Here is a 55532-nt window from a genome sequence, read left to right on the forward strand (position 1 = left end):
CGCAGCACCCATCCCCCACCAGCCGCCGCTCCCCGCGATCCTCAACGCCAAGATCGAGCAGGCCGCCGCCTATGCCCGCGCCGCGCGCGCCACCGCGACGCGGCGGGCCTATGACAGCGACTGGGCGATCTTCACCGCCTGGTGCGAGGCGCATGGCCTGATCGCGCTGCCGGCGACGCCGGATGTCGTCGCGGTGTTCGTCAGCGATCAGGCGGTCGGCGGGATCAATCCGGCGACGATCGGCCGGCGCGTCGCGGCGATCGGCCATCATCATCGTGCGCACGGCTATCCGGCGCCGACCGCGCAGCCCGATGCCGGGCGGCTCGCCGAGGTGCTCGCCGGGATCCGCGCGGAACATGGCGGGGCGAAGCGGCGCAAGCGGCCCGCCGATGCCGCGGTGCTGCAGGCGATGCTCGCCGCGGTCGAGGGCGACGGGCTGCGCGCGCGGCGGGATCGCGCGATCCTGGCGATCGGCATGGCCGCGGCGCTGCGCCGGTCGGAGATCGTCGCGCTCGCGCTCGATCATGTCGCGCTGGTGCCCGAAGGGCTGCGGCTGACGATCGCGCGGTCGAAGACCGATCGCACCGGCGCGGGCGCGGTGATCGCGATCCCGGAAGGCGCGCGGATCCGGCCCAAGGCGCTGCTGCTCGGCTGGATGGCGGCGGCCGGGCATCGCGACGGGCCGCTGTTCCGCCGGCTGACGCGCAAGGACGCGCTCACCGACCAGCCGATGTCGGACCGGGCGATCGCGCGGCTGGTGCAATCCCATGCCGCCGCGGCGGGCTATGATCCGGCGCTGTTCGGCGGTCATTCGCTGCGCGCCGGCTTCATCACCGAAGGCGCGGCGCAGGGCGCGACGATCTTCAAGCTGCAGGAGGTCAGCCGCCATAAATCGGTGCAGGTCCTCTCCGACTATGTCCGCGACGCCGAGCTGTTCCGCGACCATGCCGGTGCGCGCTTCCTGTAAGCCGTATCCCGCGTCGGCTGAAGGGTTCGCGCAGAGGCGCAAAGGACGCAGAGGGGCGCACCGGTGTCCGCGGCAGCGAGCAAATCGTCAGCCGAAAAGTGCGACGCTGCCGGGTATGATCCCGCTCTTGCCGATTTGATCACGCGGAGGCGCGGAAGGTGTCGCGTGCACCATGTCCGTCGCGATCCGTTCAGGCCGTGGCGGGGACATGGCCACGCTGACCCGCGCGTGATTCCTCCGCGCCTCCGCGCCTCCGCGCGAACCCCGAATGACGCGACGCCCGACGAACCGCGCTGACCTTCCTGGCTATCCGACACGTCGACGTATCGACATGTCGACAGGCACTGCCAGCCGCCGACGGGTAAGCCGCGGGTCCTCGAACAGGTCGCGGATCGCGCGCCGGCGAAAGCCATTCCACCAGCGTTGCCAGCGATGCTCGGCGGCATCGTGAAGCATGTGGCAGCGCTGGCACAGCGCGGCGAGATTGGCGGGGCGGTTGTTGCCGGGATCATGGTCGAGGTGCGCGCAGGCGAGCACGACATAGGTGGTGCGCACCGCGGCGAGCGGCGCGGCGCCGCGCAGCCCGACGCAGCGACCGTCGCCGTCGCGCCAGCGCTGCGCCGCGCCGTCCCACCAGCGGCCGTCGCCGAGATGCGCGACATGGCGGCGATGCGGGCGGCGGCAGCGTTCGCAGCGCGCCGCGGCGCGGCCGAAGCGGATCGCCTGCGACAGCTGCGGCCAGTCGATCGGGTAGAGCCAGCGGTTCTCGGCGCGGATCGGCATCGCGATTCTATGAGTCATCGCGAGTCGCGTGCCAAGCCCCCGCGCCGCGCGCCGCGAATCGCGCGCAAGCCCCCGGCCCCGGCCGGTGCTGCCGTGCGCAGACGTTCCGGTCCCGTCCCGATCCGGAGCAGAGCGTGCGTGCCCCGCGGCGAAACCAATTTGCGTTAAGAAACGTTTCGCCGGAACAATAACTTGGGGGTCCATTGTTCATCCTGCATCTGGCCCTTGGCGGCTGTCTCAAAGCGCCGCCCGTCGCCTACGGGATCACCGCCGACACCGGCGGCCATATCGCTTATGTGCTCGAGGCGGCGCGTGCCCAGGCTGAGGCCGAGGCGGTCGACGCGGTGTCGATCGTCACCCGCCGGTTCCGCGACGCGCGGCTCGATCCGTGCCATGCCGTCGCCAGCGAGAGCGTCGCCCCCGGTCTGACGATCGACCGGATCGCCACCGCCACCCCCGCCTATCTCGAGAAAGAGGCGCTCGACGCCGAATTGCCCGCCTTCATCCAGGCGTTCTGCGCGCATCTCGCCGCGCTGCCGCGGCTGCCCGATGTCATCCATGCGCATTTCGCCGATGCCGCCGCGGTAGCGCGCGTCGCGCAGGCGCGCTTCGGCATCCCCTTCGTCTATACGCCGCACGCGCTCGGCATCGACAAGCGCGCCGCCGGGCTGGGCGGGGACGGCCTCGCCGCGCGGATCGACGCCGAGCGGCGCGCGATCGCCGAGGCCGCGGCGATCATCGTCTCGACCCGCGACGAGGCGGAGCGGCAGATCGGCGGCTATGACGTCGCGGTCGCCGGGCGGATCCACTGCCTGCCGCCCGGCGTGCCGCGCCACGAGGCCGATCGTCCCGGCCAGCCGACGCTCGCCGACCGGCTCGGCGACTGGCTCGACCGGCCCGACCGGCCGATCCTGTTCGCGGTGGCGCGGCCGGTCGCCAAGAAGAACCTCGCCGCCCTGGTCCGCGCCTATGCCGGCGACGCCGAGCTGCGTGCGGCGGCCAATCTCGTCATCCTCGCCGGGCGGCACGATCATGCGCAGGGCGAGGAGGCGGCGGTGCTCGCCGAGCTCCACCGGCTCGCCGCCGATCCGGCGCTCGCCGGGCGGATCGCGCTGCCGCCGCGCCACGATGCCGCCGACGTCGCCGCGCTCTACGCGCGTGCCGCCGACGGCGGGGTGTTCGTCAATCCGGCGCTGCACGAGCCGTTCGGCCTGACCGTGATAGAGGCCGCCGCGGCCGGCGTGCCGGTGGTGGCGACGCGCAACGGTGGCCCTGCCGAGATCGTCGCGCGGCTGCGCCACGGCGTGCTGATCGACCCGCGCGACGACGCCGCGATCGCCGCCGCCTGCCGCGACCTGCTGTGCGATCCGGTCCGCCACGCCCGCCATGCGCAGGCGGCGCGGGCGCATGTCGGCGCCTATTGCTGGACGCGTTATGCGGCGGAGAGCGTCGCGCTCTACCGCGCCATTTCGGCGCCGCGGCTGCTCGCCTGCGACATCGACCATACGCTGACCGGCTGCGCGGACGGCGCGGCGGCCTTTGCCGCGTGGCGCGCCGCCTCGCCGCTCGGCTTCGTCGTCGCGACCGGGCGCGGTCATGCCGCGGCGCAGGCGATCCTCGCCGCCTGGCGGCTGCCCGCGCCCGATGCCTATATCGTCGATGTCGGCACGCGGCTGCTGCTCGCCGATGGCGCGGGCGGCTGGCGCGCCTGCGCCGATTATGCGCGCGCGCTCGATGCCGGCTGGGATCGCGCCGCGGTGGTGCGGACGCTGACGCCGCTCGCGCTGACGCCGCAGCCGGCGGAGACCGCCGGGCCGCACAAAGTGAGCTTCTTCGGCGACGCGGGGGATGCCGCGCGCATCCGCACCGCGCTGGGGCAGGCGGGATTGCAGGCGCGGGTGATCTTCTCGCACGGCCGGCTGATCGACGTGCTCGCGCCGGCGGGGGGCAAGGCCGCGGCGATCGCGGCTTATGCCGCGCGCCACGGCTGGTCGCTCGGCCAGTGTATCGCCGCGGGCGACAGCGGCAACGATGCCGACATGCTCGCCGCCTGCGGTCAGGCCATCGTCGTCGGCAATGCCGGGGACGAGCTCGCCGGCTTGCCGCCGCGGCCCGGCCTGTACCGCGCCGCCGCGCATCATGCCGGCGGCATCGTCGAGGGATTGGACCGGCTCGGGCTGGTCGCGACGCCGGTGGCGGCGCCTGCGCCGGCGCTGGCGGCATGAGGCCGTTCGGCTATTTCGTCCATCATCAGGGACGCGGCCATGCCGAACGCTGCGCGGCGATCGCGCAGGCGCTGCCGCCGACGCGGCCGCTGACGCTGTTCTGCGCGCGCGACGACATCTTCCCGCCGCTGCCCGATCGTGTCGCGATCGTCCGCCTGCCGTCGTTGTTCGAGCCGAGCGGCGACGAGGCGGGGACGATGGACTGGGTGGCGACGCCCGACACGCTGCATTGCGCGCCGCTTGGCTGGCCGGGCATCCGCCGCGCGATGGCGACGCTGAGCGGCTGGTTCGACACCGCCGATCCGGCGCTGATGATCTGCGACGTCTCGGCGGAGGTCGCGCAGCTCGCCCGCATCTGTTCGGTGCCGCACGTCAAGGTGCTCCAGCATGGCGACCGCGGCGATCCCGGCCATCGCGCCGCCTATGACGGCGCGGCGGGGCTGCTCGCGCCGTTCCACGCCGATCTCGCCCAGCCCGACTGGGATGCGACGATGCGCGCCAAGACCTGTTTCGCCGGCGGGCTCGGCGTCGACACCCGCGTCAGCGATCGCGACGCGGCGCGCGCGCGCCTGGGGATCGGCACGGACGAGGAGATGATCCTGGTGGTGGCGGGCGGCGGGGGCGGCGGGTTCGCCGCCGCGCCGCTGGGGGGCATGCGACCGAACCCGCCAATCTGACGCACCGCGGCTGGGTCGAGGATGCCGCCGATCATATCGCCGCCGCCGACCTCGTCATCGCCTCGACCGGCAATACCACCTGCCAGCAGATCCTCGCCGCGGCGCGGCCGTGGCTGGCGATCCCCGAATGGCGCTATTTCGACGAACAGCATCGCAAGGCCGAGGCGCTCGCCGCCGCCGGCGTGGCGAGCGTGCGGCCGCATCTGCCCTCGTCGGCGGACGGCTGGCGCGCCGCGCTCGCGGCGACGCGGCGCGATCACCGCCCCGCCGCGCAGCGCGCGATGATCGCCGCCGACCCCGCCGCCGACGCGGCGCGCTGGCTGGAGGCGCTGAGCGACCGCCTGTGGCGCGATGCGCCCGTGGCCGACGCGGCATGAGCGCTAAGTCGCGGCGCCATGCGCGTCAGCCGCCCGCCCCCCGCATGCACCACCCCGGCGCAGGCCGGGGTCCAGCCGGGTGGCGCGCGGTGAGGCAGTCCGAAGGTCTCCCAACTGGGCCCCGGCCTGCGCCGGGGCGGTGCATCGGCTTTGGCAGCGCTCTGTCGCACCCCGCCTCCCCCGCGCTATCGCCATTCTGCCCCCGTCGGCGCCGCGCTGCGTTGACGCCCTCTCTTCCTCTCGCCTGGACTCCGCTATGACCGTATCCGTCGTCACGCTCGCCAAGGGGCGGCCCGCGCATCTCGTCAACCTCGTCCACGGCCTCGCGCAGCAGAGCCTGCCGCCGGTCGAGCTGATCGTCGCGGTGATGCAGGCCGAGGCCTATGACCTGCCCGACGCGCCCTTTCCGATCCGCCAGATGCACGTCGTCGCCGACGCGCTGCCGCTCGCCGCGGCGCGCAATGCCGCGGCGCGCGCGGCGATTGGCGACGATCTCGTCTTCCTCGACATGGATTGCATCCCGACCCCCGATCTGGTCGCCGATTATGCCGGCTTCCTCGCGACGCACGATGCGCTGCTGATGGGCGAGGTGATGTACCTGCCCGGCGGGGCGACCGACGCCGATCTGTCGATGGAGCGGTTCGACGCGCTGGCGGTGCGCCATTCCGACCGGCGCGGCCCGCCGCCGGCGGGGGTCGAGGCGTGCAACGACTATCGCTGCTTCTGGTCGCTCAACTTCGCGATGCGGCGCGCCACCTTCCTCCGCGTCGGCGGGTTCGACGAACGCTATGTCGGCTATGGCGGCGAGGACACCGATTTCGGCAAGACGCTCGACCAGGCCGGCGTCCCCATCGCCTGGATCAAGGGCGGGCGCGCATATCACCAATATCACCCGCACCATATGCCGCCGGTCCATCACCTCGACAGCGTCGTGCGCAACGCGGAGCTGTTCGAGAGCAAATGGGGCTATCGGACGATGGGCCATTGGCTACACGCCTTCCGGCTGATGGGGCTGGTCGACGATACCGCCGGCCGGTCGGTGCGCATCCTGCGCCGCCCGGGGCCGGAGGATTATGCGCTGACCGGCCAGCAGAGCCACCAGCCCTATGCCAATACGGCGAGCGTGATCCGCACGCTCGAGGAACGCGGGTCCCACCCCGCGCCGGACAGCCTCGCCGCGGCATGAGGATCGCGATCCTCGCCCATGTCCGCCAGCGCATCGCCCCGCCGTTCGCCGGCGGGATGGAGGCGCATGGCTGGCAGCTCGCCGCGGGGCTGCAGGCGCGCGGCCATGACGTGACGCTGTTCGCCTCGGGCGACAGCGATCCGCGCTTCCGCATCGATCCGGTCGTCGCCGAACATTACGAGCGCACCTTCCCCTGGGCGGAGCATCGCGGCTCGGCGCCGCTGATCGCGCATCTCGACGCCGCCTATGCCGCCGCCTGCGACCGGATCGCCGCCGGCGGCTATGACGTCGTCCACAACAACAGCCTGCACCGGTTCGCGATCGAGCCGCGGCGCACCGCGGTGACGCCGACCGTCACCTCGCTGCACGTGCCGCCATACGATGCGCTGCACTGGTTCGTCCGCGCCAGCGCGACGCCGGGGCATCGGCTCACCGTCACCTCGGCGATGCAGCTCGCCGCCTGGTGGCCGGAGGGTGCGCCGGCGCAGGCGTCGGTGCTGCACAACGGCATCGATACCGATGCCTGGCCGTATCGCGCGACGGGCGACGGCCGCGCCATCTGGTGCGGGCGGATCACCCCCAACAAGGGGCCGCATTTCGCCGCCGAGGCGGCGCGCCGCGCCGGCATCCCGCTCGACCTGTTCGGCCCGATCGAGGATCCCGACTATCACGCCGCCGAGGTCGCGCCGCTGCTCGGCGAGACGATCCGATATCGCGGTCATCTGCCCGGCGAGGCGCTCGCCGCCGAGCTCGGCCGCGCCGCTTTGTTCCTGTTCACGCCATGCTGGGACGAGCCGTTCGGGCTGGTCGCCGCCGAGGCGATGGCCTGCGGCCTGCCGGTCGCCGCCTTCGACCAGGGCGCCGCGCGCGAGGTGATCGGCGAGGCGGGCGCCTTCGCCCCGGTCGGCGACGCCGCCGCGCTCGCCGCGGCGATACGGCAGGCGCTCGCCATTCCGCGGCCGGTGGCGCGCGACCGCGCCGTGCGGATGTTCGGCCGCGACCGCTGGCTCGAACGCTGCGAGGCGCTGTACCGCGCGGCGATCGCCGACCACGCCGCGCTCGCCGCATGAGCCCGCCCGCGACGCTGGCGGTGCTCGACGCCGCCTATCGCACGCATGTCGGCGCCGGCACGCGCTATGCGCTGCTCGACTTTCCCGATCACGCCAATGTCGGCGACAGCGCGATCTGGCTCGGCGAATGCGCCTTGCTCGAGGCGATCACCGGACGTCGACCCGTCTACGTGTCGACATGGCATGATCTTGACATCGACGCGCTCGCCGCGGCGGAGGCGGAGGTCGTCTTCCTCCATGGCGGCGGCAATCTCGGCGATATCTGGCCGCATCACCAGCGCTTCCGCGAGACGGTGCTGGCGCGGGTGCGCGACCGGCCGGTGGTGCAATTGCCGCAGTCGATCCATTTCCGCGATCCGGGCGAGGCGGCGCGCTTCGTCGCGCTCGCCGACGCTCATCCCGATTTCACGCTCTACGTCCGCGACGCGACCAGCCTCGCCTTCGCCGCCGACCGGCTCGCCGCGCCGGTGCGGCTCGTCCCCGATTCCGCGATCGCCTTGGGCGCGCAGCCGCGTGGCCCGGAGGAGGCGCCGCTGCTGATGCTGTTGCGCAGCGACGACGAGCGCCGCGATCACGGCGCGCCGCCGCCCGCGGGCGCGCGCGTCGTCGACTGGCTCGACGATGCGCCCGACCTGCCCGCCGGCGACGACATCGCCGCGCGCGCTGCGCAGGCGCGCCACCGCGTCGCGCGCGGGCTGGCGTTGATCGCGCAGGGTGCGGTGCTGGTCACCGACCGGCTGCATGGCGCGATCCTCGCCGATCTGCTCGCGCTGCCGCACGTCGTGCTCGACAATGATTACGGCAAGATAGCCGCCTATCGCGCGACCTGGCCCGCCGCCACGCCGAACGCCGCCGCCGCGACGATGGCGGAGGCGGTCGCCGCGGTCGCGCGGCTCGCTGCCGGATGAGCGAAGCGCCCGACGTCAGCCTGCTGGTCTGCACCCGCGACCGCTGCGCCAGCCTCGCCGCGACGCTCGCCTCGATCACGCGCGCCGCCGATGCCGCGCCCGAGGTGTCGATCGAGGTGATCCTGGTCGACAACGGCTCGGCCGACGCGACCGCGGCGGTGATCGCCGGCTGGCAGCCGCATTTCCCCGTCCATCGCCTGCGCGAGACGCGGCCCGGCCTCGCGCGGGCGCGCAACCATGCGCTGGCGCGGGCGAGCGGCCGGATCGTCGCGATGACCGACGACGACTGCCTGCTCCACGCCGATTATTTCGCCGCGCTGCTCGCCGCCTTCGCCGCGGTGCCGGCGCCGGCGATCGTCGGCGGGCGCATCCTGCTCGGCGATCCCGCCGACCTGCCGGTGACGGTCAAGCTCGAGGATCACCCGATGACCGCGGTCGCCGGCCGCTTCCCCGGCGGCTTCGTGATGGGCGCCAATCTCGCCTTCACCGCCGACGTGCCGCGCCGCGTCGGCCGGTTCGACGAACGCTTCGGTGCCGGCGCGCCGTTCGTCGCGGCGGAGGACACCGACTTCCTGTTCCGTGCGATGCGCTGCGGCGTCGGCTTGCATTACGACCATCGCTTCACCGTCGACCACCACCACGGCCGCCGCCACCGCGACGAGGAGACGCGGCTGCTTGCCGGCTATGGCTTCGGCGACGGCGCACTCTACGCCAAGCACTGGCGCGATGCGTGGATCGCGCGCGCGCTGCTGCGCGATATCGCCGACCTGTGGCGCGACCTCGCCGACCCGGTGACCACCCACGTCGGCATCCGCGCCTTCTACGCCTTCCGCCTGCGCCACAAACTGCGCGGCTTCCTCTTCTACTGGCGCCACGCCCTGCGGGCATAAGGGCATGGCACCAGCGCCCTTAGAGCCGATGACGGGCACCATACCCGCTCACGCACCTTCTCCGCGCCTCCGCGCCTCCGCGTGAACCCTCTAGATCGCCGGCGGCAGCCACGCGGCGTCGAAGCGGAGCGCGCGCGGCAGGATCGGGGAGAGCGCGCGCAGCCGCGGCAGGTCGAGCAGGCGGATCGTCGTGCCGTCGCGCGCGATCAGCCCCTCCTCGCGGAAGTCGCGCAGCTTGCGGTTGACGTGGACCGCGGTCAGCCCGGCGAGATCGCCGATCGCCTCCTGGGTCAGCGGCAGGTCGAAGCCGTCGTCGACCACCAGGCCGAGCGGCAGCAGCCGCGCATGCAGGTCGAGCAGCAGCCGCGCGAGCTGCTCGCGCGCGGAGGCGCGGCCGGTCACCGCCAGCGTGTCCATCAGCGACACCCGCTCGGCCTGGGCGGCGAAGGTAACCAGCGCGGCGAGCCGCGGCAGGCGGGTGTAGAGCGCGCCGAGCCGTGTGAACGGCACGAAGGCGACGGTCGCCTCGGTCACCATGGTCAGCGTATCGGCCGCATGCGGCAGCACCATGCTCGGCGTGCCGAGCATGTCGCCGGGCAGATGCACCTTCTGGATCAGCCGCGCGCCGTTGCGCAGCATGATCGACGAGGTGATCCAGCCGCGGATATGGAGGTAGAAGCCCGACACCGGCGCGCCTTCCGGCCGGATCATATGGCCGGGCGGGCGGGTGACCGGCGCATCGCCCAACGTGACGAGCGCCGCCTCCTCGTCACGGGTCAGGTCGGCAAGTGCACGGTAACGGTGGAGCGGATACAATCCCTGACATTCCTACCCAATGGACGGTCGAAGCGTACCATAGGGATAAGAGTTCAAAATGGTTCAACTTTTAGCGGCGTCGGACGCATCGTCGGTCAACACCGCCTCGGGATCGAGCAGCGTCAGCGCCGCACCCGGACCGGCCGTGCGCGCGTCGTGCCAGCGCCACAGCACCAGATTGCTGCCACCGGCCTGCTGCACCGACGGCACCAGCGCGCCGTCGGCGCCGGCATCGCGCAGCGTCTCGGCCAGCGTCCAGGTCGGTGGGACGCAATGGTCGAGCTGGAACAGCCGCCGCCAGGCACAGCCGAGCACCGCCGGATCGCCGCCGCGCAGATCCGCGATCGCGTCCGCGCGGATGTCGAAGGCGACCAACGTCCCCGGCCTGACCAGATCCTGATGCATCTCAGCGATCGCGGTGGCATGATCGGCAGACAGGTAGAGTGCTGCCATTCCTGGCGGGTTCCAGCGGCCGCCGGTCAGATGTGCGCCGCTGTCGAACGGCCGCCGCTGCCAGCGCACGCCGAGCATCCGCCAGAAACGTCCGGCGAGCGGGACAAGGTCAGTCATCGTCCGCTCGGCGCGCCGCGCCATGTTCAGGCATAGACGCCCTGATCCATCGACTCGAGCGTCCACAGCACCGCCGCCGCCTCGCCCGCCTCGACCAGCTGCTCGGCGGTTTTGCCGAAGCCGGCGATCGGCTGGTGGCGGAACCAGATGATCGCCTTGCCCTCGTCGCCGGAGAGTTCCGCGGCGCGCGCGATGATCCGCGCAATCTCGCCAAGCTTGGCCTGGACCGCCGGGCTTTCGGGACGCGCGGTCATCGTGTTGCGGTTGACCCGCGCCAGCTTGGCGAGCTGCGTCAGCGGCAGCCGCAGCCGCCCGGCGAGCCGACGCGGTGCGATCAGATCAGCGTCGCGGATGTCATCGAGAAAGGCGGCAAGCATAGATGCACTCCCTGCCCATTATATGCACCCGTTATCGCTCGGCGGCAAGTCCGACGCGGCAGGCACCGGGCGCGGCCATGTGCGTTGTCGACGGATGATCCGTTCCGCTGCCGCGCTGCTCGCCCTCCTTCTGACCGGCGTTGGCGCGCAAGGCGCCGCGCCACGGCCGGGCGGCGTCTACCCGCTCATCCCGGGCATCTACGTCTCGCACGGTTCGGGCTGCGCCGATCCCGCCAATGCGGTGATCCGCCAATATGACGGGCAAGGCCTCAGCGGCGCGCACAGCCGGGCGTGCGTCGCGCGCGTGCTTGCCCGCGCCGGGCGGCGCTATACCGTCCGCCAGTCGTGCATCGACGCCGGCGCCGGCCCCGCCCCGCGCGTCGCCGAGCGGCAGGTCGTGACGGTGCTCGACGCGCGCCGCTTCACGCTGGCGACGCGCGGGCCGGCGACGCTGTATCGCTATTGCCCGCCCGCGCAGCTGCCGGCCGGGCTGCGCAGCGCGCTGCGCCGCCCGGCCTGACATCGCCGTTGCGTCAGCGGCAGACGCGGACGCGGCGGTGGTGACGGATCACCGTGCGGCAGCGGTCGTGCCGGCCGAAGTGACGGCCGCGGTCGTGCCGGCCGTAATGCGGGCCGCGATGATCGCGCTCATAGCGGCCATGGTCGCGGTCGCGGTCGTGGCGCTGCGCATCGGCGGTGCCGGCAAGGCCGAGCGTCGCGGCGAACAGGCCGACGGCACCGAGGATGCGGGGAAGGATACGGGGGGTGGTCATGCCTGTCTCTCCGGACCCGTGACTGGGCCGATCCGGAGATTACGCAGGCGACATGACATCGTTCCTGACCAAATTGTCGCCATCTGTCGCAGGCGCGCGTTGACGATGCGGCGACTGGCTTGGCCACGCGCCGCATGACCTGCGGCGATCCCCGGCCGCAGGCGCGCGCGTTCCGTCAGAGGTCCGGCGCTGCCCTCCCCCTTCGCGCCCGCCCGCGCGCGGTCAGCCGGTGGGCGAGGAAGACCGGCAGGCCGGCAAGGCCGAGCAGCCAGTGCAGTTGCGCGATCCCGGCGCGCCAGTCGTCGTCAGCGACGTAATAGAGCAGCCAGCCGCTGCCGGTCAGCACCAGCGTCACGCTGACCAAGAGCGCCCCCGACAGCCGCGCGCGCCGCATCCGCCAGCGCGGGCCGATGTGCACGCCCCACAGCAGCCCGAGCAGCGCCACCGCGGCATAGCCGCAGCCGCCGTGCAGGCGCAGCGCCCAAGGCTCGACCGGGCTCGGCACCGGGCCGTAATCGCCCGGCCGGACCAGCCAGTGATGCGCGACCAGCCAGCCCGCGCCGCTCGCCCAGAGCAGCGCCGCGACGAGGCACACCCATCGGCGTCGCGCCGGCGTCATCGCGCCGCGCCCCACGATCCGGCGTCGGGCGCGAGCGTCTGCCAGTCGCCGCCGGCGCGGCTGCAATAGGCGACGGCGCGATGGCGGGCGAGCAGCGGCAGCGCCGCCGCGCCGGCGACGAGGACGATCTTGGTCAGCGCATCGGCGTCGCGGCAGCGCGGCGCCACCACGCTGACGAACCCCGCCGGCGCCGCCGCGCCGCTGCGCCCGTCGCGATGCTGCACCGCGCCGCGATCGGCCCAGGCCGCGGCGACATCGCTGCTCGCCAGCGCGCCGCGGTCGAGCGCGACCACCGCCGCCGGCGCGGCATGGCCGGGCGCGAGCCGGATGCGATAGCCACCGCCGAGCACCGCGAGGTCGCCGCCGGCATTGACGATCGCGCGGCGCACGCCCGCCGCGCGCAACGCCGCGCAGGCGCGGTCGACCGCATAGCCCTTGGCGATCCCCGACAGGTCGAGCCGCAGCCGCCGTGCGACGCGGACGCGGCGGCCGGCGACCGCGAGGTCGCGCCAGCTCGCGCCGTCGCCGGGCAGCACCGGGTCGAACAGTCCGTCGCTCGCCGCGGCGAGGCGCAGCGCGGCGCGCAGGCAGGCGGCGGTGGCGCGGTCGACCGTCACCGCCGCGCCGCCGCCGGTGCGCGCGATCGCGGCGAGGTCGCTGTCCGCCGCCTGCGCGCTCATCACCCGGTGGACGTGCGCGATCGCCGCGAAGCCGCGCGCGATCGCCGCCGCGACATCGCCGCCCCCGCCCCCCTCGTCGACGCGGATCAAGACCAATGTGCCGAGCAGCGGCCGGACGCGCTCGACCGGCATCTCCCCGACCGGCCCCCCCTCAGCCGGCAAAGACGATGCCGTTGGTCGCGAGCAGCCGGCGCACGCCCTCGGTGACGTGGCGCGCCGACAGCGTGCCGCCGGAGAGGCCGTGGATGTCGCGGTCTAGCCGCAGCGGCGCGCCGTCGCGCTTGCCGGTGAACTGCCGCCGCCACGCCGGATCGCGCACCTGCCCGCCGTAGCTCTCGCGATAGTCGAGGATCTCGAGCCCGCGCACCGCGCCGCCCGCGTCGAGCGCGAGCGCCAGCGTGATCATCTCATGCTTGCCGAGCACCTGATCGACGAACAATCGACCGCCGTCGGGCGCGCGCCAGCTGTGCACCGTCTTCGACAGCACCGCGACGTCGCTGCGCCGGTGGATCGCGGCGATCTGCTCCGCCGTCAGCACGCGGTCGTCGGCGACCAGCGCGACGTGCGGGAACAGGATCGCCTGCGCCTCGGCAAGCGTCATCGTGGTGCGCGCCCAGCCCGGTGCGGCGACCGCGGCGGTCGCGGTGATCAGCGTCGCGCCGGCCCAGCGCCTGCGCCGCCCCCTCACAGCGGGATGCCGAGCTTGAAGGTCAGCTCGTTGCGTTCGTGGCTGCGCAGGAACAGCCGGTTGCCGATGTCATTGCCGTCCTCGTCATGGCCGGGGTCGCCGGCGAACTGGCGCAGCAGGCCGAGCGTCGCCCACAGATGCTGGTCGGCGTAATGGACCACCGGCCCTGCCCAATAGACCGAATGTTCGTGATGGGTGAAATTGCCGTATTCGTTGTGGTTGCGGAACTCGCCGCCGACGAAGACGCGCGGCGCGACGCGATAGGTGACGCCGAGCTCGTTGTTCCAGTCGAGCTCGCTGTTGGTGTCGGGCCGGCCGGCAAAGCGGATCGATTCCGCCTCGAGGACGAGATTGTAGGCGACGATCACCCGGTCCTGCGCGAAATTCTTCTGCACGATCGCGCGGCCTTCGAGCGAGAAGGTGCCGGGCGCGTAGCGCAGCCCGTTGTGCAGGTCGTGAAAGGCATATTCGGGTTCGAGATAGAGCGCGAGGCCCCAGCCGTGGCGCGACTTGTACGGGCTGAGCGCGCGATAGACGAATTCGGTCGAGATGCTCTCCAGCGTGACATTGTGGCGGGTGAAGCCGGTGTCGGCATGGTCGTCGTCGTCGTCGCTGGTCCGCGTCGCGTGCATGCGGTTGGCGTTGACGTAGAGCGCCGCCTGGAAATTGTCGGTGACGCCATATTCGACCTCGGTGCGCAGGTCGGTGGCATCGTAATGGCCGAAGACGCGGCCGGCGCGCTCGCGCACCACCTGCTCGATCTCGACATGGCCGGCGGGGGTGAGATCGGCGGTATAGACGCGCGAGAACATCCCCTCGCTCGCCCGCGCCGGGCCCGCCGCCGCCGCGCCGGCGCAGACCAGGGCGAGCGCAATCCCGTCGCGCCGCAGACCGAAAGCCATGATCGTCTCTTTCCAGATAGTGATTATCATTAGCTTATAGACGGCGATTGCGGCCTGCGGTCGCCGGTCGCGGCGATTGTCGGTTCCGGCATGTGGCGCGCGCGTCGGGCGGGGGCGCCGCGCCGCTATAATAAGCGAGGACCGTGAACGGGAGGCAGCGGTGGAACTGGGGGAGATCATCGATCAGGCCGACGAATTCGTCGCCTTTCACGAAGAGCAGAGCGGCGAGCGGCTCGATTATACGCCGGCCAGCCTGGTCGCGCTCGACGCGATGCTGACCGCGCTGTTCGACCGCCGCGTCGACCCGGCGGATGCGGGCGATCTGGTGATCGGCGCGGCCGCCTATCTCGGCGAGGTGATCCGCCGCATGCTCGGCGGCAGCTGGCACGATGGCGACGGCGTCGCCGAGGTGATCAACCCCCGGTTGCAGGTGGGCAGCGTCTCGCTCTGGCCGGTCGAAAGCGTCATGCGCTGCATCGCCGACGGCCCCGAGGAATCGCTGACGCAATATTACGCCACCCTCACCACCCTCGTCGCGCCCACCCAGGCCGACACCCGCTACACCGCCGTCCGCGCCTCCGCCTGAACCGGCGGAAAGCCTTGCCCCGCCGGCCGGGGGGAACGTCACGCGACGCCGCGAGCAACGGGTTCACGCGGAGGCGCGGAGGCGCGGAGGGTGCGTGCGGATGGATAGGTGCCGCCCGCCAACGGCCGGAGAAAAAAGCTGCGTGCGCACGCGACAGCTTCGCGTCTTCGCCTGACCCCTGCGGCGCCAGCCGCCCTCCCGCTTCATGAAAGCGACGGCGCATCCCCGGACGCACCCGCTCCGCGCCTCCGCGCCTCCGCGTGAACCCAAGGGCGTCAGCCGAGCGCCCGGCGGAGGCGTCGTGCGGCTCGCACCGCACGCCCGGTCGCGCCTGCGCCCTGCGCGGATCCGGCGCCGGCGCCTATACCATGTAGGCGCGCGCGCCGCAGCGAGATGCCATGCGGTGATGGTTGCCGACCCCAGGGGGAGGCGGTAGATCAGTCAGATCGTCTGTCCTTGTGCGGCGACCCGGTCGAAAGCAGAGTCCCGATGGCGGCGTTTGAACTGGCCCGAGAGGCCCTGGCATTTCTCGAACATCATCGGCTCCCGCCCAGCGAGGTCTATCGCGATCTCGCCGCGCGCTATCTGGCGACGCCGGGCTCGCCGCTCGCGCGCGAGATCGATGCGGCGATCGACGGCGGGCTGCGCCTCACCGCCGCCGATGCGACGCGGCTCGTCGATCTATATTGCCGCGACCGGTCGGACGACATCCGCTGGCGCGAGCATCGCGTCGCGCAGCAGGCGGATGCGCTCGGCTCGCTCGCCGCCGAGGCGCATGACGTCACCCGCGCGCTCGGCGCCGATCTCGGCACGGCGCAGGCGACCCCCGCCGATACCGATGCGATCGTCGCGCGGCTGGTGCAGGCCGAGCGCGAGCTCGCCGATCTGCGCGCCGAGCTCGCGCTGCTCCGCGACACGATCGCGGGCGCGGTGCCACGCCGCGACGATGGCCGCGACGAGCTGACCGCGGCGCTCGACCAGGCGGGCGGCGAGCGGCTGTTGCAGGAGGTGGCGCTGTCGGGGCGCAGCTATGTGATGGTGCTGTTCGGCATCGATGCGCTGGTGGGGATCAACGCGCGCTACGGCCGTTCGGTCGGCAACAACGTGCTCAGCGCCTTCGCCGCGACGTTGCGCCAGAGCTTCCCTGACGAGGAGCTGATCCGGTGGAGCGGCAATGAATTCATCGTCGTGATGCGTGACGTCGCGCTGATCATGGCGCGCGCCCGCGCAGACGAGGCGCTGCGCGCCTTTCACGCGCGCCGGCTCAAGCTGCGCGGCAGCGGCGAGACGATCGACCCCGTCACCGCCTCGGTCGGCATCGTCGTCGGCCGCGGCGACGAGACCACCGCCTCGCTCGAACAGGCGCGGCTGCATCTTGCCGCGGCGCGCGACCGCGTCGCCGCCGATTCGGCTATAATGGACAGGTACAGTCGGGATGACGTCCATGAAGCCAGTCCGCATCGCATCGGTGATCCCGCCGGCTGATCGGTCGGCCCGCGGCGACATCGCGCCACAGGCGGCGCAGGACGATCCGGCGTTCGGCACCCGGCAGGCGCGCGCCGATGCGTGCACCGCGATCCGCACACTCGCCGCGGTCGCCGCCGCGCAGCACGACCATCACGCCGAACAGGCGCAGGCCGCCGCCAAGATCGCCCAGCTCAAGGCGCGGCTCAATATGCTCAAGCTGCTCTACGCCAGCGATTCCGGCAAGCTCGCCGCCGCGGCGGTGCAGATCGCGCGCGAACTCGCCCGCGCGGTCGACGATTATGTCCGCGCCGGCGGCAGCGGCCTGTCGCTCGGCGGCTCGCTCGCCACCGATCCCGCCGCGCCGTTCGAGGCCGGACCCGCCGACACCGCCGCCGCCGCGCTGGCCCCCGCCACGGCCGCCGCTGCCGCTCCCGCCGCACAGGCCGCCGCCGGCGCTGCCGCCGCCGCGGCGCGGCACGACGCCACCGGCGACACTGGCAAGGGCGACACCGCCGCCGCGACCGGCACGGGCCAGACCCCGGCGCATGCCGCCCTGCCCGGTCTCGGCGGCCCCAACGATCCCGCAACGGTCGTCGCCGACGTCCATCAACTGGTCCGCATGCTGCGCGACATCCTGCGCGAGGCCGAACACCGCCACCACGCGCCCGACCGCGAACAGGCGACCGGCGACCTCGATCAGGCCGATGCCGAGATCGCGCGCGTCCCCACCGGCTATGCCGCGACGCTTGCCCGCATCCCCGCCGCCACACCGACGGTCGTGATCGCGGGGTAAGCGGGCGGCAAGGCGGCACGCCTTGCACCAAGCGTTGCAGGCACTCGACGTCAGCGACCCGCATGTCGGGGGCGGTGCAGGATTGTCTCGCCGTGACGGTCAAAGAGGCCGCCGGATGAACAACCCCTCATCCCGCCGTCACTGAAACGTCTGATGGACCTGCTATGGCGGGTGACGCCGGGCCATCGCCCGGGTCCGACGAGGAAGACGACATGGCCGACGATCGCGAGGCGCTGCTGCTGCTCGAAGATGCGCTGCGCATCCTCGACCGGCTCGGGCTGGCGCTGCCCGCCGTCTATGTGAGCCAGTCGATCGCGACGCTGGAGGACAGCGTCAAGCGCGACGCGCACGCCAGTCTCCACTGACCGGAACGCCCGTCGCATCAAGGGGTTGATCCGGCCATATCCGGCGGGAGACCGAGCATGCCGACGATCGCCTGCGACGATGTCATCATCGATTATCACGACCAGGGCAGCCGCAGCGCCCCGGTGATCCTGTTGCTCCACGGCTGGCCCGACGATGCCTCGACCTGGGACCCGGTCGCGCCGGCGCTCGCCGATGCCGGCTTCCGCGTCATCGTGCCGACGCTGCGCGGCTTCGGCGCGACGCGCTTCGTCGATGCCGCCGCGCCGCGCACCGGCAACAGCGCGATCCTGGCGATGGACGCGATCGCGCTGCTCGATGCGCTCGGCATCCGCCGCGTCATGGTCGCCGGCCACGACTGGGGATCGAACATCGCCGAGGCGCTCGCGGTCGGCTGGCCGGAACGGGTGGTGCGGCTGGCGATGCTGTCGACGCCGCCGCGGCTCGGCGGCATGCCGACGCCGTCGTTCGAACAGGCGCAGCGGCAATGGTATCACTGGTTCATGGCGACCGCGCGCGGCGCACAGGCGGTGCGCGACGATCGCAAGGGCTTCGCGCACCGCCACTGGGTCAATTGGTCGCCGCCGGGCTGGTTCGACGAGGCGACCTTCCGCCGCGTCGCGCGCGCCTTCGACAATCCCGACTGGGTCGACGTCACGCTGCACAGCTATCGCGCGCGCTGGGGCGAGGCGCATCCCGATCCGCGCAGCCAGTGGCTTGAGGACAAGGTGCGCGCCACCGCGACGCTCGACCTGCCCGCGCTCTACATCCAGGGCGACGCCGACGGGGTCAATCCGCCCGAGGCGTCGCACGACGTCGCCGCCAAATTCGCCGGGCCGTTCGCGCGCATCCGCCTCGCCGGGGTCGGCCATTTCCCGCAGCGCGAGGCGCCCGCGGCGGTCGCGCGCCACCTGCTCGCGCTGTTCGCGGGCGATCCTGCGACGCTCGCCGATACGCCGGAGCGCGGGTCCGGTGCCCGGCTCTCCGTGGGCATCGGCCTCGCCGCGCTGGCGCTCGCCGCCTTCGGCCTCGCCCGGGTGCGCCGCGGGGCGGCCTAACGGGTCACGCGAAGCCGCGAAGGAAGAGAGGAACGCGGAGGCGCGGAGGGCGCGCGCGGGAGGATAAGATGCTGCCCGCTATCGGCGGAGGAATAAGCCTGCGCGCGGCCCTTCACCAAAAATCCGGCTGCCGCCGCGGGGGCGGCAGCCGTAGGGGTCCATCTAAGGATCGCCAGGCACAGGGTACTGAAGCACTGGCGAACGATGCCATAGCATCACTGATCCATGTGTGTCAGCCATATAATACACTAAGACGGTCGATGCGGCGAGAAGGTCGCCGACAGGCCGTGGTAGAGCTTCTCGCGGCAGACCGCCTGGCTCGCCCCGTCGGCGATGAACGCCGCGGCGAACATCGGCAGCATCAGCCCGCGGCTCGCCGTCGTCTCCGACAGGATGATCACCGCGGTGAGCGGCGCGCGCACCACGCCGGTGAAATAGGCGACCATGCCGAGGATCACCACCGCGCCGGTCGGATCGTCGGGGAAGACCGCGCGCAGCAGGTTGCCGACGCCGGCGCCGACCGCGAGGCTGGGGGCGAAGATGCCGCCGGGCAGCCCCGCCACCGCGGTGGCGAGCGTCGCGGCGAATTTGGCGGGGCCGAACCACAAGGGCGCATCGACCCCGCCGATCATGCCGCGCGCCGCGCCATAGCCGGTGCCCCAGGTCAGGCCGGTGGCGACGCCGAGCCCGGCGACGACCAGCCCGCAGGCGCCGGCGAACAGCACCGGGCGCGCCTTGCTCCACCGCGTCAGCCGGTGCCGGCCGCTGGCGAGCGCGAGCATCGCCCGCGCGAAGGCGCCGCCCGCCAGCCCGCCGGCGAGCCCCGCCACCGGCACCACCACCAGCGCCGCGCCGAGCGACATATGCGCGCCGATCACGCCGAAATAGACGTAATTGCCGGTCAGGCTCTGCGCGACCATGCCGGCGATGACGATCGAGGAGAGCACCATCAGCGTCATCCGCTGCTCATAGGCGGCGGCCAGTTCCTCGATCGCGAACAGCACGCCGGCGAGCGGGGTGTTGAACGCCGCGGCGACGCCGGCCGCGCCGCCGGCGATCACCACCGTGCTTTTCAGCGTCACCCGCATCAGCCGGTGGCTGACCCCCATCACCGCCGCGGCGAGCTGCACCGTCGGCCCCTCGCGCCCGACGCTGCCGCCGCACAGGATCGCGCCCATCGTCAGCAGCACCTTGCCCGCCACCGTCTTGACCGCGATCAGATTGCCGGTCGCCGCGGCGGGATCGTCGCGCGCCGCCATCACCTGCGGAATGCCCGATCCGCGCGCCAGCGGCACGTAGCGGCGGGTCAGCCAGACCAGCGCCATGAAGCCGAGCGGCGTCGACAGCAGCGGCAGCCACGGCTGGCGCCGGACGAAGCCGTCGAACAGCGCCGAGGTCGCGTCGGCGAGCTCGGCGAACAGCACCGCGACGATGCCGATCGCCACCGCCCCGGTGGTCACCGCGATCCGCTGGCGGAAGCGCACCGAGGTCGGCCCGCGCGCGCGCAGCAGCGCGCGGAAGCGCGCAGGGGTCCAGCGACGGCCACGGCGGGGAAGATGAGCCATGATGCGTCTTAGGCACAGCAGCCGCCGGGCGTCACCCCGCTTGACGCGCCAAGCCGCGAAGATGTCGCTTCGTCAAATAGACGTGCGCGATCAGGACGGTCGCCGGGCGAGCTATCATAGACTGTGGCGCGGCGGACCCCGCGTCCTGTCCAAAGGCCCCGTCATGCGACCCTATGTCTCGCTCAAGCCCTCGGCCCATATCGACGTCGCGATCCAGGAGGTGCGCCGACTGCGGCAGGCGCTGGCGCAGGGGCGGCTCGGCGCGCGCAGCGATCCGTCGGCGGGCAGCGGCGCGGTGCGCACGTTGCTCGGCGAGATCGACGCGCTGCTCGATGCGGCGACCCATCCGGTCGAGGCGCTGCGCGACGAGGCGGCGACGCTGATCGCCGCGCACAACCGCGGCGAGGTCGATGCGGTCATGCCGGTGACACGCTTCACCGGCGACCTTGCCGCGATCGCGCGCGACGTCAACGCCGCGGTCGACTGGCACGTGCAATCGGCGCGCCGCATCGTCGCCTGCGTGCGGGCGTTCGGTGCCGGCGATTTCGACGCGCCGCTCGCCCCCTTCCCCGGCAAGGCGGCGTCGGGCAATCAGGTGATCGAGCAGATGCGCGCCAACCTGCGCGACATCACCGCCGAGATCCAGCGGCTGATCGCCGCCGCCACCGCCGGCCGGCTGCGCGAACGCGGCGAGGCGGCGCGCTTCCAGGGCGATTTCGCCGGGCTGATCGCCGGGATCAACGGCATGCTCGATGCGACGCTGCTGCCGATCGGCGAGAGCAACCGCGTGCTCGATCTGGTCAGCACCGGCTCGCTGCTCGAACGCGTCGAGATCGCCTGCGAGGGCGATCACCAGCGGATGAAGGAGGCGGTCAACCGGCTGGTCGAGGCGCTCACCCGGGTCGTCGGCACGATCGCGGCCGCCGCGGCGCAGGTCGCCGGGGGCAGCCAGCAATTGTCCGCGGGCGCCGACCGGATGAGCCAGGGCGCGAGCGAGCAGGCCGCCGCGGCCGAACAGGCCTCCGCCTCGATGGAAGAGATGGCCGCCAACATCAAACAGAATGCCGACAATGCCGCGCAGACCGAGAAGATCGCCCGCCAGTCCTCCGCCGAGGCGGAACGCAGCGGTGCCGCCGTCGCCTGTGCGGTCGGGGCGATGCGGACGATCGCCGACAAGATCGGCATCGTCCAGGAGATCGCGCGCCAGACCGACCTGCTCGCGCTCAACGCCGCGGTCGAGGCGGCACGCGCCGGCGATCACGGCAAGGGCTTCGCCGTCGTCGCCGCCGAGGTGCGCAAGCTCGCCGAGCGCAGCCAGGCCGCCGCGGCGGACATATCGCGGGTGTCGGGGGAGACGGTGGTGGCGGCGGCCGACGCGGGCGCGATGCTGACGCGGCTGGTGCCGGAGATCCGCCGCACCGCCGAACTGGTCGCCGAGATCAGCGCGGCGTGTCGCGAACAGGATCTCGGCGCCGCGCAGATCAGCCAGGCGATCCAGCAGCTCGACACGGTGACGCAGCAGAATGCCGCCGCGGCCGAACAGATCAGCGCCACCGCGGCGACGCTCGCCGATCAGGCGGAGGAGCTGCAGCAGGGCATCGCCTTCTTCCGCTGCGCCGACACGCCGGTCGCGGCCCCGCCGGTGCGCGTCGCGACGCGTCACCCCGCCACCGCGAAGCGCCCCGCGATCAAGGGCACGACATCGGCGCGGCTGCTGACGCCGCGTCCCGGCCCGCTCGCCGACCGGTCGCGCCTGCGCGGCTATGCGCTCGACCTCAGCGCCGGCGAGGGCGATACCGAGGATGCCGGCTTCGAACGGATGTGACGCGCGCCGCCCGCGCCGGCATGGCCGGGTGAGTCGATGCAAGTGATTATCATCATGACAAACGCATCGATCGGGACCGCACCGGGCGCGTGATCGTCGTAGTACGACGGCGCCGTCGAAATTTTTTTTGGCGAGGCGGGCGGGCGTTGATTGCCGTGGCCAGACCGGTCGTACCGCCACGGTCAACGTTGATGCTGTTGCGCGTCATCCGCATCACGCGCTGGCCAGCCCGCTTCCGATGCGGCAGGCAGCCCATGCTACCGCGTCGATATAGATGGGTATCAATAATTTGGCCGAGAGCGACGCGGCACGTCGGCACCGGACGTCTCTAGGCCGTCGGCCAGCGGGACCGCCGGGCGGCACGCAGGACCGGGCCAATGGCCGTTCCACCATAGGAAATGGCCTATGACCTACCCTCGGCCGGCACGTCGACAGCAGACCGCGTGCCGCCCGCCGCCGGGCATACCGCCTTAACCAAAACTTAAGTCCACAATCGACATGTACGTGATGTGACCCTATGTTGCGCAGAACAAGGGAAAGACTTCCCGGAGCGGGTGTCCCCCGCCTGACCTGACGTTCGAACGTAACCATCGGCCGCGCTTCCGCCGCCCCCGTCATCCCTGCGGATGCCGGTGTCTTTGCCGTGGCCGGCATCCCCGGGGATGACGGCGCCGTCCTTCACCAGAGGTCCTGCCATGCGTCCCTATCTCTCGCTTTCCTCCGCCGCCCATATTGATGTCGCGATCGGCGAGGTGCAGCGACTGCGGCAGGCGATCGCGCAGGGGCGGCTCGGCGAACGCAGCGATCCCGCCGTGGCGAGCGGCGCGACGCGCCGGCTGCTCGACGAGGTCGATGCATTGGTCGAGGCGGCGACCGCGCCGGTCGCGCAGCTGCGCGAGGCGGTGGCGACGCTCGCCGCCGATCATGCCCGCGGCGAGATCGACGCGACGCTGCCGGTCGTGCGCTTCACCGGCGACCTCGCCGCGGTGACGCGCGAGGTCAATGGCGTGATCGCCGGCCATATCGACGCCAAGCGCCAGGCGATGGCCTGCGTCCGCGCCTTCGGCGAGGGCGATTTCGACGCGTCGCTGCCCGCCTTCCCGGGCAAGAAGGCGTTCATCAACGAGACGATCGAGCTGTTGCGCGCCAATCTGCGGCGGCTGATCGCCGAGATGAACCGGATGTCGGCGGAACATGATCGCGGCGACATCGACATATTCGTGCCGGTCGAGGCGTTCACCGGCGATTTTCGCACGATGGCGACGGGGATCAACACGATGGTCGCAGGCCATATCGCGGTCAAGAAACAGGCGATGGCGTGTATCGCCCAGTTCGGCGAAGGCGATTTCAACGCGCCGCTCGCCGCCTTTCCAGGCAAGAAGGCGTTCATCAACGACACGATCGAGCTGCTGCGCGGCAATCTGCGCGAGATCACCGCCGAGATCCAGCGGCTGATCGTCGCCTCGACCGCCGGCCAGCTGCGCGAGCGCGGCGACGTCGCGCGCTTCCGCGGCGATTTCGCCGGGCTGATCGCCGGGATCAACGGCATGCTCGATGCGATCCTGCTGCCGATCGGAGAGGGCAATCGCGTGCTCGATCTGGTCAGCACCGGCTCGCTGGTCGAACGCGTCGAGATCGCCTGCGACGGCGATCACCAGCGGATGAAGGAGTCGGTCAACCGGCTGATCGATGCGCTGTCCGGCTTCGCCGGCAACGTCACCGAAGCGGCGGACCGGATGGCCGAGGGCAGCCAGCAGCTGTCGTCGAGCGCCGAGCAGGTCAGCCAGGGCGCGACCGAACAGGCCGCCGCGGCGGAAGAGGCCTCGGCATCGATGGAGCAGATGGCGGCGAACATCAAACAGAATGCCGACAATGCCGCGCAGACCGAGAAGATCGCCCGCCAGTCGTCGGCGGAGGCCGAGCGCAGCGGCGAGGCGGTGGCGCGCGCGGTCACCGCGATGCGGACGATCGCCGAGCGGATCGGCATCGTCCAGGAGATCGCGCGACAGACCGACCTGCTCGCCTTGAACGCCGCGGTCGAGGCGGCGCGCGCCGGCGATCACGGCAAGGGCTTCGCCGTCGTCGCCGCCGAGGTGCGCAAGCTCGCCGAGCGCAGCCAGACCGCCGCGGCGGAGATTTCGGCGATGTCGGGCGACACGGTCGGCGCGGCGACCGAGGCCGGCGCGATGCTGACCCGGCTGGTGCCGGAGATCCGCCGCACCGCCGAGCTCGTCGCGGAGATCAGCGCGGCGTGCCGCGAACAGGACCTCGGCGCCGCGCAGGTCAGCCAGGCGATCCAGCAACTCGATGCGGTGACGCAGCAGAATGCCTCCGCCTCGGACCAGATCAGTGCCACCGCGGCGACGCTCGCCGATCAGGCGGAGGAGCTGCAACAGGGGCTCGCCTTCTTCCGCCGCGGTGACGCCGCTTCCGGCACTCCCCGCCCCCGCCCCGCCGCGAAGCCGCGCGTCGCCAAACGCCCCGCTGCGCAGCGCACCGCGATCCAGGGGACACGCGCCGCGCGGCTGCTGACGCCGCGGCCGGGCACGCTGACCGACCAGACCCGTGTGCGCGGCTTCGCCCTCGACCTTGCCGCCGGCGAGGTCGATGCCGAGGACGCCGAGTTCGAGCGGATCTGACCCGTCGCGCCGCCGTCGACCGGGATGATAGGCCTGCCCTCACGCCGAAATGGCGGCGATCGTTGCCGACGAACGGGCAGCTGCCGCACTCTTCCCCGCGTTGACTATATTATGTTGCATAACCATCCGCGGGCAGGATCGATGCGACTGACGATCAAAAGCAAAATGGCCTTCACCTTTGCGGTGCTGCTCGCGCTGCTCGCCGCCGTCGTCTGGGTCGGCATCGGCGGCATGGCGCGGCTCGATCAGGCGGTCGACGGGCTGATCCACGGTCCGGTCGCCCGGCTCGACAGCGCGCAGGATCTCGCCAACACCGTCAATCTCGTCATCCGCACCGAGAAGAATCTGGTGATGGTCACCGACGCGGCGCAGATGCAGCAGTTCGACGCCGATCTGATGCGCCTGCGCGGCGAGGTGCAGAAGGCGCTCACCGCCGGGGTGGCGCATGCCCGTGACGCCGACCGGCCGCTGTGGCAGCGCATACAGGCGAAATGGGCCGATTACCTGCCGCTCAACGACCAGATCCGCGTGCTCGCGCTCGCCAACCGCAATGCCGAGGCGGGCGCGCTTTCCGCCACGCGGTCGCGGACGATGGTCAATGCGCTCGCCGCGGTCGCCCAGCAGATCGTCGATCAGGCGCGCCAGCAGATGCTCGACGCCAATGGCGAGACGCGGCGCCTGTACGAAACGGCGCGCAGGACGCTGATCGTCACCGCGGGGCTGGCGCTGCTGATCGCCTGCGCGGGCGGCGTCTGGCTGTCGCGGCTGGTCTCGCAGGGCCTGCGCAGCGCCGGCCGCGCGGTCGAGGCGGTGGCGGCGGGCGATCTGCACAGCGAGGTGCAGGTCCACCATCAGGACGAGATCAGCGACCTCATCGCCCTGGTCAACACCATGTCGGCGCGGCTGCGCGAGGTGGTGCGCGGCATCGACGAGACGGCGCAGCAGGTCGCGGCGGGCAGCGCGCAACTGTCCTCCGCCTCCGAACAGATGGGCGAAGGCGCGACCGAACAGGCCGCCGCCGCCGAACAGGCCTCCGCCTCGATGGAAGAGATGGCCGCCAACATCAAACAGAATGCCGACAATGCCGCGCAGACCGAGGCGATCGCCCGCCAGTCGGCGCGCGATGCCGAGGGCAGCGGCGCGGCGGTGACCCGCGCGGTCGCGGCGATGCGGACGATCGCCGACAAGATCGGCATCGTCCAGGAGATCGCGCGCCAGACCGATTTGCTCGCCTTGAATGCCGCGGTCGAGGCGGCGCGCGCCGGCGACCACGGCAAGGGCTTCGCGGTCGTCGCCGCCGAGGTGCGCAAGCTCGCCGAGCGCAGCCAGGCCGCCGCGGCGGAGATTTCGGCGATGTCGGGCGAGACGGTGGGGGCGGCGACCGAGGCGGGCGAGCGGCTGATCCGGCTCGTCCCCGACATCCGCCGCACCGCCGAGCTGGTCGCCGAGATCAGCGCCGCCTGCCGCGAACAGGATATCGGCGCGCGGCAGGTCAATGAGGCGATCCAGCAGCTCGACACGGTGACGCAGCAGAACAGCGCCGCGGTCGAACAGATCAGCGGCACCGCGATGACGCTCGCCGAACAGGCGGGCGAATTGCAGCAGACGATCGGCTTCTTCGACCTCGGCGACCGGCCGGCCGCACGCCGCGCCACGCCGCGCGCGCTGACACCGCTTACCCGCAAGCGGACGCTGGTCGCCACGCGCAAGGCGACACCGGCGCTCGCCCCCGGCGCGATGACCGACCAGCGGCCGCGCGGCCATCGGCTCGACCTGTCGAGCGGCGGCCCCGATGCCGAGGACGCCGAGTTCGACCGCGTCGCCTGACTTCGGCACCGGCATGCGGCTCGCCGCTCGACTTGGGCAAGCCATTCGGATTAACGGATATCCTTTCATACGGCGCAGCACGGGGCCGCGCCGGTCCGTCCGAGGAGCCGGAATGCCGGTTGCGCATTGCGTCTCGACCACCACCGGCATCATCCTCGGCGCGGACAGCGGCTTCTGCCGGTTGCTGCAACGCCCGCATGCCGCGCTGATCGGCGCCTCCTACCGCTCGATCACCGTCACCGACGATCTCGACAAGAGCGCGGCGATGCTCGACACCTTGGTCGACAAGGCGGCGCCGACGCAGCTGCGCAAACATTATTGGCGACCCGACGGCGGGATCGTCGCGGTCGACCTGCTCGTCTCGCGGTTCGACGCGGCAGGGCTGCTCGTCTCGACCCTGTCCTGGGTGGAGGACGCCGGCGCGACGCCGCAGCGGCTGTGGCAGGCGGCGCTGCGGCTGCGCCATCTCTATGCGCTGCGGATGGAGGCATGGGGCCGCGACCTGTTCGGCGACTATCCCGGATTGATCCTGCTCGCGCTCTATCTCGCCGAGGCGGAGGGGCGGCCGGCGACGCTCGCCGATATCGCCGCGGCGACGACGCTGACCCCCGGCTCGGTCGAGCGCTGGCTGCGCGTCCTCGTCCAGCGCGGCTTCGTCGCGCCGCGCGACGGATCGGAGCTGATCCAGCTCGGCCACGCCGGCCTCGCCACGATCGAACGCCTGCTGACCGCCGCGCTCGCCCCGCTCCCCTAGCGCCGCCGATGGATCGCGCGGCGGGCTGGCGCGACGGCGTGGCATTCCGGGGCGTGGGAGCGGCTGACACCGCCCGAAATTCACGCAAAGCCGCGACGACGCTCGCGCGCCAGCGCACTTCCCGCCTCCCTCCGGTCCTGGCCGGGCAGACCACTTCCTCCCGAACACCCTCTCCGCGCCTCCGCGCCTCCGCGTGAACCCTTTCTCTTCGCGTCTTCGCGTGGCTCATCGACGTCGAGCGACAGGCAGCCGGGCCGTGGCTCACGCGGAGGCGCGGAGGCGCGGAGAGGGTGCGTACCGGGAAGCAGAGTGGCTTCGTCGGGAGCGGGACAGCGGCTGACGCCGCAGGTCAGGCGATCGCCGGAGCGCGCCCTCCGTATATCCAGCCGGTGGCGGGCGGAAACGCGGGCCATGCCTCTGCGCCTCTCTGTCTCGCGGTGATACAGAGATGACGCGCTTGTCATCGACCCTGTCAGAGGCATGTAACAGGAACGGCTTAGGGGCCGCCATCGCGTCCCGATCCGCGTGCGACGCCACGATGGCGATCGTGGCGGCAGCCCGCCGATCTCCGGCGCGACCGCACGGGGACATGAAGACCGGCCGATCATCCGCGCCGGCGAAGGGGGCAAGAATGACGACAGCGCGCGACCGGCTGGCCGGCGTCGGCACGCGATTGCGCCGATGGTCGATGCGCCTCGCCGGCGCGCGCGAGGGCATCCCGACCCCGCCGCCCGCCCTGCCCGCCGCGCCGCCCGAGCCATGGCACCACGCCCGCGACCGCGCCGAGGAAGCCGACCGCATCCGCCGCAACGGTTGCCCGTGACGTCCAGTCCGTGATCGCTGGCCAGCCGGCCCTTACAGGTAACGGCTCGCCTTCATGCGCTGGTGCAGGATCCGAACGACGACGATGCCATCGTCCGTTGCGCGAAAATGGATCATATGCTGCTCGACTGTCCGGCGTCGGTAGCCTGGCCGGATATCGGGACAGCTTTGTGCATGATGGGGCGCCTCAGCCAAGGCACCGCAGACGCCTGCGATGAGATCGATATAGCGTACCGCCTGATCCAGACCCCAGCGTGTCGTGCTATAGTCGAATATATCATCCGGATCACGCAGTGCGCGGCGCGAACGGCAATTCAGCCATATTGCTCGATCTTACGCTGCTTGAACGCGGCAAAGTCCCAGGTTTGCGGTGCGCCGCTCTGCTCGCCCTCGATCAGGGCATGGCGAAGGGCATCGATCTCACCACGGCGGTCCTGTTCGCGCCGGATCATATCCCGGATCGCATCGCTGTCGTCGGTGTAGCTGCCGGCTTCGATCTGCGCCGCAAGCCATGCATTGTGCTGCTCGGTCAGGATGATGGTCTTGCTGATGGTCGTCATGTCTACCTCCGCACGCCCTCCCTGCCCGTCCATCATAGCACGACGGTATCGGCCGTCAGCCGTCACCCACCCTTTCGCGCGTTGATCAAGGTGTATTTACTTTAGTTTGAAATTGGTATTATTCAGGTCTGGTAAGGGCCTGATTTGGTTTCCGATTTGACGGAGGCCGGCAGGGACAGCCGGCGCGCGACGCCGGGTCAGAGGGAGAGGCGTCTTGGTTCAGTCGGTTTCGCGTATCGCATTGCTCGCCGCGATGGGGGTGTGGGCGCTGCCCGCCGCCGCCCAGCAGACGCCGCCGCTCGACACGCCCGCCCCCAATGCGAACGTCGCCGCCGCGGCGCAGACCGATCCGCAGCCCGCCGCCGATGCCGCGGTCGCCTCCGACACGCGCGCCGCGGCGATCGCCGGCCAGACCGGCGACGCCCCCGCCTCGGGCGAGATCGTCGTCACCGGCACGCGCATCAACCGCCCCAATGTCACCTCGGCCGCGCCGATCACCTCGGTCACCGCGCAGGACATCCGCGCCCAGGCGCCGGTCAACGTCGAGGACGTGCTCAACCGCCTGCCGCAGGTCGCGCCCGACAGCCAGCAGACCTATAACGATTCGGACGGCCGCCAGCGCATCAAGCTGCGCAGCCTCGGCTTCGAGCGGACGCTGGTGCTGATCGACGGCAAGCGCCTCGGCACGCAGAACGGCCAGGACGTCGGCATCATCCCGCCCTCGCTGCTCGAGCGCGTCGACGTGCTGACCGGCGGTGCCTCGTCGGTCTATGGCTCGGACGCGGTCGCCGGCGTCGTCAACTTCGTCCTCAAGAAGGATTTCGAGGGCGTCCAGCTCGACGCCAATTACAATTTCTACAATCACAACAACAAGGACACGATCGTCTCGCCGCTGGCGCGCGCCGCCGGCTTCACCAGCCCGCGCGGCCTGACCAACGACGGCGGCCGCGCCGACCTGACGCTGACCGCGGGCACCAAGCTGTTCGACGGCAAGCTGCACCTCAGCGGCTTCGTCAACTATCGCAAGACCGACGAAGTCGCCCTCACCTCGCGCTCCAACGCGGGCTGCTACATCACCCAGCTGCAGCTCAACGGCCCGCTGTCGTGCGGCCTCACCCCGAGCAGCTCGACCAGCGGCCTGATCACGCCGCAGTCGGGCGTCAACAAGGGCGCGCAGTTCGTCAACAATCCCGACGGGTCGCGCAATTTCGTGCCCTTCGCGGCGGGTGCCGGCAACGCCTCCAACTATTTCAGCGGCTATGCCTATCAGCGCCCCTCCGAGCGGGTGAACGCGGGCGGCTTCGCCAGCCTCGACCTTGCGCCCGAAGCCGAGCTCTATGCCTCGGGGATCTGGTTCCGCGACAAGTCGTACAACAATTATCCGACGATCGCCTCCGGCACCGTCAACGTCAGCTGTGCCAACCCCTATCTGTCGGGGACGCAGGCGACCGCGATCGGCTGCGGCGCCGGCACGACCAGCGTGCCCGTCACGCTCGCCTATCGCCTCGGCGAGATGAACGACCGGCCCGATACCTATGTCAACACCGGCGTCCGCCTGACCGGCGGTGTCCGCGGCAAGGTCGGCGATGCCTGGACCTATGACGTGGGCGGCGTCTATGCGCGCAACCATCAGGATTACATCCCGAGCTTCGCCATCCCCGGCCGCCTGCAGAATGCCGTCGACGTCACCGGCACCGCCGCCTCGGCGAGCTGCGCGAGCGGCGCGGCGGGCTGCGTGCCGTTCGACATCTTCAGCGCCGGCAACACCGATCCCGCGCTGATCAACTATCTGTTCGGCACCGGCACCGCGGTGACCACCGGCACGCTGTACGACGTGCAGGCGAACATGACCGGCGACCTCGGCAAATACGGCATCACCTCGCCGTTCGCCGAACAGGGCGTCGCGATCGCGCTCGGCACCGAATATCGCAAGGACACCCTGTCGTCGCGCGCCGACAGCGCCTATCGCAGCGCGCTCGGCGGCACCGACAGCTATCTCAGCCAGGACGTCTGGGAAGCCAATATCGAGGTGCAGGCGCCGCTCATCGAGCACAAGCCGTTCGCCGAGCTGGTCCAGCTCAACGGCGGCTATCGCGTGTCGAAGTACAGCAGCAATCCGAGCACCTTCAACACCTGGAAGATCGAGGGCGTCTATGCGCCGGTGCGCGACCTGACCTTCCGCGCCTCGTTCAACAAGGCGCAGCGCGCGCCGACGGTGGTCGAGATTCGCCAGGCGAGCAACATCGAGTTCGCCGCGGGCGGTTCGGGCACGTTCAACGATTTCTGCGCGCCGACCGTCACCACCACCGCGACCGGCGTGACCTATGGCGCGCCGATCGCCTCGCGCGAGGTGTGCCGCGCCACCGGCCTGTCCGACGCGCTCTACGGCAGCACCACCCTGCTGTGCAGCAACAACACCACGCCCAACGGCACCAACGCCTGTTCGGTGCGCTCGGGCGGCTTCACCGCCGATCCGGAGACCGCCTACACCCAGACCTATGGGCTGGTGGTCAAGCCGCGCTTCGTCAAGGGTCTGGTGTTCTCGGTCGACCGCTACCGGATCAAGATCGACAACTCGCTCGGCTATAACGACTATAGCTATTACACCGACGGCTGCCTGCGCTCGGGCGGCGACCAGTTCTTCTGCCAGGGCATCGTCCGCAACGCCAACGGCACGCTGTTCGCCAGCGGCACCGATGCCACCACCGGCTTCATCCGCCAGGGCACGACCAATTATTACACGTCGATCGCGCGCGGCTATGACTTCCAGGCGCAATATGCGCTCGATCTCGATGCGATCGGCCGGCTCGACTTCGGCTTCAACGGCTCGCTGACCACCTTTGCCGGCGGCCAGGATTCGCCGCTGCAGCCGCAGCGCAACTGCGCGGGTTATTACGGCAACGGCTGCGGCCAGCTGATCCCCAAGTGGAGCCACGGCCTGCGCACCACCTACACCACCGCCAACAAGGGCTTCAGCGCCTCGTTCAACTGGCGCTATGTCGGCTCGCTGACCAACGCCAACAATTCGGGCGATGCGGCGATCGGCGGCACCGCGGACCGCGCGCTGACCAATTACTATCGCGTCGCACCGCAGAGCTATTTCGACCTGGCGCTCAATTTCGCCATCGCGAAGCAGTTCTCGCTGCGCCTGATCGCCAACAACCTGCTCGACAAGAGCGCGCCGATCGTGCCGGATTCGTACAATATCTCGCTGGCACGCAGCAACACCATCCCGCAGCGCTACGATTCGCTCGGCCGCAACATCGCGATCGGGACGACGATCAACTTCTGATGATATCCGTCCCCCCGGTCATGGCCGGGGGGCATCTTTCAAATCTCCCCGGCCGCGATCAGCCGGGCGAGCAGCGCATCGAGGCGGAGTTGCCAGCCGGGTCCGGCGCGGCGCAGATGATCGACCGTCCGCATGTCGAGGCGCAGCCGCACCTCGACCGTCGGCGCATGCGGCAGGCCGCGCCGGTGCGACGGCGCCATCGCGATCATGAAGGCGAGGTCCATCGGCGGATTGTCGTCGTGGATCGCCGGGTCAAATCTGGCCAAGATAGAATCTCGCTTCATGCGGTTCCGCCCGCCGCAGGCTGATCACCCGCACCGCGCCGTCGTGCGAGCCAGGGGTGAACACCAGCACATGCACGCGCTCGGCGATCAGGCCGAGCGCGACGAAGCGGCGGTGACCGTAATCATAGCGGTCGTCTTCGCGTTCGAGCGCGCTGCTCCAGTCGAACTGGGCGGCACTGTGCCAGGATACGCCGTGACGGGCGATGTTGCGGACGTCTTTCGCCGGATCGAACTCAACCTGCATCGACTGTACGTAGACAGAAAAGCTATCCGCCCAACGCGATGCGACAATGACGCGCGGGGATGCGAGGTCGCCCCCCGCCGTCCCCGGGAGACGATGGTTCACGCGGAGGCGCGGAGGCGCGGAGAAAGTGCGTGAGGCTGGCGGGGCCCGGTCATCTGCAAGAGGGAAGCAGAGCCGGGGCGGATACGTATCCCCTCCGCCCCTCCGCGCCTCCGCGTGACCCCATCCGCCCGCGCGCTCAGCTGATCGCGAGGCCGCGGAAGCGTTCGTCGAGATGGGGGGCGATGCGCAGCGCCGCGGCGATATCGGCGTCGGCCGCGGCGGTCTGGCCGAGGTGGCGTTCGGCGAGGCCGCGGCCGTAGAGCGACCAGGCGTCGCGCGGGCTGAGCGCGATGCTGGCGGTATAATCGGCCACCGCCTTGTCATAGTCGCCCATCCGCAGCCGGATCAGCCCGCGCGTGTCGAGGAAGCGGGCATTGTCGCGACGCTGGTGGATCGCGCTGTCGGCGTCGGACAAAGCGGCGGGCAGGTCGCGCCCGGCGAGCGCGCGCACCCAGGCGCGGTCGTTCTGCGCGACCGGCTTGCGGCTGTCGTCGGGATGGATGCGGATCCAGCCGTCGAACTGCGCGATCGCGCGGTCGAACTGGTCGATGTCGCCATAGAGCGCGCCGAGCGTCAGACGCAGGTCGGACGCTGCCGGCGCGGCGCGATCCGCCGCCGCGATATCGTCGCTCGCGGCGGGGCGGTCGTGCGCCGCCAGCCGCATCCGCGCGCGCAGCACATGCGCCTCGGCATCGTCGGGGGCGAGCGCCAGCGCGCGGTCGAGATCGTCATGCGCCGCGCCGGTCTGATGCTCCATCAGCCGCACCGTCGCGCGCTGGTAATAATAATGGCCCTGCTGCGGTGCGAGCTGGATCGCCGCGCTGAGGTCGGCGTCGGCCTGCGCATATTGATGGCGCGCGGCGAACACCATCGCGCGCTGCGCCAGCCCGGCATCGTCCTTGGCAGCGGGCGTCGCCACCGGCACCGCCAGCGCCGCGCCGCTGGCATCGACCGCATGCGCCGGATTGACGTTGAACACCGGTCCGCCGTCATAGGTGAAGAACAGGCGATGCTCGCCATTGGCGACGTAGACGCGGTGCGACAGGAAGAAATCGGCGCCGATCAGCATATCGACGTCGTCCATGCCGAGATCGCCGATGCGCAGCTTGCTGTGGTTGATCTGTTCGCCGCCGATCGCGAAGGCATCGAACGGCGCCAGCCAGGTCTTGACGATATGGCGGCCGATGCCGCGGCTGTAGCCGGCGGGGATGACGCCGGGGCTGTCCGGCGTCACGCCGGCGCGCGCCGCCGCGGCCAGCGACAACATGGTGGTGCTCGCGCCGGTGTCGAACATCGCGCGGATCTTGGCGCCGTTGAGCAGCACGGTGGCGATGGTGTGCGGCTGGTGCGCGTCGCGCGGCAGGATGGTCAGGATCGACACCGGCCGCCCCGCCGCCCAATAGGCGAAATCCTCGTGCGCGCAGCCCTTGGGGTGGAGCAGCCGGATCGCGCCATGCGCCAGGTCATATTCGACATCGCCGAGGCCGAGCACGTTCTGGCCGAGCAGCCCCGCCCCCGGCCCGACCTCGCTGCCGCCGACGATGAACGGCACGTCGTGCAGCGGAATGCCGGCGAGCGTCAGCGTCCTGACCCGTGCGAGATCGGCCTGCGTGCTGCCGCCGATGCCGCGGACCACGAATTGCGGCGGCAGCATCGACAAGGGCAGCGCCAATTGCCTGGCATAGCCGGGCGAGATGCTGCTGAAGAAGGCGCCGCTGTCGGCGACGAAGCGCACCGGCTGGCCGTTGACGGTCGCGTCGACCATCGGCTTCTCGCCGACCATCGCCACCTTGAGCTCGGCGAATTGCGCCACCTCGCATTTCGCCCAGGCGGTGCCCGGCGCGGCGAGCGCGAACAGCGCGGCGACGACACGGGCGAGCGACGGGGGCCGGACGGACATGCGGGTCTCCTTCCCCGCCGGGCGCGGGGGCGGACGAAGGATGCTGTCGCTGCGGGCGTTAACGCAAATGACAAAGGCGTCAGGGATCTGGCCGGAGTGGGCGGATGAGCGCGGCCACCCATGCTCCCGCTTTCACAAGACTCCTGCGACACCACGCCAGTGCTCCTGCGCACGCAGGAGCCCAGGGTCGTAAAGAGTGTCGGTCGTTGCTCTGCTTGACCCTGGGTTCCTGCTTGCGCAGGAACACGGTGACATCGCGCATCGACGCCGACGTCCACGGCGGTCCCGCCTTCACGCGGGACTACCGCCCCTCAGCCGAACGCCTTGCTCACCCCGACGAAGAACCCCCGCCGCGGGCCGTATTGCGGCGCGCCGACGCCGACGCCGCCGCCGTCGCGGATCTCGTATTTATGGTCGGCGACGTTGATCACGTCGAAGCGCACGTCGACGTCGGGCGCGGCGAAATGGTGGCTCGCGGTGAGGTTGACCTGCGCATAGGGCGACAGTTTCGCGCCATTGGGCACCGCGCCGTCGGTGCGCAGCCCCGAGCCGTAGAGCAGGCTGCCGCCGATCTTGCTCCCCGCCAGCGCGCCCGTGCGCAGCGCATAGGACAGGCCGCCCGAGCCGGTGTAGCTCTGGTCGTGGTCGAGATAGATGTAATGACCGGCGATATAGGCGAGATCGTCGGCCGAGAAGCTGAACTGGCTCGAGACGATGTCGCGTCCCTTGGCCTTGGCCGCGGCGAAATTGGCGTAGAGGCTCCAGGGGCCGCGCGCGTAACTGGCGTTCGCCTCGATCCCGCCGATCCGCCCCTGCGCATAGTTGAACGGCGTCAGGATGATCGGCGCGCCGAACTGGCCCTCGTCGATCAGGTTCTTGGAGATGCGATAATAAGCGTCGATGCCCCAGGTGAGATGCGCGTCCGCCCTGATCTGGAAGCCGGCGTCGAAATAATGCTGGCGCTCGGCGAACGGCGTCGTGTCGGTGGTGACCTCGGGATAGGCGCTGGTGCCGGCGAGCGCGGCGACGCTGGTCACCGCGACATTCTCGAACGGGGGCGGCACGAAATAGCGCGCATAGCCGATATGGCCGGTGAAGCGGCTGTCCGGCTGCCACACCAGATTGGCGCGTGGGGAAAGCTGCTGCTCGGTGCGATAGCCGGCGTAATGATCGTAGCGCGCGCCGTAATTGAGCGTCAGCGTCGGCGCGAGCTTCCATTCGTCCTGCAGATAGAGGCTGAGCGTCACCGCGGTCTTGGCGGCGCGATCGGCGAGGACGATCGGCTCGCCCGCCTGCGCGCCGCTGTCGTCGACCGGAAAGACGCTGGTCTGCGTCGCGCTGGTGCTGCGGTCGCGGCTGACCAGCAGGCCGCCGCGCAGCGTATGCGCGCTGCCGAGATGATAGACCGCGTCGCCCTGCGCGCCGATCGTGAAATCCTGCTTGAGCGCCGCCTGCGCCTGGCCGTTGAACAGCAATTCGCCGAGCAGGTCGGGCCGGTAGCGCAGCGACGAATAGCGCGCGAACACCGACGCCTGGATGGTCAGCGGCTCGGCATCGTGGAGCAGGCTGAGCTGGCCGAAGCCGGTGCGTTCGAGCTGGCGCTCGTTCAGCGCCTCGCTCGGATAGGCGGTGCGCCCGCCGACCGACCAGCTGCCGTCGGGCTGCGCGCCGACCGGATCGGGGATCTGGAACCACTGGTTCGAATAGCCGCCGACGAACGAGACGCGGTTGTTGTCGTTCAGGATGTGATCGACATAGGCGAAGCCCTGATATTGGTCGGTGTCGTCGTGCACCGGGTTCGAGCGCCCGTCGACGCTCTCGATGCCGAGCGCGTCATGGCGATAGTCGCCCGAGACGAAGTAATTGGTCCGCCCGGTCGAGCCGCCATAGGTGAAGCTCGGCTCGATCGTGTCGTGGCTGCCGCCGTAGAGCGAGACGGTGCCGCCGTTGTGGAACAGCCCGCTCTTGGTGGTGATGTCGATGATCCCGGCGCTGCGCAGGCCATATTGCGCGGGCAGCGCGCCGGTGAGCAGCTCGAGCCGGTCGACGAGCCGCGGCGACAGCGTCTGGCCGAACACCGCCAGCCCTTCGGGCAGGACGGTGCCGTTGATGCGATATTGCAGGCCGTTGTGATCGTCGCGGACGTGGAACTGGCCGAAGCCGTCCTGCACCACGCCGGGCAGCTGGAGCAGCACCTGGTTGAACTGCTGGTTCTCGCCGCCGGGCAGCGCCTGGATCGTCGCGCTGGTCATCTCGTAGCTGGTCGCGCCGAGGCTCGGCTGGATATGCGCGCGCGCCGCGTCGAGCCGCTGGCCGGTGACGACGATGTCCTTCGCCGGGGCGGGATCGGCCGGTGCCGGCGCGGTGGCGGGATCGGCGCTGGTCTGGGCCGGTGCGCCGGTCGTGGCCCCGGTCTGGGCATGGGCGACGGCGGGGAGCAGCAGCGGCAACATCGTCAGGATCAGCGGGCGCATCGAAACCTCATGATATAAAGTTACCTCTCCCGCCCGCGGCCCTGCACCCCGCGCCGGCCGCGGGCAAGCCGAAGCCGCCAGGATGACGGATTATTCATCGGAATGTTAGGAAATGCGGGGGCATGGATCGGACGCGCGCCCGCCGTCGTCGACGGCGCTTGCCGCATCGGGCCGCGCCGATAGACTGGGCGGACACACGGGGGGAACAGGGATGGACAGGCGTTTTGCGCTGCGCGTCGGCGTCGCGATCGGTGGTGTGCTGGCGGGGGCGGTGCAGGCGACGGCCGATCCGGTCGGGCCGGTCGCCCCGGTGGCTGCGGCCTTCGGCGCACGCGAGGCGTTGCGTCAGGCCAGCCTGTCGCCGGACGGCACCCATATAGCGATGATTGTCGCGATCGAGGGTCCGGGCGAGGCGCTTCAGGTCGCCGATCTCGCCACCGGCGGGACGCCCAAGACGATCCTGCGCACCTCGGGCAATCCCGAGCATCTCAACACCTGTCATTGGTCGGCGGACACGCGGATCATCTGTCAGATCAGCGCCAGCATCGAAGGCGGCCGGGGCGCGCTGGGGTTCAGCCGCACGATCGCGATCAACAGCGACGGCGACAAGATGAAGATGCTGACCGCCGCGGCGAGCGATCGCGCGCTCGACGTGATGCAGGACGGCGGCACGGTGATCGACTGGACCGCGGCCGGCGCCCCCGGTTCGGTGCTGATGACGCGCAAGTTCGTCCCCGAGATGTCGACCGGTACGCATCTCGCCAACACCACCGACGGCCTGGGCGTCGAGCGGATCGACACCATCAGCCTCGCGCGGCACGTGGTCGAACCGGGCCGTGACGGCGCGGTCGAATATATCAGCGACGGCCGCGGCGTGGTGCGGATCGTCGGCACGCGATCGAAGACCAGCCTCGGCTATGACACGTCGGTGATCCGCTACACCTACCGCAAGCCGGGGGACCGCAACTGGCAACCGCTCGGCCTGTTGCGGCTCGACGGCACGGGCGACGCCGGCTTCAATCCTTATGCGGTCGATGCCGATCTCAACGTCGCCTACGGCTTTGCCGACAAGGACGGGCGGCAGGCGCTCTACAAGGTGGCGCTCGACGGCACGCTGAAGCGTGACCTGGTGCTGGCGCGGCCCGATGTCGACGTCGACGGGCTGATCCGGATCGGCCGGCAGCGGCGCGTGGTGGGCGCCTCCTATGCGACCGAGCGGCGCGAGGCGGAATTCTTCGATCCGGCGCTGCGCACGCTTGCCGCCGCGCTCAACAAGGCGCTGCCGGGCCAGCCGCTGATCACCTTCGTCGATGCGAGCGGCGACGAGGGCAAGCTGCTGCTCCACGCCGGCAGCGACACCGATCCGGGACGCTATTACGTGCTCGACCGCGCCAGCAAGCATATGGCGGAAGTGCTGCCGGTGCGACCGCAGCTCACCGGCATGACGCTCGCCAAGGTGCAGGCGATCCGCTTCCGCGCCGGCGACGGGACGATGATCCCCGGCTATCTGACGCTGCCCGCGGGGAGTAGCGGCAAGGGGCTGCCGGCGATCGTCATGCCGCACGGCGGCCCGGGATCCCGCGACGAATGGGGCTTCGACTGGCTGGCGCAATTCTACGCCGCGCGCGGCTTTGCCGTGCTCCAGCCGAACTTCCGCGGTTCGACCGGCTACGGTTCGGCCTGGTTCCAGAAGAACGGTTTCCAGTCGTGGCAGACCGCGATCGGCGACGTCAACGATGCCGGACGCTGGCTGTTATCCCAGGGGATTGCCGCGCCGGACAAGCTGGCGATCGTCGGCTGGTCCTACGGCGGCTATGCCGCGCTCCAGTCGGCGGTGCTCGACGCCCGCCTGTACAAGGCGATTGTCGCGATCGCCCCGGTCACCGATCTCGACAGCCTGCGTGAGGAATCCCGCAACTATACCGACTATGCGATGGTCGACGCCTTCGTCGGCAGGGGACCGCATGTCGAGGCCGGCTCGCCGGCGCGCCACGCCGATGCGATCACCGCGCCGGTGCTGCTGTTCCACGGCGACAAGGACCGCAATGTCGGCGTCGCCGAATCGCGCCTGATGGCCGCGCGACTGAAATCGGCGGGGCGCAAGGCGGAACTCGTCGAGTTTCCGGGGCTCGACCATCAGCTCGACGATGCGGCGGCCCGGACGACGCTGCTCAGCCGCTCCGACGCCTTCTTGCGCGCCTCACTCGGCCTGTAGCGGCACGCCGACGCGGCGCATACGATCGGAGTTGAACACGCGACGCATTTGTCTCACGATAGCGGGATGAGTCGATGGGCCTCGGCCTCTCAGACATCGACTATACAGCCTTGGCGCCCGTCCCGGCCCGCCGCCGGGACGGGCTTTTTCTCGACCTTCGTTTGGGGTTCGCGCAGAGGCGCGGAGGGCGCAGCGAGGATATGGCTCCCGGGGCGGCGGCTGGCGTCGCATGACGGTCACGCGAAGCCGCGAAAAGGGCGCGCGTCAGCGCAGGGCTCCACTCCCTCCAGCCGTTGCAGGGCGGCCCGTCCCCCCTCCGCGCCTCCGCGTGAGCCCTCTCCTCCCGACGATCAGCGGCGGCCGGATTTTGGTCACGCGGAGGCGCGGAGGCGCGGAGGCGTTGCATGTGGGGCAAGGGCGTGGCTTCCCCCGGAAGGAGACAGCGGCTGGCGCCGGATGCGGTCACGCAAGCCGCGCCCCCACGCCCCGCTCTGCGACCTCCGCGCGCACCGATCGTCTCCGCGTGAGCCGCCCGGCGCGCGTCAGAATTTCGAGATCAGCGCCACCCCCGCAATCATCAGCACCGCGCCGGCGAAGCGCATCGGGTTCATCGCATGCTGTTCCATGCGCAGCAGCCCGAAATGGTCGATCGCCAGGCTGGCGAGGATGTTGGCGGTGATCGTCACGCCGTTGACCGGGCCGGCGCCGAGCGTCTGGATGAAGGTGAAGCCGGCGAACACCGCGACCGCGCCGACGATGCCGCCGAGCGGCGCCCACCAGGGCATCGCCGCGAAATCGCCGACCGTCGGCAGCGGCTTGGGCATGCAGACGAACAGCGCCGCGGTGACGAACAGCACCAGCAGGAACGACAGCGAGGTCGCCAGCCACGGATTGTGCAGCGACTTGTTGAGCTCGCCGCCCATCGCCGCGCCGGCCGCCTGCAACATGCCGGCGACGAAGATGAAGGGAAATGCCCAGGCTGCATTCATCGCATCATGTCCATCGGTTGCGGCGCAGGTCCGCGCTCGCCCACCAACCCCAGGCCGATCGCAAATGTTGCACCCGCCCGATAAAAGAATCGGCGGTAATAGGACACGATCGCTGTAGTATCAGCGTGCGATCCAGCCTGACAACGACACTATAGCGTACCTATTTACGCGTCCTGCGGGTCTTGGTCCGCGGCGGTGTCTTGACCGGACAGGGGAAGGCCTCGCGCAGGCCGGCGCGGATCACGAAGGACGGGGCGGCATCGCTGTCGTCATGCTTGCGTAGATATTTGCGCGCCGCGGCGAGTACCGCGATGTTCGACGCGCGCTCCGGCGACGGGCAGATCTGCCGCGCCACCGACAAAGTGTCGAACACGCCGAGGATATAGCCGGTGCAGAAGCTCGCGGTCGGGTCCTTGTCCTTGCCCTGGCATTGCGCGGCGAGCTGGCCGGTGGTCAGCGCGCTCACCACCACCGGGCGGTCCGCCGCAGCGAGCAGCGCGAGCGTCAGCAGCAGCATCGCATCCTCCTCATGCCGGCGCGCCGAGATAGGGCAGCAGCCGCAGCCGCGGGAAGACGGTATCGAGCGGCAGCGTGTCGGGCAGGATGTAGACGATGCCGCCCTTGCCGGTGAAGCGCGGCCGCAGCGTCTTGGTATAGAAGGACGTGCCGACGTTGATGCAGCCGAAGCTGATGCGATTGTCGTCCGGGGTCGGCGACAGCAGCCGCGCGACGCGATGTTCGCTCTTGTGGGTGGTGATCACCGCATGCAGCGCGACCGAATTGGCATAATCGACCCACAGCACGCGCTGGTTGCCGAAGGCGCGGCCGAATTTGGCGACGAACCGTCCCGCCGGGGTGGTGCGCTCGGCGGGGCCGATCTCCTCGAGCCGCTTGGCGCCGACGCCGGGCGAGGATTCGTCGCCGACGCCGATGCCGAGCAGCACCGGCGTCGCGCCGCGCGGCGTGCCATCGGCGTCGAACAGGAACAGCGCCGCCTGCTGTTTGTCGATCACCGCATAGGGCAGGCCGGCATTGTCCTGCGCCGCGGCGATCCAGGCGATCACCTGTGCCGCCGCGGGCGACGGCACCGGGACGAAGGCCGGCGTCGCCGCGGTCTGCGGCTTGGCCTTGGACTTCGCCTTGACCTTGGCCTTGGCCGCTACCCTGGCGCCGGCCTTGACGGCGCGCGCCTGGGCGGCCGGCACGGCCTCGACCGGGGCGACGAGCGCGAGGATCGCGGCGAGCGCCGGCCAGCGCCAGTCGCCGCGTGGGGCCGCCGCCCGCCGCATCCGCAAGCGATCAGCCGCGCGGACGACGCGCGCGCTGCTGCGCCTGCTGCTGCACCTGCTGGTCGAGCCCGTCGACGCGACCGTTGAGCTGGTCGATGCGCTGGCCGTTCTGCTGCGCCTGACCCGCGGCAGCCTGTGCCTGGGCGAGCGCCTGGCCCGACGTGCCCTCGACGGTGCGGAGGCGGCCGTCCATGCCATCGATGCGCGTGTTGACGGTGGCGATCTGTTCGCGGACGAACCCCTTGGTCGCGCAGCCGCCGAGCGTGCCCGCTCCGGCGAGGATCAGGACGACCGCAGACGATTTGGCGATATTCAGACGCATAAGTTACCCTCCGATAAGGAAGCGGCAGACAGCGCAGCGTTAACGACGCTGACAATCGATATCCGGCGAAGCGTGCCAAGTCTGCGGCGGGCATGCCGCGGATTTGCGCGCTGTCGCAACGGTATAACGAGGCGACCCGCGGATCGTTGCATGTCCGAACCGATGGCCCGACGCGGGGGATGAGGGCGCGCGCAGAGGCGCGGAGGACGCGGAGCCGGGGGAATGCGCCCGCGCGCCTGCCATTCGGCCTCACACGACCCTGCGGCGCAGCCGCCTTGCACGATACGCCGGAAAGCCACGCCGCTCCCCAAACACGGTCTCCGCTCCTCCGCGGCTCCGCGGCTTCGCGTGCACTTTGCGGCGCAGCCGCCTCCGGGAGGCCCGGAAAGCCGCGGCGCGTCCCCAGCACGTCGTCGCTGCGCCTCCGCGCCTCCGCGCGAACCCAGGCACCTGCCCGGCGAACGCGCAGCTTTGGGGCATGCGGGTAAAGGCCGGTACGGACGCCATTTTTACGTTCCGTTAAGGAATAAGCGTCAGGAACGCTGACGCTCGGTGCCCCCCAAGGCCGGGTAGCCTCGCCTGCGCCAACCCGCGCGGCGAGGCGTTTTTCCCGCCCCGCGACCGCACGTGGCGTCCGATCCGTTAACCAATGACGGTTAGGGGGCGGGCATGTCATCCCCCGCCCCTGCGCTGCGCTCGCCGCTCGAGCGGATGCTCGAATGGACGGCCGGCCTGCCGGCGCGGCAGACCGTCCCGGGCCTCGCCGCGGCCTGGGCGGTGGTCGTGCTGCTCGATGCGGCGACCGGCCGGCTCGTCTCGCTCAACACGCTCTATCTGGTGCCGCTCTGCTTCACCGCCTGGTGCCTGGGCGGCGGCTGGGGGCTCGTCTCGGGGGTGCTGGCGGTGGCGACGACGCTGGCGATCAACGGCTTCGGCGACGGCCTGTCGGCGCAGGCGTCGCACGTGCCGACGGGGATCGCGATCTGGAATACGGCGATGCGGATCGCCGGGGTCGGCTTCCTCATCCTGCTGGTCGGCGCGTTCCGGCGCACCTTCGACCGCGCACACGATCAGGCGCGGATCGATCCGCTCACCGGCCTTGGCAACCGCCGTGCCTTTGCGATCGAGAGCCGGCAGATCGCGCGCCAGGCGCGCGGCCTGCTCTACGGCCTGATCGACCTCGACGATTTCAAGCGGATCAACGACGTGCACGGCCATGCCACCGGTGATGAGATCCTCTGCGTCGCCGCCGGCGCGTTGCGCGGCGCGCTGCGCCCCGGCGATGCGACCGCGCGGATCGGGGGCGACGAGCTCGCCTTCTGCCTCGCCGCGGACGACGGATGCGCCGAGGCGCGCGTCGCCGACATCCACCACCGCGTCGCCACCGCGCTCGCCGGCGCGCGCGTGCCGGCGACGTGCAGCCTCGGCGCGGCGCTCAGCCACGAACCCGGCGTCGCCTTCGCGCTCGCCGCCGCCGACCGCGCGATGTACGCCGCCAAACGCCACGGCAAGGGCCAGTGGCGTTTCGTCGCCTGATTCGCCGCCGCTTGCATCAAATATTACCGCGCCCGCGGCGCTAGTCGCGACCCGGCCGATCGCCCGGCTGTTCCACGATTGTTCGATAGCTGCTACCGCCAAAGCTTTGCATCATGTTGTCCCACGCTGGCACCACGACGACATTGCGGCGCGGCATTGCTTGATCTGGACAAGTGAAGAACAGGCTTGTCAGCGTCAACTTAGCGATTATTGCACGGTCATCGTCACGCCAAAGGAGCACAACATGGCCGACCAGAACGACTTTGACACCAGCATCAGCCCGGTGGAACTCGCAACCGAATTGACTGTGGCGTGGCTGAGCAACTCCAATAACCGGGTGAGCGCGGACGATGTGCCGGCGTTCCTGCAGCGGATGCACGACACCGTCGTCGCGCTGTCGACCGGCAGTGCCAAGGGCGGCGACGATGCCGCGCCGGCGCAGGATTACACGCCCGCGGTATCGGTGCGGAAGTCGCTCGCCTCGCGCGACCACATCATCTCGATGATCGACGGCAAGCCCTACAAGACGCTGCGCCGCCATCTCGCCACCAACGGCATGACCCCGGACGAATATCGCGCCCGCTACGGGCTCAAGGCCGATTATCCGATGGTCGCCCCCGCCTATAGCGAGAGCCGCAGCGCGATGGCCAAGACGATCGGCCTCGGCCGCAAGCCCGGCCAGACCAATGCCGCCAAGGGGGAGGCCAAGCCCGCCCGCAAGCCCAAGGCCGACGCGACCGCCTGAGCCGACCGGCCCGGAGCCGCGCCCCGCGCGCGGCTCCGGCCATGATCCGTCCGGTTCGCGGTCACTCGTTTCATGGGTGGAACGTTCTTTTATTTGGTGGGTTTTCAGTACTCTCGCTGAAAAGGCCGCCATGCCGCACGTGCTGATCATCGAAGATTCCTATCTGTTCGGCGAATTCGTCGCCGATGCCGCGACCTTGGCCGGCGCGGGCAGCATCGAGGTGGCGGAAAGCCAGGCCGCGGCCGAGCGCGCCGCCGCGCGTCGCGCCCCCGATCTGATCATCGCCGACGTCTGCCTACGCCACGGCACCGGCACCGCCGCGGTCGCGCGGATCGCCGCCGACGGCGTCGCCGCGCCGGTCCTCTATCTTACCGCACATCCCGATCGCTGCCCGAGCGGCGGGCGGGTGATCGCCAAGCCGGTGTCGCACGACCGGCTGCGGCTGACGATCGCCGAGGCCTTTGCGAATCACGCCACGCCGCATCGCCAACGTTAACCATACCGGGGCATGGAAAATGACGCGACCGGGATGCCGGCGGGTGACGCTCCGTGCCGACGGTACGGCGCCGGCGGGCGCGCGGCGGCCGCGCCATTGCGGCGGATGCAGCGGCCATGACGGAGGATGCAACCTGCCCCGTTTCGGGACCCGCCAGACCCGCGAACTCTGGTGGATTACCGTGGGTTTGGTTATAGTTAAGCACGACAGGGTGAGGCGTTGGTGTGCTTGGATTTCTATGCCGGCACGGCATCCACCGATGGCGGCACAAGCCCGCCACGGTGCGCAAGGGAACGGTGATTTCGCGCTGCGGTCGCTGCAACGCGGTACGGGTGACGCATGCCCGAAACACAAAAGATCGCGAAACCCCTTGAACCGGTACCATAAATGGATACGTTAACCACTCATAGCGAAAACGCTGGGAGAGGCTCTGATGCGTATCTTCAACTACCCCGAGGCCGACCGTCATCCGTTCGGCGCCCATGGCATCCTGATCGCGCTGCCGATCGCCGCCGCCCTCTGGGCCGGGATCATCGCCACCGTTTTCTGATAAGCGTCGCGGCACGGGGACGTGCCGCGCCCGACCACGCCGACGCGACGGTTTTTTGTCGCGTCGCGTGACCGCGAGCGCTGCCGGCCTTCTATCATGGAGGCATGAACATTGGCAGCGCCCCGCCGGCGGTCTACGCCGATCCGCAGCATTACGGCCCCGTGCCGGCTGCTCCCGTCGCGAGCGTCGCCGCGACCGACGCGCTCACCGCGGCCGCCACGCCGTCGGCGATAGCGCGGCCCGAGCCGGCAGCGGAGGCCGCCCATCCGGCGGTGCCGCATCCCGATCCCAACCGGCTCGATCCCAATCAGCCCGATCCCGCGCATCGTGCCGCCGAACATCGCGCCGAAGCCCGGCGCGAGGCGCGTCACGCCGCCACCGCGACCGAGACGCTCGAGGCGTTGCGCACCGCCAAGCGCGAGGCGGAGGTAGCGCGTCTCCACGCCACCCAGAAGATCGCCGATCTCAAGGCGCAGCTCCACCTCGTCGAGATGCTGCACGTCGGCGATCCCGCCAAGCGCGGTGAGGCTGCCGAACAGATCGCGCGCGAGCTCGCCGCGACGGTGCACGATTATATCAACGCGGGCGGCACGATGATCCCGAGCAGCGCGCCCGCGCCGGTCGGCAGCGACGATACGCCGGCGCCGACCGACACCGCCGCCGTCGCCGCGACCGCCACGGCCCCCGCGCAGATCGAGGCGACGCGCGCGACCGATCCGGCGGTGCTCGTCGCCGCCGCCGCGGTGGGCGGCGCGATCCACGCCGATATCGCGTCCGCGCAGACCGCCACCCCCGTTGGGCGGACCGACGCCGCGCCCGCCGATCTGGCGAGCGCGGTGGCGCGGGTCGGCGCGATCGACCCGGTCGCGGTGACCGTCGACCACGATCCGCATGCGCTCTTCGCCCGCGAAGCGCAGGCACTCGCCCGCGACCTGCGCACCCTCGCCCGCCGCGACCGCGACGACGACGGTGCCGCCGCGATCGACCAGACGCTCGCCGACATCCTCACCCCCGCCGCCCCGCCGCCTCGCACGACGCCGGCGGGCTGAGCGGGGCGGGGTGCATCACGCATCCTGCGATGGCGGCGATCTGCCGGCTACGGCCGTCCTGACATTCCGGTCCGGTCACCGGCGGTGGCGTCGCTGCGGCCCGGTCGCCGCAGCGCCGTCGCCACGGCTCGGTCACCACGTCCCGCCCCACAGGCACGAACGGGCCGCCGGCTCCCGCCGGCGACCCGTCCGCATCGCTGCCGCCGCGCTCAGGACGCGCGGTAGAGCTTCAGCCGATATTGCGTTGTGTCGGTGCCGGTCGCATTCTGGTTGGGCCCGATCACGAAGGTGACGACATCGCCCTGTTTGAGGGCGATCCCCTTCAGGCTGAGGTCGGAATGGCCCTTGAACATCGTCGTATAGACCGTCTTGGCGTTGACCACGACGCCGACGTCGATGCCGTCCGCCGAATTGGCGTTGACGTCGAACGCGCCGACGATGTTGAACGTCCCGTCATAGGGCGAGGTGTAGCGCAGGATCGCCTTATAGGCGTCGGGTGACCCGCCGGTGTTATAGTCGACCGGGCTCACCGTATTGGCGTTGATGTTGAACGGGCGCAGCCAGTCGATGCCGATATAGGGCATCCAGTCCGAACTCGCGATCTCGCCGCCGCCCTGGGTATAGGCCTGGGTATAGGCCTGCGAGCGCACGCCATAAGCGAAATAGCTCCACGGCCCCTCGAACTTGGTCGATCCGTCGAGCGAATTGGTGAAGTCGAACTGGTCGTAGCTGTCGGCGACGAGCTGCGTCGACCCGAGCGTGACGTTGCTGCCGTAGACGAGCGGCGTATCGCTGACGATGATCGTCGGCGAATTCTGGTCGAGCGTCGCCGGCTTGGCGATCGCGACGCCCTGCGAATTGTAATATTTCGCATTGGCCGAGACGGTGAGGCTGCGCGGATCGCCCCAGATCACCATCGCCTTGTCGCCGAACTGATAGGCGTAGACGAACGGATCGGTGGCGATGCGCTTGCCGGCGCCCTGGGTGAGCACCTGCGTCGCCATCACCTGATAGCCCTGCCCCGGCGGCAGCACCGCGCACGCGAACGAGGCGAGCGCGACATTCTTGTACCAGATGTTGCTCGGGCTGCCCTGCTGGCGCAGCGCATACCAGTCCGCCTCGGCGACGCCCGCCGACGCCATCACCGCGACGCTCTTGACCAGATAGTCGGCGGTGTCGGGGATGCTGTCGAGCTCCTGCGCGAACTCGGTCATGTGGATCGGCTTGGCGCTGCTCCCCATCGCGTTGCGCAGCACGGTGAGCTGCTTGTCGAGCTGCTCGGGATTGGTCGTATAGGGATGGACGACGATCCCATCCATATAGTTGAGCCCGCCGAGCGCGAACAACGTCTTGAAGTAACCGACCGGGATCGCCAGCGCCGCCCCGCCCAACACCTTGACGTCGGGATGCGTCGCCTTGACCGCGGTGTAGACCGCTTTCAGCATGTCATAGTAATATTTCTGGCGGGCGGGATAGCCGTCGTTGAACACCGGCCCGGTGACGAAGTTGAACGCATTGTATTCGTTGCCGACCTCGATCGCCTTGACGCGCGGGAAATGGTCGAGCGTCGCGACGATCATCTTGGCGTAAGCGGCGCGGCCGGCGTCGGTATAGGGGGTGTAACCGCTGTCGTAGAGCGAATTGGTGTTGTCGAACAGCAAGGTCACCGGGAAGCCGCCGTCGATGACATTGTCGATCCAGCTCACCTTGGGCGAGGTGAACTGATAGACGCCGGGCGACTTCTCGATCTCGGTCCAGGCGACGCCGTCGCGCACCTGGGCGACGCCGAGCGTCTTGGCGGTCTGCAGGATCGAGAAATCCCAGGTCTGCTGGCCGAAGGCGGTCGCCGCGCCAAGCACCAGCGTATTGGGATTGGACGCCGTCGGGGTCGGTGTCGGCGTCGGGGCCGGTGTCGGTGTCGGGGTAGGAGTCGGTGCGGGCGTCGGGGTCGGTGTCGGTGTCGCGGCCGGCGTCGGCGTCGGCGTCGGCGTCGCGGTCGGCGTGGGGGTCGGCGTCGCCGCGGGGACGACGACGACGCCCGACGATCCCGCCGCGGTTTCGCTGGCGCTGGCGGTGCTGCCGCTGCCGCCACCGCAGCCGCCGAGCAGCAGCAGGCTCGAGGCCGCCATCAAAAGTCCAAAGCTACGCATGACTGTTCAGCCCAAGAATAATTCTCAAGTGATTTAGGCCGTTGCGGTTAAATATCGGTTGAAGGCCGGGGCGGATGGTGGTTGGAGGCCGCGGGCTTCGCGTGGTCGTGGGGTCCCGTCACGGCGTTCGACGCTCCCGATCCCTCCCTTCCGCGCAGGGTGCGCGCCATGGAGCTTGATGGTCTTTCGCCGCCGCCCCGTCGCCGCGCCCTGCCTGCCGCCCGGGCGGCGCGTCTATGCGATCGGCGACATCCACGGCGAGGCGGATCTGCTGATCAGCCTGCTCAACGCGATCCGCCATGATTCGAGCGCGCGCGGGCCTGCGGCGGTGACGTTGGTGTTCCTCGGCGACTTCATCGATCGCGGTCGCGACGCGGCGACCCTGCTGCGCGCGCTGCCGCTCGCCGGCGACGACGACGTCAAGGTGCTCAAGGGTAATCACGAGGCGGCGCTGGTCGACGTCTATCGCGGCGACGAGGAGGCGCTCGCCTTCTGGCTGCGCTTCGGCGGGCGGCAGACGCTGGAGGGACTGGGCGTCGCGATCCCCGATCCGGTCGACACCGCGCATGTGCTGCACGCGCTGCGCGCCGCGCTCGACGTCGGCGTGGTCGACTGGCTCGACCGGCTGCCGCATGCCTGGACGTGCGGCGACTATCTGTTCGTCCACGCCGGCATCCGCCCGCGCGTGCGGCTGGCGCGGCAGGACCCCGACGATCTGCTGTGGATTCGCGAACCCTTCCTGTCGAGCCGCCGCCGCCACGAGAAGGTGATCGTCCACGGCCACACCTTCACGCCGGGCCGGCCGCAGCTCGGCGGCAACCGCATCGGCATCGACACCGGCGCGCACGAAACCGGCTGCCTCACCGCGCTCGGGCTCGAGGGCGAGGCGCAATGGCTGATCCAGGCCTATGACGACCGCCCGCGCACGACCAGCGAACCGTTCGGCTAGGCGGCAGGCCGAAGAGGGGTCACGCGGAGGCGCGGAGGCGCGGAGGCGCGGAGCATGTCCCGCCTGCCGCGGCAGCAGCCCTCCCCTCCCGGCCGGGAATGAGCGGGCCACGCCAGACGATCGCCCCCCTCCGCGCCTCCGCGTGCACCCCTCCGGCAGCTTCGATCGAAGGGAGTGGATGATGATTCACGCGAAGACGCGAAGCCGCGAAGAGAGGTTCGCGCAGAGGCGCAGAGGACGCAGAGAAGATGCCGAAGGCCGCAGGTGCGACCGCACGCACCCTCTTCGCGGCTTCGCGTGATCTCCTCTCTCGTCCGAGTGACAGGGCCACGTCCGCCCTGAACGACCCCCTCTGCGTCCTCTGCGCCTCTGCACGCACCCTCATCGGCGTTGCCGGCGCGCTAGCATCTGAAGCCGGCAGTCGACGGTCCAGACTTGACGCATTTGCTGTATTATACCAGCAAGGCACCGGCAGTATCAGACAGGGGGGCGTATGAGGATGCGAGCGATATGGGCGGCAGCGATGACGCTCGCCGGCGCAGCGACGGTCGCGCCGGCGCAGGACTATCGGCCGACGTTCCGGCCCGACATGCTCACCGATCGACCCGCCGGCGCGCCCAATGACGTGCTCGTGCTCGGCTCGGCACATCTGTCGACGCTGCCCAAGAGCTTTCAGCCGGAGAGGGTCACGCCGCTGGTCGACCGCCTCGCCGCGTGGCGGCCAACCGCGGTCGCCAGCGAGAATATCTCCGGGCTGTACTGCGACGCGATGCGCCGCCAGCAGCCCCTCCATGCCGAGGCGGTCGACGGCTATTGCTACGATCCCGCCGCGGCCGGGCGCGCGACCGGGCTCGACGTCGTCGCCGCCAACGCCGCGGTCGAGCGGCAGCTCGCCGACTGGCCGGCGACGCCGTCGCCCGCGCAGCGCCGGCGGCTGGCGATGCTCTTCCTCGCGGCGGGCGAGCCGGCATCGGCGCTGGTGCAATGGCTGCGCCTGCCGCCGGCCGAACGCCGCGCCGGCGACAGTCTCACCGATGCCGCGGTCGCCGAGCTGCGCCGGCGCGCCATCGACCGCAACGAGACCGCGCTGATCGCCGCGCCGCTCGCCGCGCGCGCCGGGCTCGAACGGGTATGGAGCGTCGACGACCAGTCGTTCGTCGGCGCGCCGATGGACGATGCGGCCTATGGCGCGGCGATCGCCAAGGCATGGGACAATCCCGCCAGCAAGGCCCGCGCCGCCGCCGACGCGGCGCTGATCGCGCGGATCGGTGCGCCGGACGGGTTGCTCGATCTGTATCGCGCGTTCAACGCGCCCGATTATGCCGCGCAGGCCTATCGCAGCGACTGGGGCGCGGCGCTCACCGAACCTTCGGCGCAGGGCTATGGCCGCCGCTACGTCGCTTACTGGGAGACACGCAACCTGCGGATGGTGGCGAACATCCGGGAGCTGCTCGGCCGCGCGCCGGGGACGCGGCTGGTCGCGATCGTCGGCGCCTCGCACAAGGGCTATTACGAGGCCTATCTCCATCAGATGCGTGACGTCGCACTGGCCGACACCGCAGCGGTGCTGCGCTAGCCCGCCCATCCTGACGACGGTGCGGGTGCGGGATCTTGGGTCAGGCGGAGGCGCGGAGGCTGGTCCGCCTGCCGCGGCAGCGGCCCTCTCCTCCCGGCCGGGAAGGACCGGACCACGCCAGCCCGGACCGCCGCCCCCTCCGCGCCTCCGCGTGAACCTCTTCGGCTGCTCCGATCGAAGGGGATTCACGCGAAGGCGCGAAGACGCGAAGAGGAGTTCGCGCAGAGGCGCGGAGGACGCAGAGGCGCAGAGATGGTGAATGCGTCCTGCCCGCCATCGTCCGGAGGACGCCAGCAGGTGCGACGGCGCGCGCACCCTGTTCGCGTCTTCGCGTGAACCTCCGCTCTCGTCTGAATGACAGGGCCACGCCCGCGCCCGAACGCCACCCTCTGCGTCCTCTGCGCCTCTGCGCCTCTGCGCGCACCCTCGGCAGCGAAGCCAGCCAGCAAGCCCCCGCTAGGCCGCGCCCGCGCGCCGTTCGTCGTGGCGCAGCGTCAGCACCTCGACGCCGTCGTGGGTCACCGCGACGGTATGTTCGAACTGCGCCGAAAGCTTGCCGTCACTGGTCACCACCGTCCAGCCGTCGTCCTCGGTCGCAACCGTGCGGCTGCCCTGGTTGATCATCGGTTCGATCGTGAACACCATGCCCTCGCGCAGCCGCATGCCCGTGCCCGGCCGGCCGAAGTGGAGGACCTGCGGCTCCTCGTGCATGTCGCGGCCGATGCCGTGGCCGCAGAAGTCGCGTACCACCGAATAGCCGTGCGTCCTGGCATGGCGCTCGATCGCGGCGCCGATGTCGCCGAGATGCGCGCCCGGCCGCACCCGGCCGATGCCCTTCCACATCGCCTCGCGCGCGACCCGCACCAGCCGCCGCGCGGCGGGGCTCGGCTCGCCGACCAGATAGGTCTTGCTCGAATCCGCGATGAAGCCGTTCTTCTCGAGCGTGATGTCGAGGTTGATGATGTCGCCGTCGCGGACGATCTCGTCGGCGCTCGGCACGCCGTGACAGACGACGTGATTGATCGAACAGTTGAGCACGAAGCGGAAGCCATATTGGCCCTTGCTCGCCGGGCGCGCGGCAAGGTCGTCGGTGATGAACCGCTCGACCAGATCGTTGATCTGGAGGGTCGACATGCCGGCAAGGGCCCGGCGGTCGAGCATCTCGAACACCGACGCGAGCAGCCGGCCCGAAACGCGCATCAACGCGAGTTCGTCCGCCGTCTTGACCATGTCAGGCGGCCGCGGCGACGGGGGCGTGGCCGGCGGCCCGCTGCGCCGCGACGATTGCGTTGAACGACAGCGTCGGATGCGCCTCGGCGAGCATGCCGATCTTCATCCAGAATTCGGCCTGGGCGTTGATCGACCGGCACATGACCGCGCTCGCCTTGCGGGCTTCCTCGTGCAGCCCGTCGTCGATCTTGACGATTCCCATATCCGCTTCCCTGCCTTGACCATACGGACCGTATATGGATCATATGTTCGGGTCAATCGGCGAGGCATGCGGCCGCGTTGCGGCTGTCGGGCGTGCGGCGCAATCATGCTGCGGCGCGGCGAAGCGATGTAGCATAACGCGTCGTGATGCGTTGGGACCGGTGGCGACCGTTCGCCGACACTGGGAGACTCCATATGTTGAAATCCGTCCTGCTCGGCGCATCGACGCTCGCCCTCGCGGCCAGTCCCGTCGCGGCCAGCGCCGCCACCGCGAATCCCGCGAGCGCGCTGTCGCTGTCGTCGGCGCATCGCGCCGCCGCGCCGACCGGCAAGTCGAGCAAGCTCGCCGGTGCCGGTATCGGCCCGATCTCGGCCGCGATCATCGTCGCCGGCATCGCGATCGGCGCCGCGGTGCTGATCAGCGACCATGAGGATTCGGACAGCAACTGATCCTCACCCGCCCGGCGCCGAACGCGCCGGGCGGCCCTCACCGCGCCAGCGGATTCGCCTGGCCGGCGCGGTCGCGGCGGATTGCCGCCAGCATCGCGGGGAGCGCGCCGAGCGCGGCGGAGGGGATCGCGATATTGGCGTGTGCCGCGGTAAAGCCGGGCAGGATGTCACGGACCGGCGCGAGTTCGCCGGCGTTGATCGCGACGACCAGCGGCGCGCCGGGTGCAGCCGGATCGAGCAGCGGCGCGCCTGAGGTGCCCTCGCGGCTGGCGCAATCGTGCAACAGCCAGCCCGCCCCCGCTGTCGCTGTCCCGGCTGCCGCAACGATCCGGCACGCGCGCTGGCGGCTGAGCTGGCGCATGCCGCGGTCGCGCGCATAACCCGCCAGATCGACCGGACCGCGCGGATCGGCGCGTGGCGCGGCAAGTTCGTACCAGCCGAGCCGCCGCCCCGGGCAATCGTCGAGCCGGACCAGGGCGAGATCGGGCAGAGCGCCGCCGAGGCCGCCGGCGTGACGCACCCGGCCCGCCACGCGCAGCGGTGCGTCGGCCGCGGCGAGCGCGAAGCGGACGCTGACGTCGTAATCCGCCATCGGGTCGAGATTGAGCGGATGGTTGCCGAACACGACGTGGTAATTGGTCAGTGCATAGCATGGCGAGACCAGGAAGGCGGTACCCGCCCCCGGCGGCACGCCGAAGCCGCGCTTGGCGCGCAGCACGAAATCGGATTCGATCGCGCCGATCGGTGCCAGCCGTCGTGCCTCTGCCGCACCGGCCGCGACGTACGCGCGCGGGTCCACGCCGTCCGCATCGAATATATTGGCGCCAGCCGCGGCGGACAGCCCGGCTGCCGCTGCGATCGCGATCAGAACCGGCCGCCCGACGGACGAGCCGCAGCGGATCAGCGCGCGATGCTCCGGTCGTAGGGGACGAAGCTGTCGAAGGTGCAATAGGCCGACGGCACCGACGAAGTCGACTGGACGGTGCGGAAGCGATCACCCTTGCACAGCTGCGCGCCGCGCTGCTCCACGACCAGGGTGCGGCCAGGCCGTAGGCCCTGGCAGACGCCCTGCGGATGGACCACCCAATTGCGTCGGTCGGTGCGTGAATAGACGATCGTGCGCGCGTCGACGATCTCGGCGCGGGCATTGGTATCGAAGCCCGACAGGCACTGGCTTGCCGGGCCGGCGACGCGACCGGCGAGCGGATCGTCCTTGGCCGCTACCAGCATCATGCCCAACGCTACGACGCTCAATGCTTTGGTCAGCATTACCATCTCCCCGCCGGCGACACGGTCATAACGGTCATAACGGTCATAACGGTCATGCCGCTACCGTGCGGCAAACGCCGTGCCGCGGCGAGGGTTCCCGTCCGGTCGGACGATCGGAGGACGACAGCCGCTCCGATCGGTCTCGATCACATGCCGTTCGACAGATTGGTGTCGGGGTCGTTGGTGCGCATGTCTTCGGCCTGGTTCTGGCCGGTCGCGCGCACCGCGTCCGCCGTGTTCTCGAGCCGGTCCGCGGCAGCGGCATTGCCGGTCGCGTCGGCGGCATCTTCGAGATTGTCGGCGACCGCTTCGGTGTTCGACTCGATATTGTCGGCGGCCTGCTCGCGCGGGCTCGAATTGCAGGCCGACAGGCTGACCAGACCGGCTGCCAGAGCCACCATTACCGTCTTCTTCATCACTAACCCCTTTTGTTACGGACCCGTAAGGTCGAACCGAGGGTAATGGTCGATCGCCGCGTTGGTTCCGCGCCGCTCAGCTGCGCGCGATGCCGAACCAGCGCGACGGGTCCTGCCCCGATTGCGCGCCGATCCACTGATAGGGCACGTCGCGCCACGGCCGCAGCCCCTCGGTGCGGCTGTCGAGGACGAGGTCGCCCGAACCGGTGCGCGCGACCAGCACGACGTGCAGGCCGATCCGCCGCGCATAGCCGACCGCGAGGAACAGGGTCTCGGGCGGGACGCCCGCCTGGATCAGCTCGATCCGCTTCTCGAGCGCGATATCCTCGCAATCGCCGCGCGCGTCGCGACCGCGCCCGGCCGGCGTCCACAGTTCGCCGCGGCCATAGGTGCGCACGTCGGTCTGCTGGCGGACGCGCCGGTTGACGGTGCGGTTGACCGTATCGATCAGGCGCAGGTCGTCGGTCAGCGTCGCCGACCCGGTCATCGGCGCGGTGCTGCACAGCTCGGGCCGCGTCGCGCACATCGCGGTGAAGCCGCGCGGCGCGGTGATCGGCTGGTCGAGCGTGATGAACGACAGCACCGGATGCGCCGCGGCGAGCGCGGGCGAGACCAGAGCGAGCGCGAGCAGCAGCCGGCGAAGCAGGGCAAGGACGGTCATGGCGGCAAGGCTAGCCAGCAAAGGTTAACAAGCCGTCCCGTAGCGGGCCTTTGTCCTAAACCCCAGCAGGTGACAAGAAACATGACGTACGCTAGCTTTAGCCGATTGTGTCCGCGCCGGGAGAAGGCCGGATGCATCGAATGGTTACTGGGGATATGCGGCGAATGAAAATCCTGACGCTGATCGCGGCGATCGCACTCGCCGGCTGCGGCCCGGCGCTCGCCGGCCAGACCTCCCCGGCCGGCAGCACGCCCGCCGCCACGTCTGCCGCGACGGGCGCGGCCGCACGCGCCGGCGTCACCGCCTCGGCGCAGGCCGGCCCGGCGGGCGTGTCGGCCGCGACCGACGATTACCGGCTCGGCGTCGCCGACAAGGT

The 55532-nt window shown here is 70.5% G+C and carries 56 protein-coding genes (1 of these 56 running past the window's edge); 29 read left to right on the plus strand and 27 right to left on the minus strand.

Annotation, left to right across the window (positions count from 1 at the left end; all coding sequences use genetic code 11):
* Positions 1-10 precede the first annotated feature (10 nt).
* Positions 11-967, plus strand: a complete 957-nt coding sequence (locus BW41_RS09480; RefSeq protein WP_081793021.1) for a site-specific integrase — start codon at positions 11-13, stop codon at positions 965-967.
* A 306-nt stretch (positions 968-1273) separates the two neighbouring features.
* Here the strand turns inward: BW41_RS09480 and BW41_RS09485 are convergent, their stop codons facing one another.
* A complete protein-coding gene (locus tag BW41_RS09485) occupies positions 1274-1768 on the minus strand; it encodes a hypothetical protein (protein ID WP_235199712.1) in 495 nt (164 codons plus the stop codon).
* A gap of 185 nt (positions 1769-1953) precedes the next feature.
* Here BW41_RS09485 and BW41_RS09490 point away from each other — a divergent pair, with 185 nt between their 5' ends.
* The 7 genes from BW41_RS09490 to BW41_RS09515 all read left to right on the plus strand — a co-directional run bounded on the left by BW41_RS09490 (position 1954) and on the right by BW41_RS09515 (position 9083).
* Positions 1954-3975, plus strand: coding sequence for an HAD family hydrolase (locus BW41_RS09490; RefSeq protein WP_037533937.1), 2022 nt, complete (start codon positions 1954-1956; stop codon positions 3973-3975).
* A complete protein-coding gene (locus tag BW41_RS21795) occupies positions 3972-4652 on the plus strand; it encodes a hypothetical protein (protein ID WP_235199713.1) in 681 nt (226 codons plus the stop codon). The genes BW41_RS09490 and BW41_RS21795 overlap by 4 nt, the downstream gene beginning before the upstream one ends.
* 191 nt (positions 4653-4843) lie before the next feature.
* On the plus strand, positions 4844-5029 hold the full coding sequence (locus tag BW41_RS21805) for a hypothetical protein (RefSeq protein WP_235199714.1): 186 nt from the start codon (positions 4844-4846) through the stop codon (positions 5027-5029).
* A 256-nt stretch (positions 5030-5285) separates the two neighbouring features.
* The gene (locus BW41_RS09500) at positions 5286-6215 is read left to right on the plus strand and encodes a glycosyltransferase family 2 protein (RefSeq protein ID WP_037533939.1); all 930 of its coding nucleotides are present in this window, start codon (positions 5286-5288) and stop codon (positions 6213-6215) included.
* Positions 6212-7285: a glycosyltransferase gene (locus tag BW41_RS09505; RefSeq protein WP_037533941.1), complete on the plus strand. Its 1074-nt coding sequence runs from the start codon at positions 6212-6214 to the stop codon at positions 7283-7285. The genes BW41_RS09500 and BW41_RS09505 overlap by 4 nt, the downstream gene beginning before the upstream one ends.
* The gene (locus tag BW41_RS09510) at positions 7282-8193 is read left to right on the plus strand and encodes a polysaccharide pyruvyl transferase family protein (RefSeq protein ID WP_037533943.1); all 912 of its coding nucleotides are present in this window, start codon (positions 7282-7284) and stop codon (positions 8191-8193) included. Before BW41_RS09505 ends, BW41_RS09510 begins: the two co-directional genes overlap by 4 nt.
* Positions 8190-9083 (plus strand): glycosyltransferase family 2 protein, encoded by an 894-nt coding sequence (locus tag BW41_RS09515; protein ID WP_037533945.1) that lies wholly within the window; start codon positions 8190-8192, stop codon positions 9081-9083. Before BW41_RS09510 ends, BW41_RS09515 begins: the two co-directional genes overlap by 4 nt.
* Before the next feature lie 90 nt (positions 9084-9173).
* On the opposite strand, the gene BW41_RS09520 is transcribed toward BW41_RS09515, so the two are convergent.
* From BW41_RS09520 to BW41_RS09530, 3 genes are all read right to left on the minus strand, one after another.
* Positions 9174-9899 carry a Crp/Fnr family transcriptional regulator gene (locus tag BW41_RS09520; protein WP_037533946.1) on the minus strand — a complete coding sequence of 242 codons (726 nt, stop codon included), beginning with the start codon at positions 9897-9899 and terminating at the stop codon, positions 9174-9176.
* A 63-nt stretch (positions 9900-9962) separates the two neighbouring features.
* Positions 9963-10469 (minus strand): RES family NAD+ phosphorylase, encoded by a 507-nt coding sequence (locus BW41_RS09525; RefSeq protein WP_051583407.1) that lies wholly within the window; start codon positions 10467-10469, stop codon positions 9963-9965.
* A gap of 26 nt (positions 10470-10495) precedes the next feature.
* Positions 10496-10846: a hypothetical protein gene (locus BW41_RS09530; RefSeq protein WP_037533948.1), complete on the minus strand. Its 351-nt coding sequence runs from the start codon at positions 10844-10846 to the stop codon at positions 10496-10498.
* 94 nt (positions 10847-10940) lie between these two features.
* On the opposite strand from BW41_RS09530, the gene BW41_RS09535 reads away from it, so the two are divergent.
* A complete protein-coding gene (locus BW41_RS09535) occupies positions 10941-11366 on the plus strand; it encodes a hypothetical protein (protein WP_037533949.1) in 426 nt (141 codons plus the stop codon).
* A gap of 13 nt (positions 11367-11379) precedes the next feature.
* Here BW41_RS09535 and BW41_RS09540 read toward each other — a convergent pair whose 3' ends face one another.
* The 5 genes from BW41_RS09540 to BW41_RS09560 form a co-directional block, all read right to left on the minus strand.
* On the minus strand, positions 11380-11619 hold the full coding sequence (locus BW41_RS09540) for a hypothetical protein (protein WP_037533950.1): 240 nt from the start codon (positions 11617-11619) through the stop codon (positions 11380-11382).
* Between the two features lie 175 nt (positions 11620-11794).
* Positions 11795-12238, minus strand: a complete 444-nt coding sequence (locus BW41_RS09545) for a hypothetical protein (RefSeq protein WP_037534004.1) — start codon at positions 12236-12238, stop codon at positions 11795-11797.
* On the minus strand, positions 12235-13050 hold the full coding sequence (locus BW41_RS09550; RefSeq protein ID WP_037533951.1) for an FAD:protein FMN transferase: 816 nt from the start codon (positions 13048-13050) through the stop codon (positions 12235-12237). Before BW41_RS09550 ends, BW41_RS09545 begins: the two co-directional genes overlap by 4 nt.
* Positions 13051-13069: 19 nt before the next feature.
* The gene (locus tag BW41_RS09555; protein ID WP_235199715.1) at positions 13070-13606 is read right to left on the minus strand and encodes an FMN-binding protein; all 537 of its coding nucleotides are present in this window, start codon (positions 13604-13606) and stop codon (positions 13070-13072) included.
* Positions 13603-14508, minus strand: coding sequence for a DUF6662 family protein (locus BW41_RS09560; RefSeq protein WP_037533952.1), 906 nt, complete (start codon positions 14506-14508; stop codon positions 13603-13605). Before BW41_RS09560 ends, BW41_RS09555 begins: the two co-directional genes overlap by 4 nt.
* A 160-nt stretch (positions 14509-14668) precedes the next feature.
* Here BW41_RS09560 and BW41_RS20085 point away from each other — a divergent pair, with 160 nt between their 5' ends.
* The 5 genes from BW41_RS20085 to BW41_RS09585 all read left to right on the plus strand — a co-directional run bounded on the left by BW41_RS20085 (position 14669) and on the right by BW41_RS09585 (position 18775).
* Positions 14669-15094 carry a hypothetical protein gene (locus BW41_RS20085; protein ID WP_051583398.1) on the plus strand — a complete coding sequence of 142 codons (426 nt, stop codon included), beginning with the start codon at positions 14669-14671 and terminating at the stop codon, positions 15092-15094.
* Positions 15095-15583: 489 nt separating this feature from the next.
* Positions 15584-16579, plus strand: a complete 996-nt coding sequence (locus BW41_RS09575) for a diguanylate cyclase domain-containing protein (RefSeq protein WP_051583399.1) — start codon at positions 15584-15586, stop codon at positions 16577-16579.
* Positions 16539-17354 carry a hypothetical protein gene (locus BW41_RS09580; protein WP_152542240.1) on the plus strand — a complete coding sequence of 272 codons (816 nt, stop codon included), beginning with the start codon at positions 16539-16541 and terminating at the stop codon, positions 17352-17354. Before BW41_RS09575 ends, BW41_RS09580 begins: the two co-directional genes overlap by 41 nt.
* A 212-nt stretch (positions 17355-17566) precedes the next feature.
* Positions 17567-17719, plus strand: coding sequence for a hypothetical protein (locus BW41_RS21220; protein WP_153810796.1), 153 nt, complete (start codon positions 17567-17569; stop codon positions 17717-17719).
* 57 nt (positions 17720-17776) lie between these two features.
* Positions 17777-18775, plus strand: coding sequence for an alpha/beta fold hydrolase (locus BW41_RS09585; protein ID WP_037533954.1), 999 nt, complete (start codon positions 17777-17779; stop codon positions 18773-18775).
* Between the two features lie 248 nt (positions 18776-19023).
* Here BW41_RS09585 and BW41_RS09590 read toward each other — a convergent pair whose 3' ends face one another.
* Positions 19024-20340, minus strand: a complete 1317-nt coding sequence (locus BW41_RS09590) for a chloride channel protein (RefSeq protein ID WP_037533955.1) — start codon at positions 20338-20340, stop codon at positions 19024-19026.
* Positions 20341-20503: 163 nt separating this feature from the next.
* On the opposite strand from BW41_RS09590, the gene BW41_RS09595 reads away from it, so the two are divergent.
* The 5 genes from BW41_RS09595 (at position 20504) to BW41_RS09615 (ending at position 28208) form a co-directional block, all read left to right on the plus strand.
* Positions 20504-22165: a methyl-accepting chemotaxis protein gene (locus BW41_RS09595; protein WP_051583409.1), complete on the plus strand. Its 1662-nt coding sequence runs from the start codon at positions 20504-20506 to the stop codon at positions 22163-22165.
* A 695-nt stretch (positions 22166-22860) separates the two neighbouring features.
* Positions 22861-24804: a methyl-accepting chemotaxis protein gene (locus BW41_RS09600; protein WP_235199716.1), complete on the plus strand. Its 1944-nt coding sequence runs from the start codon at positions 22861-22863 to the stop codon at positions 24802-24804.
* 141 nt (positions 24805-24945) lie between these two features.
* On the plus strand, positions 24946-26631 hold the full coding sequence (locus BW41_RS09605) for a methyl-accepting chemotaxis protein (RefSeq protein WP_037533956.1): 1686 nt from the start codon (positions 24946-24948) through the stop codon (positions 26629-26631).
* A 112-nt stretch (positions 26632-26743) separates the two neighbouring features.
* Positions 26744-27385 carry a helix-turn-helix domain-containing protein gene (locus BW41_RS09610; RefSeq protein WP_037533957.1) on the plus strand — a complete coding sequence of 214 codons (642 nt, stop codon included), beginning with the start codon at positions 26744-26746 and terminating at the stop codon, positions 27383-27385.
* 631 nt (positions 27386-28016) lie between these two features.
* Complete coding sequence (locus BW41_RS09615; RefSeq protein ID WP_037533958.1) at positions 28017-28208, plus strand: hypothetical protein; 192 nt, start codon at positions 28017-28019, stop codon at positions 28206-28208.
* 32 nt (positions 28209-28240) lie between these two features.
* Here BW41_RS09615 and BW41_RS20515 read toward each other — a convergent pair whose 3' ends face one another.
* Positions 28241-28531, minus strand: coding sequence for a type II toxin-antitoxin system RelE/ParE family toxin (locus tag BW41_RS20515; protein WP_152542244.1), 291 nt, complete (start codon positions 28529-28531; stop codon positions 28241-28243).
* Positions 28522-28767: a type II toxin-antitoxin system ParD family antitoxin gene (locus BW41_RS09620; protein ID WP_037533960.1), complete on the minus strand. Its 246-nt coding sequence runs from the start codon at positions 28765-28767 to the stop codon at positions 28522-28524. Before BW41_RS09620 ends, BW41_RS20515 begins: the two co-directional genes overlap by 10 nt.
* 214 nt (positions 28768-28981) lie before the next feature.
* On the opposite strand from BW41_RS09620, the gene BW41_RS09625 reads away from it, so the two are divergent.
* Positions 28982-32059 (plus strand): TonB-dependent receptor domain-containing protein, encoded by a 3078-nt coding sequence (locus tag BW41_RS09625; RefSeq protein WP_235199718.1) that lies wholly within the window; start codon positions 28982-28984, stop codon positions 32057-32059.
* A gap of 38 nt (positions 32060-32097) precedes the next feature.
* On the opposite strand, the gene BW41_RS09630 is transcribed toward BW41_RS09625, so the two are convergent.
* The 4 genes from BW41_RS09630 to BW41_RS09645 all read right to left on the minus strand — a co-directional run bounded on the left by BW41_RS09630 (position 32098) and on the right by BW41_RS09645 (position 37063).
* Positions 32098-32325: a BrnA antitoxin family protein gene (locus BW41_RS09630; protein WP_161773125.1), complete on the minus strand. Its 228-nt coding sequence runs from the start codon at positions 32323-32325 to the stop codon at positions 32098-32100.
* The gene (locus BW41_RS09635) at positions 32312-32587 is read right to left on the minus strand and encodes a BrnT family toxin (protein ID WP_037533963.1); all 276 of its coding nucleotides are present in this window, start codon (positions 32585-32587) and stop codon (positions 32312-32314) included. Before BW41_RS09635 ends, BW41_RS09630 begins: the two co-directional genes overlap by 14 nt.
* Before the next feature lie 238 nt (positions 32588-32825).
* Positions 32826-34589 (minus strand): aspartyl protease family protein, encoded by a 1764-nt coding sequence (locus BW41_RS09640; protein ID WP_037533964.1) that lies wholly within the window; start codon positions 34587-34589, stop codon positions 32826-32828.
* Between the two features lie 311 nt (positions 34590-34900).
* A complete protein-coding gene (locus BW41_RS09645; RefSeq protein ID WP_051583400.1) occupies positions 34901-37063 on the minus strand; it encodes a TonB-dependent receptor in 2163 nt (720 codons plus the stop codon).
* Between the two features lie 211 nt (positions 37064-37274).
* Here BW41_RS09645 and BW41_RS09650 point away from each other — a divergent pair, with 211 nt between their 5' ends.
* A complete protein-coding gene (locus BW41_RS09650) occupies positions 37275-39278 on the plus strand; it encodes an alpha/beta hydrolase family protein (RefSeq protein ID WP_037533966.1) in 2004 nt (667 codons plus the stop codon).
* Between the two features lie 542 nt (positions 39279-39820).
* On the opposite strand, the gene BW41_RS09655 is transcribed toward BW41_RS09650, so the two are convergent.
* The 4 genes from BW41_RS09655 to BW41_RS09670 form a co-directional block, all read right to left on the minus strand.
* Positions 39821-40267: a DMT family transporter gene (locus tag BW41_RS09655; RefSeq protein ID WP_037533968.1), complete on the minus strand. Its 447-nt coding sequence runs from the start codon at positions 40265-40267 to the stop codon at positions 39821-39823.
* A gap of 160 nt (positions 40268-40427) precedes the next feature.
* Entirely contained in the window at positions 40428-40784 is a 357-nt protein-coding gene (locus BW41_RS09660) for a Rap1a/Tai family immunity protein (RefSeq protein ID WP_037533970.1), read from the minus strand.
* A 10-nt stretch (positions 40785-40794) separates the two neighbouring features.
* Positions 40795-41556 carry a hypothetical protein gene (locus tag BW41_RS09665; protein WP_051583401.1) on the minus strand — a complete coding sequence of 254 codons (762 nt, stop codon included), beginning with the start codon at positions 41554-41556 and terminating at the stop codon, positions 40795-40797.
* 10 nt (positions 41557-41566) lie between these two features.
* The gene (locus BW41_RS09670; protein ID WP_051583402.1) at positions 41567-41878 is read right to left on the minus strand and encodes a hypothetical protein; all 312 of its coding nucleotides are present in this window, start codon (positions 41876-41878) and stop codon (positions 41567-41569) included.
* Between the two features lie 669 nt (positions 41879-42547).
* On the opposite strand from BW41_RS09670, the gene BW41_RS20090 reads away from it, so the two are divergent.
* The 4 genes from BW41_RS20090 (at position 42548) to BW41_RS09690 (ending at position 46254) form a co-directional block, all read left to right on the plus strand.
* Entirely contained in the window at positions 42548-43414 is an 867-nt protein-coding gene (locus BW41_RS20090) for a GGDEF domain-containing protein (RefSeq protein WP_081793014.1), read from the plus strand.
* Positions 43415-43658: 244 nt separating this feature from the next.
* Positions 43659-44159 carry a MucR family transcriptional regulator gene (locus tag BW41_RS09680; RefSeq protein WP_037533971.1) on the plus strand — a complete coding sequence of 167 codons (501 nt, stop codon included), beginning with the start codon at positions 43659-43661 and terminating at the stop codon, positions 44157-44159.
* Between the two features lie 130 nt (positions 44160-44289).
* Entirely contained in the window at positions 44290-44655 is a 366-nt protein-coding gene (locus BW41_RS09685) for a response regulator (RefSeq protein ID WP_037533973.1), read from the plus strand.
* A 654-nt stretch (positions 44656-45309) separates the two neighbouring features.
* A complete protein-coding gene (locus BW41_RS09690) occupies positions 45310-46254 on the plus strand; it encodes a hypothetical protein (protein ID WP_037533975.1) in 945 nt (314 codons plus the stop codon).
* Between the two features lie 209 nt (positions 46255-46463).
* Here BW41_RS09690 and BW41_RS21550 read toward each other — a convergent pair whose 3' ends face one another.
* Positions 46464-48383: a hypothetical protein gene (locus BW41_RS21550; RefSeq protein ID WP_037533977.1), complete on the minus strand. Its 1920-nt coding sequence runs from the start codon at positions 48381-48383 to the stop codon at positions 46464-46466.
* A 199-nt stretch (positions 48384-48582) separates the two neighbouring features.
* On the opposite strand from BW41_RS21550, the gene BW41_RS09700 reads away from it, so the two are divergent.
* Both BW41_RS09700 and BW41_RS09705 read left to right on the plus strand, forming a co-directional pair.
* On the plus strand, positions 48583-49353 hold the full coding sequence (locus BW41_RS09700) for a metallophosphoesterase family protein (protein ID WP_037533978.1): 771 nt from the start codon (positions 48583-48585) through the stop codon (positions 49351-49353).
* A 499-nt stretch (positions 49354-49852) separates the two neighbouring features.
* A complete protein-coding gene (locus BW41_RS09705) occupies positions 49853-50929 on the plus strand; it encodes a DUF5694 domain-containing protein (protein WP_037533979.1) in 1077 nt (358 codons plus the stop codon).
* Positions 50930-51385: 456 nt separating this feature from the next.
* Here BW41_RS09705 and map read toward each other — a convergent pair whose 3' ends face one another.
* Together map and BW41_RS09715 are read right to left on the minus strand one after the other, a co-directional pair.
* Positions 51386-52159: a type I methionyl aminopeptidase gene (map, locus tag BW41_RS09710; protein WP_037533981.1), complete on the minus strand. Its 774-nt coding sequence runs from the start codon at positions 52157-52159 to the stop codon at positions 51386-51388.
* A 1-nt stretch (position 52160) separates the two neighbouring features.
* On the minus strand, positions 52161-52361 hold the full coding sequence (locus BW41_RS09715; protein ID WP_037533983.1) for a ParD-like family protein: 201 nt from the start codon (positions 52359-52361) through the stop codon (positions 52161-52163).
* 194 nt (positions 52362-52555) lie between these two features.
* On the opposite strand from BW41_RS09715, the gene BW41_RS09720 reads away from it, so the two are divergent.
* Positions 52556-52810, plus strand: a complete 255-nt coding sequence (locus tag BW41_RS09720; RefSeq protein ID WP_037533985.1) for a hypothetical protein — start codon at positions 52556-52558, stop codon at positions 52808-52810.
* 37 nt (positions 52811-52847) lie between these two features.
* Here the strand turns inward: BW41_RS09720 and BW41_RS09725 are convergent, their stop codons facing one another.
* The 4 genes from BW41_RS09725 to BW41_RS09740 all read right to left on the minus strand — a co-directional run bounded on the left by BW41_RS09725 (position 52848) and on the right by BW41_RS09740 (position 55156).
* Positions 52848-53609: a trypsin-like serine peptidase gene (locus tag BW41_RS09725; RefSeq protein ID WP_037533987.1), complete on the minus strand. Its 762-nt coding sequence runs from the start codon at positions 53607-53609 to the stop codon at positions 52848-52850.
* A 101-nt stretch (positions 53610-53710) separates the two neighbouring features.
* Positions 53711-54079 (minus strand): hypothetical protein, encoded by a 369-nt coding sequence (locus BW41_RS09730; protein ID WP_037533988.1) that lies wholly within the window; start codon positions 54077-54079, stop codon positions 53711-53713.
* Between the two features lie 146 nt (positions 54080-54225).
* On the minus strand, positions 54226-54495 hold the full coding sequence (locus tag BW41_RS09735) for a hypothetical protein (RefSeq protein WP_037533991.1): 270 nt from the start codon (positions 54493-54495) through the stop codon (positions 54226-54228).
* A 76-nt stretch (positions 54496-54571) separates the two neighbouring features.
* Positions 54572-55156, minus strand: coding sequence for a transglutaminase-like cysteine peptidase (locus BW41_RS09740; RefSeq protein ID WP_051583405.1), 585 nt, complete (start codon positions 55154-55156; stop codon positions 54572-54574).
* A gap of 164 nt (positions 55157-55320) precedes the next feature.
* On the opposite strand from BW41_RS09740, the gene BW41_RS09745 reads away from it, so the two are divergent.
* Positions 55321-55532: the 5' portion of a polysaccharide biosynthesis/export family protein gene (locus BW41_RS09745; protein ID WP_152542241.1), read on the plus strand. 427 nt of this gene lie beyond the right edge of the window; the window shows 212 of its 639 coding nt (coding positions 1-212); its start codon is at positions 55321-55323; the stop codon falls past the right edge of the window.

Source organism: Sphingomonas sp. RIT328 (genome assembly GCF_000632225.1).
Classification (GTDB): Bacteria; Pseudomonadota; Alphaproteobacteria; order Sphingomonadales; family Sphingomonadaceae; genus Sphingomonas; species Sphingomonas kyungheensis.

Coding starts and splice junctions, on each gene's coding strand:
- BW41_RS09485 (WP_235199712.1), bottom strand. CDS start 1,768: ATGACTCATAGAATCGCGATGCCGATCCGCGCCGAGAACCGCTGGCTC.
- BW41_RS21795 (WP_235199713.1), top strand. CDS start 3,972: ATGAGGCCGTTCGGCTATTTCGTCCATCATCAGGGACGCGGCCATGCC.
- BW41_RS09500 (WP_037533939.1), top strand. CDS start 5,286: ATGACCGTATCCGTCGTCACGCTCGCCAAGGGGCGGCCCGCGCATCTC.
- BW41_RS09505 (WP_037533941.1), top strand. CDS start 6,212: ATGAGGATCGCGATCCTCGCCCATGTCCGCCAGCGCATCGCCCCGCCG.
- BW41_RS09510 (WP_037533943.1), top strand. CDS start 7,282: ATGAGCCCGCCCGCGACGCTGGCGGTGCTCGACGCCGCCTATCGCACG.
- BW41_RS09515 (WP_037533945.1), top strand. CDS start 8,190: ATGAGCGAAGCGCCCGACGTCAGCCTGCTGGTCTGCACCCGCGACCGC.
- BW41_RS09525 (WP_051583407.1), bottom strand. CDS start 10,469: ATGACTGACCTTGTCCCGCTCGCCGGACGTTTCTGGCGGATGCTCGGC.
- BW41_RS09530 (WP_037533948.1), bottom strand. CDS start 10,846: ATGCTTGCCGCCTTTCTCGATGACATCCGCGACGCTGATCTGATCGCA.
- BW41_RS09535 (WP_037533949.1), top strand. CDS start 10,941: ATGATCCGTTCCGCTGCCGCGCTGCTCGCCCTCCTTCTGACCGGCGTT.
- BW41_RS09540 (WP_037533950.1), bottom strand. CDS start 11,619: ATGACCACCCCCCGTATCCTTCCCCGCATCCTCGGTGCCGTCGGCCTG.
- BW41_RS09545 (WP_037534004.1), bottom strand. CDS start 12,238: ATGACGCCGGCGCGACGCCGATGGGTGTGCCTCGTCGCGGCGCTGCTC.
- BW41_RS09550 (WP_037533951.1), bottom strand. CDS start 13,050: ATGCCGGTCGAGCGCGTCCGGCCGCTGCTCGGCACATTGGTCTTGATC.
- BW41_RS09560 (WP_037533952.1), bottom strand. CDS start 14,508: ATGGCTTTCGGTCTGCGGCGCGACGGGATTGCGCTCGCCCTGGTCTGC.
- BW41_RS09575 (WP_051583399.1), top strand. CDS start 15,584: ATGGCGGCGTTTGAACTGGCCCGAGAGGCCCTGGCATTTCTCGAACAT.
- BW41_RS09580 (WP_152542240.1), top strand. CDS start 16,539: ATGAAGCCAGTCCGCATCGCATCGGTGATCCCGCCGGCTGATCGGTCG.
- BW41_RS21220 (WP_153810796.1), top strand. CDS start 17,567: ATGGCCGACGATCGCGAGGCGCTGCTGCTGCTCGAAGATGCGCTGCGC.
- BW41_RS09585 (WP_037533954.1), top strand. CDS start 17,777: ATGCCGACGATCGCCTGCGACGATGTCATCATCGATTATCACGACCAG.
- BW41_RS09590 (WP_037533955.1), bottom strand. CDS start 20,340: ATGGCTCATCTTCCCCGCCGTGGCCGTCGCTGGACCCCTGCGCGCTTC.
- BW41_RS09595 (WP_051583409.1), top strand. CDS start 20,504: ATGCGACCCTATGTCTCGCTCAAGCCCTCGGCCCATATCGACGTCGCG.
- BW41_RS09600 (WP_235199716.1), top strand. CDS start 22,861: ATGCGTCCCTATCTCTCGCTTTCCTCCGCCGCCCATATTGATGTCGCG.
- BW41_RS09605 (WP_037533956.1), top strand. CDS start 24,946: ATGCGACTGACGATCAAAAGCAAAATGGCCTTCACCTTTGCGGTGCTG.
- BW41_RS09610 (WP_037533957.1), top strand. CDS start 26,744: ATGCCGGTTGCGCATTGCGTCTCGACCACCACCGGCATCATCCTCGGC.
- BW41_RS09615 (WP_037533958.1), top strand. CDS start 28,017: ATGACGACAGCGCGCGACCGGCTGGCCGGCGTCGGCACGCGATTGCGC.
- BW41_RS09620 (WP_037533960.1), bottom strand. CDS start 28,767: ATGACGACCATCAGCAAGACCATCATCCTGACCGAGCAGCACAATGCA.
- BW41_RS09635 (WP_037533963.1), bottom strand. CDS start 32,587: ATGCAGGTTGAGTTCGATCCGGCGAAAGACGTCCGCAACATCGCCCGT.
- BW41_RS09640 (WP_037533964.1), bottom strand. CDS start 34,589: ATGTCCGTCCGGCCCCCGTCGCTCGCCCGTGTCGTCGCCGCGCTGTTC.
- BW41_RS09645 (WP_051583400.1), bottom strand. CDS start 37,063: ATGCGCCCGCTGATCCTGACGATGTTGCCGCTGCTGCTCCCCGCCGTC.
- BW41_RS09650 (WP_037533966.1), top strand. CDS start 37,275: ATGGACAGGCGTTTTGCGCTGCGCGTCGGCGTCGCGATCGGTGGTGTG.
- BW41_RS09655 (WP_037533968.1), bottom strand. CDS start 40,267: ATGAATGCAGCCTGGGCATTTCCCTTCATCTTCGTCGCCGGCATGTTG.
- BW41_RS09660 (WP_037533970.1), bottom strand. CDS start 40,784: ATGCTGCTGCTGACGCTCGCGCTGCTCGCTGCGGCGGACCGCCCGGTG.
- BW41_RS09665 (WP_051583401.1), bottom strand. CDS start 41,556: ATGCGGCGGGCGGCGGCCCCACGCGGCGACTGGCGCTGGCCGGCGCTC.
- BW41_RS09670 (WP_051583402.1), bottom strand. CDS start 41,878: ATGCGTCTGAATATCGCCAAATCGTCTGCGGTCGTCCTGATCCTCGCC.
- BW41_RS20090 (WP_081793014.1), top strand. CDS start 42,548: ATGTCATCCCCCGCCCCTGCGCTGCGCTCGCCGCTCGAGCGGATGCTC.
- BW41_RS09680 (WP_037533971.1), top strand. CDS start 43,659: ATGGCCGACCAGAACGACTTTGACACCAGCATCAGCCCGGTGGAACTC.
- BW41_RS09685 (WP_037533973.1), top strand. CDS start 44,290: ATGCCGCACGTGCTGATCATCGAAGATTCCTATCTGTTCGGCGAATTC.
- BW41_RS09690 (WP_037533975.1), top strand. CDS start 45,310: ATGAACATTGGCAGCGCCCCGCCGGCGGTCTACGCCGATCCGCAGCAT.
- BW41_RS21550 (WP_037533977.1), bottom strand. CDS start 48,383: ATGGCGGCCTCGAGCCTGCTGCTGCTCGGCGGCTGCGGTGGCGGCAGC.
- BW41_RS09700 (WP_037533978.1), top strand. CDS start 48,583: ATGGTCTTTCGCCGCCGCCCCGTCGCCGCGCCCTGCCTGCCGCCCGGG.
- BW41_RS09705 (WP_037533979.1), top strand. CDS start 49,853: ATGCGAGCGATATGGGCGGCAGCGATGACGCTCGCCGGCGCAGCGACG.
- map (WP_037533981.1), bottom strand. CDS start 52,159: ATGGTCAAGACGGCGGACGAACTCGCGTTGATGCGCGTTTCGGGCCGG.
- BW41_RS09715 (WP_037533983.1), bottom strand. CDS start 52,361: ATGGGAATCGTCAAGATCGACGACGGGCTGCACGAGGAAGCCCGCAAG.
- BW41_RS09720 (WP_037533985.1), top strand. CDS start 52,556: ATGTTGAAATCCGTCCTGCTCGGCGCATCGACGCTCGCCCTCGCGGCC.
- BW41_RS09730 (WP_037533988.1), bottom strand. CDS start 54,079: ATGCTGACCAAAGCATTGAGCGTCGTAGCGTTGGGCATGATGCTGGTA.
- BW41_RS09735 (WP_037533991.1), bottom strand. CDS start 54,495: ATGAAGAAGACGGTAATGGTGGCTCTGGCAGCCGGTCTGGTCAGCCTG.
- BW41_RS09740 (WP_051583405.1), bottom strand. CDS start 55,156: ATGACCGTCCTTGCCCTGCTTCGCCGGCTGCTGCTCGCGCTCGCTCTG.